The 57,671-nt window shown below is 70.8% G+C and carries 42 protein-coding genes, 2 tRNA genes and 1 pseudogene (1 of these 45 cut by a window edge); 30 read left to right on the top strand and 15 right to left on the bottom strand.

Annotated features, from left to right (window positions below; all coding sequences use genetic code 11):
• Nucleotides 1-232: 232 nt before the first annotated feature.
• Both pepN (ACWD0J_RS18930) and ACWD0J_RS18935 read right to left on the bottom strand, forming a co-directional pair.
• Nucleotides 233-2,812, bottom strand: coding sequence for an aminopeptidase N (pepN, locus tag ACWD0J_RS18930; RefSeq protein ID WP_451496950.1), 2,580 nt, complete (start codon nt 2,810-2,812; stop codon nt 233-235).
• Between the two features lie 238 nt (nt 2,813-3,050).
• The gene (locus tag ACWD0J_RS18935; protein ID WP_451496951.1) at nt 3,051-4,067 is read right to left on the bottom strand and encodes an aspartate-semialdehyde dehydrogenase; all 1,017 of its coding nucleotides are present in this window, start codon (nt 4,065-4,067) and stop codon (nt 3,051-3,053) included.
• 354 nt (nt 4,068-4,421) lie between these two features.
• Between ACWD0J_RS18935 and ACWD0J_RS18940 the strand changes: the two genes are divergently transcribed.
• Nucleotides 4,422-4,961 carry a sigma-70 family RNA polymerase sigma factor gene (locus tag ACWD0J_RS18940; protein WP_451496987.1) on the top strand — a complete coding sequence of 180 codons (540 nt, stop codon included), beginning with the start codon at nt 4,422-4,424 and terminating at the stop codon, nt 4,959-4,961.
• A gap of 1 nt (nt 4,962) precedes the next feature.
• On the top strand, nt 4,963-5,835 hold the full coding sequence (locus tag ACWD0J_RS18945; protein WP_451496952.1) for a hypothetical protein: 873 nt from the start codon (nt 4,963-4,965) through the stop codon (nt 5,833-5,835).
• Nucleotides 5,836-5,984: 149 nt separating this feature from the next.
• On the opposite strand, the gene ACWD0J_RS18950 is transcribed toward ACWD0J_RS18945, so the two are convergent.
• Nucleotides 5,985-9,290 (bottom strand): S8 family serine peptidase, encoded by a 3,306-nt coding sequence (locus ACWD0J_RS18950; RefSeq protein ID WP_451496953.1) that lies wholly within the window; start codon nt 9,288-9,290, stop codon nt 5,985-5,987.
• Between the two features lie 242 nt (nt 9,291-9,532).
• Between ACWD0J_RS18950 and ACWD0J_RS18955 the strand changes: the two are divergent.
• From ACWD0J_RS18955 to ACWD0J_RS18965, 3 genes and pseudogenes are all read left to right on the top strand, one after another.
• A pseudogene (locus ACWD0J_RS18955) lies at nt 9,533-9,976 on the top strand (NUDIX hydrolase); the annotation flags it as partial.
• Between the two features lie 310 nt (nt 9,977-10,286).
• Nucleotides 10,287-12,047, top strand: a complete 1,761-nt coding sequence (locus tag ACWD0J_RS18960; RefSeq protein ID WP_451496954.1) for a TIGR03767 family metallophosphoesterase — start codon at nt 10,287-10,289, stop codon at nt 12,045-12,047.
• A 132-nt stretch (nt 12,048-12,179) separates the two neighbouring features.
• On the top strand, nt 12,180-13,325 hold the full coding sequence (locus tag ACWD0J_RS18965) for a serine hydrolase domain-containing protein (protein ID WP_451496955.1): 1,146 nt from the start codon (nt 12,180-12,182) through the stop codon (nt 13,323-13,325).
• A 78-nt stretch (nt 13,326-13,403) separates the two neighbouring features.
• Here the strand turns inward: ACWD0J_RS18965 and ACWD0J_RS18970 are convergent, their stop codons facing one another.
• Both ACWD0J_RS18970 and pepN (ACWD0J_RS18975) read right to left on the bottom strand, forming a co-directional pair.
• Nucleotides 13,404-14,462, bottom strand: a complete 1,059-nt coding sequence (locus tag ACWD0J_RS18970; protein ID WP_451496956.1) for a hypothetical protein — start codon at nt 14,460-14,462, stop codon at nt 13,404-13,406.
• A 212-nt stretch (nt 14,463-14,674) separates the two neighbouring features.
• Nucleotides 14,675-17,260, bottom strand: coding sequence for an aminopeptidase N (gene pepN, locus ACWD0J_RS18975; protein WP_451496957.1), 2,586 nt, complete (start codon nt 17,258-17,260; stop codon nt 14,675-14,677).
• 183 nt (nt 17,261-17,443) lie between these two features.
• Here pepN (ACWD0J_RS18975) and ACWD0J_RS18980 point away from each other — a divergent pair, with 183 nt between their 5' ends.
• Nucleotides 17,444-18,106, top strand: a complete 663-nt coding sequence (locus tag ACWD0J_RS18980) for a mycothiol-dependent nitroreductase Rv2466c family protein (RefSeq protein ID WP_451496958.1) — start codon at nt 17,444-17,446, stop codon at nt 18,104-18,106.
• 40 nt (nt 18,107-18,146) lie between these two features.
• Here the strand turns inward: ACWD0J_RS18980 and ACWD0J_RS18985 are convergent, their stop codons facing one another.
• The 3 genes from ACWD0J_RS18985 to ACWD0J_RS18995 form a co-directional block, all read right to left on the bottom strand.
• Nucleotides 18,147-18,374: a hypothetical protein gene (locus ACWD0J_RS18985; RefSeq protein WP_451496959.1), complete on the bottom strand. Its 228-nt coding sequence runs from the start codon at nt 18,372-18,374 to the stop codon at nt 18,147-18,149.
• A gap of 520 nt (nt 18,375-18,894) precedes the next feature.
• Entirely contained in the window at nt 18,895-19,536 is a 642-nt protein-coding gene (locus ACWD0J_RS18990) for a superoxide dismutase (RefSeq protein ID WP_451496960.1), read from the bottom strand.
• Between the two features lie 169 nt (nt 19,537-19,705).
• Entirely contained in the window at nt 19,706-21,094 is a 1,389-nt protein-coding gene (locus tag ACWD0J_RS18995) for an amino acid permease (RefSeq protein ID WP_451496961.1), read from the bottom strand.
• Nucleotides 21,095-21,449: 355 nt separating this feature from the next.
• On the opposite strand from ACWD0J_RS18995, the gene ACWD0J_RS19000 reads away from it, so the two are divergent.
• On the top strand, nt 21,450-22,028 hold the full coding sequence (locus ACWD0J_RS19000) for a biotin transporter BioY (RefSeq protein ID WP_451496962.1): 579 nt from the start codon (nt 21,450-21,452) through the stop codon (nt 22,026-22,028).
• Between the two features lie 107 nt (nt 22,029-22,135).
• Here the strand turns inward: ACWD0J_RS19000 and ACWD0J_RS19005 are convergent, their stop codons facing one another.
• Nucleotides 22,136-22,852, bottom strand: a complete 717-nt coding sequence (locus ACWD0J_RS19005) for a hypothetical protein (RefSeq protein WP_451496963.1) — start codon at nt 22,850-22,852, stop codon at nt 22,136-22,138.
• Nucleotides 22,853-23,043: 191 nt separating this feature from the next.
• Here ACWD0J_RS19005 and ACWD0J_RS19010 point away from each other — a divergent pair, with 191 nt between their 5' ends.
• Complete coding sequence (locus tag ACWD0J_RS19010) at nt 23,044-25,488, top strand: protein kinase domain-containing protein (RefSeq protein ID WP_451496964.1); 2,445 nt, start codon at nt 23,044-23,046, stop codon at nt 25,486-25,488.
• 197 nt (nt 25,489-25,685) lie between these two features.
• On the opposite strand, the gene ACWD0J_RS19015 is transcribed toward ACWD0J_RS19010, so the two are convergent.
• Nucleotides 25,686-27,176, bottom strand: a complete 1,491-nt coding sequence (locus ACWD0J_RS19015; RefSeq protein ID WP_451496965.1) for an amino acid permease — start codon at nt 27,174-27,176, stop codon at nt 25,686-25,688.
• Nucleotides 27,177-27,391: 215 nt separating this feature from the next.
• On the opposite strand from ACWD0J_RS19015, the gene ACWD0J_RS19020 reads away from it, so the two are divergent.
• Both ACWD0J_RS19020 and ACWD0J_RS19025 read left to right on the top strand, forming a co-directional pair.
• On the top strand, nt 27,392-27,877 hold the full coding sequence (locus tag ACWD0J_RS19020; protein WP_451496966.1) for a ribose-5-phosphate isomerase: 486 nt from the start codon (nt 27,392-27,394) through the stop codon (nt 27,875-27,877).
• A 224-nt stretch (nt 27,878-28,101) separates the two neighbouring features.
• Nucleotides 28,102-28,920, top strand: coding sequence for an Fpg/Nei family DNA glycosylase (locus ACWD0J_RS19025; RefSeq protein WP_451496967.1), 819 nt, complete (start codon nt 28,102-28,104; stop codon nt 28,918-28,920).
• 21 nt (nt 28,921-28,941) lie between these two features.
• Here ACWD0J_RS19025 and ACWD0J_RS19030 read toward each other — a convergent pair whose 3' ends face one another.
• On the bottom strand, nt 28,942-30,171 hold the full coding sequence (locus tag ACWD0J_RS19030; protein ID WP_451496968.1) for a GNAT family N-acetyltransferase: 1,230 nt from the start codon (nt 30,169-30,171) through the stop codon (nt 28,942-28,944).
• 174 nt (nt 30,172-30,345) lie between these two features.
• On the opposite strand from ACWD0J_RS19030, the gene ACWD0J_RS19035 reads away from it, so the two are divergent.
• Both ACWD0J_RS19035 and ACWD0J_RS19040 read left to right on the top strand, forming a co-directional pair.
• On the top strand, nt 30,346-31,527 hold the full coding sequence (locus ACWD0J_RS19035; RefSeq protein ID WP_451496969.1) for a PP2C family protein-serine/threonine phosphatase: 1,182 nt from the start codon (nt 30,346-30,348) through the stop codon (nt 31,525-31,527).
• 72 nt (nt 31,528-31,599) lie between these two features.
• On the top strand, nt 31,600-32,070 hold the full coding sequence (locus ACWD0J_RS19040; protein ID WP_451496970.1) for an HD domain-containing protein: 471 nt from the start codon (nt 31,600-31,602) through the stop codon (nt 32,068-32,070).
• Nucleotides 32,071-32,130: 60 nt separating this feature from the next.
• On the opposite strand, the gene ACWD0J_RS19045 is transcribed toward ACWD0J_RS19040, so the two are convergent.
• Complete coding sequence (locus ACWD0J_RS19045; protein ID WP_451496971.1) at nt 32,131-33,336, bottom strand: acyltransferase family protein; 1,206 nt, start codon at nt 33,334-33,336, stop codon at nt 32,131-32,133.
• Nucleotides 33,337-33,881: 545 nt separating this feature from the next.
• On the opposite strand from ACWD0J_RS19045, the gene ACWD0J_RS19050 reads away from it, so the two are divergent.
• Nucleotides 33,882-34,076 carry a hypothetical protein gene (locus ACWD0J_RS19050; protein WP_059191782.1) on the top strand — a complete coding sequence of 65 codons (195 nt, stop codon included), beginning with the start codon at nt 33,882-33,884 and terminating at the stop codon, nt 34,074-34,076.
• A 91-nt stretch (nt 34,077-34,167) separates the two neighbouring features.
• Here ACWD0J_RS19050 and ACWD0J_RS19055 read toward each other — a convergent pair.
• A tRNA-Gly gene (locus ACWD0J_RS19055) sits at nt 34,168-34,238 on the bottom strand.
• A gap of 130 nt (nt 34,239-34,368) precedes the next feature.
• Between ACWD0J_RS19055 and ACWD0J_RS19060 the strand changes: the two genes are divergently transcribed.
• From ACWD0J_RS19060 to clpX, 5 genes are all read left to right on the top strand, one after another.
• Nucleotides 34,369-34,445, top strand: a tRNA-Pro gene (locus ACWD0J_RS19060).
• 218 nt (nt 34,446-34,663) lie between these two features.
• Complete coding sequence (gene tig / locus ACWD0J_RS19065; RefSeq protein WP_451496972.1) at nt 34,664-36,049, top strand: trigger factor; 1,386 nt, start codon at nt 34,664-34,666, stop codon at nt 36,047-36,049.
• A 359-nt stretch (nt 36,050-36,408) separates the two neighbouring features.
• Complete coding sequence (locus tag ACWD0J_RS19070) at nt 36,409-37,017, top strand: ATP-dependent Clp protease proteolytic subunit (protein WP_286066341.1); 609 nt, start codon at nt 36,409-36,411, stop codon at nt 37,015-37,017.
• A 49-nt stretch (nt 37,018-37,066) separates the two neighbouring features.
• Nucleotides 37,067-37,747: an ATP-dependent Clp protease proteolytic subunit gene (locus tag ACWD0J_RS19075; protein ID WP_286062380.1), complete on the top strand. Its 681-nt coding sequence runs from the start codon at nt 37,067-37,069 to the stop codon at nt 37,745-37,747.
• A 171-nt stretch (nt 37,748-37,918) separates the two neighbouring features.
• A complete protein-coding gene (clpX, locus tag ACWD0J_RS19080) occupies nt 37,919-39,205 on the top strand; it encodes an ATP-dependent Clp protease ATP-binding subunit ClpX (protein ID WP_451496988.1) in 1,287 nt (428 codons plus the stop codon).
• A 93-nt stretch (nt 39,206-39,298) separates the two neighbouring features.
• Here clpX and ACWD0J_RS19085 read toward each other — a convergent pair whose 3' ends face one another.
• A complete protein-coding gene (locus tag ACWD0J_RS19085) occupies nt 39,299-40,258 on the bottom strand; it encodes a hypothetical protein (protein ID WP_451496973.1) in 960 nt (319 codons plus the stop codon).
• Nucleotides 40,259-40,394: 136 nt separating this feature from the next.
• Here ACWD0J_RS19085 and ACWD0J_RS19090 point away from each other — a divergent pair, with 136 nt between their 5' ends.
• From ACWD0J_RS19090 to ACWD0J_RS19140, 11 genes are all read left to right on the top strand, one after another.
• Entirely contained in the window at nt 40,395-43,019 is a 2,625-nt protein-coding gene (locus tag ACWD0J_RS19090) for a valine--tRNA ligase (RefSeq protein WP_451496974.1), read from the top strand.
• A gap of 222 nt (nt 43,020-43,241) precedes the next feature.
• Complete coding sequence (gene folC / locus ACWD0J_RS19095; protein ID WP_451496975.1) at nt 43,242-44,762, top strand: bifunctional tetrahydrofolate synthase/dihydrofolate synthase; 1,521 nt, start codon at nt 43,242-43,244, stop codon at nt 44,760-44,762.
• 9 nt (nt 44,763-44,771) lie between these two features.
• On the top strand, nt 44,772-45,128 hold the full coding sequence (locus ACWD0J_RS19100) for a DUF4233 domain-containing protein (RefSeq protein WP_451496976.1): 357 nt from the start codon (nt 44,772-44,774) through the stop codon (nt 45,126-45,128).
• A gap of 96 nt (nt 45,129-45,224) precedes the next feature.
• The gene (gene ndk / locus ACWD0J_RS19105) at nt 45,225-45,638 is read left to right on the top strand and encodes a nucleoside-diphosphate kinase (protein ID WP_451496977.1); all 414 of its coding nucleotides are present in this window, start codon (nt 45,225-45,227) and stop codon (nt 45,636-45,638) included.
• 267 nt (nt 45,639-45,905) lie between these two features.
• Entirely contained in the window at nt 45,906-46,925 is a 1,020-nt protein-coding gene (locus ACWD0J_RS19110) for a rod shape-determining protein (protein WP_371584296.1), read from the top strand.
• A 134-nt stretch (nt 46,926-47,059) separates the two neighbouring features.
• Nucleotides 47,060-48,007 (top strand): rod shape-determining protein MreC, encoded by a 948-nt coding sequence (mreC, locus tag ACWD0J_RS19115; protein ID WP_451496978.1) that lies wholly within the window; start codon nt 47,060-47,062, stop codon nt 48,005-48,007.
• A 12-nt stretch (nt 48,008-48,019) separates the two neighbouring features.
• Nucleotides 48,020-48,697 (top strand): rod shape-determining protein MreD, encoded by a 678-nt coding sequence (mreD, locus tag ACWD0J_RS19120; protein ID WP_451496979.1) that lies wholly within the window; start codon nt 48,020-48,022, stop codon nt 48,695-48,697.
• A 169-nt stretch (nt 48,698-48,866) separates the two neighbouring features.
• Nucleotides 48,867-51,113: a penicillin-binding protein 2 gene (mrdA, locus tag ACWD0J_RS19125; protein ID WP_451496980.1), complete on the top strand. Its 2,247-nt coding sequence runs from the start codon at nt 48,867-48,869 to the stop codon at nt 51,111-51,113.
• Complete coding sequence (gene rodA / locus ACWD0J_RS19130) at nt 51,110-52,309, top strand: rod shape-determining protein RodA (protein ID WP_451496981.1); 1,200 nt, start codon at nt 51,110-51,112, stop codon at nt 52,307-52,309. The genes mrdA and rodA overlap by 4 nt, the downstream gene beginning before the upstream one ends.
• 325 nt (nt 52,310-52,634) lie before the next feature.
• Nucleotides 52,635-54,596: a TIGR03960 family B12-binding radical SAM protein gene (locus tag ACWD0J_RS19135; RefSeq protein WP_451496982.1), complete on the top strand. Its 1,962-nt coding sequence runs from the start codon at nt 52,635-52,637 to the stop codon at nt 54,594-54,596.
• Nucleotides 54,597-54,813: 217 nt separating this feature from the next.
• Entirely contained in the window at nt 54,814-55,629 is an 816-nt protein-coding gene (locus ACWD0J_RS19140) for a S1 RNA-binding domain-containing protein (protein WP_451496983.1), read from the top strand.
• Nucleotides 55,630-55,735: 106 nt separating this feature from the next.
• Here ACWD0J_RS19140 and ACWD0J_RS19145 read toward each other — a convergent pair whose 3' ends face one another.
• Complete coding sequence (locus tag ACWD0J_RS19145; RefSeq protein WP_451496984.1) at nt 55,736-56,320, bottom strand: TerD family protein; 585 nt, start codon at nt 56,318-56,320, stop codon at nt 55,736-55,738.
• Between the two features lie 145 nt (nt 56,321-56,465).
• On the opposite strand from ACWD0J_RS19145, the gene ACWD0J_RS19150 reads away from it, so the two are divergent.
• A protein-coding gene (locus ACWD0J_RS19150) for a hypothetical protein (RefSeq protein ID WP_451496985.1) crosses the window boundary here: on the top strand, nt 56,466-57,671 show its 5' portion. 57 nt of this gene lie beyond the right edge of the window; only the first 1,206 of its 1,263 coding nucleotides appear in the window; its start codon is at nt 56,466-56,468; its stop codon lies off the right edge, out of view.

Raw genomic sequence — 57,671 nt, forward strand, 5'->3', positions numbered from 1 at the left:
CCGGCCTTCCGGCCTTCCGGCCTTCCGGCCTTCCGGCCTTCCGGCCTTCCGGCCTTCCGGCCTTCCGGCCTTCCGGCCTTCCGGCCTTCCGGCCTCCCGGCCTCCCGGTCACCGGTGAGTCAGGGGCGGGGCGCGCCGTACCCCGGCGCCCGACGAGACGAACGGGGGCGTCCGGTTCGCCACCGGACGCCCCCGTTCGTCTCGTCGCTCGTCGTACGGGACGGGACCTCGGCTACTCGGCCGCCGCCGCCGCGTCCGCCGCCTGGGCCCTCAGGGCGCGTTCCACGCCCGCGCGGGACTCGGAGACCAGCCGCCGCAGGGCCGCGTTGGGCTCCGCGGAGGCCAGCCACTCGTCCGTCCTGCGCAGGGTCTCCTCGCTGACCTGGACCGACGGGTAGAGGCCGACCGCGATCTGCTGGGCGATCTCGTGCGAGCGGGTCTCCCAGATCTCCTTGACCACCGCGAAGAACGCGTCCGTGTACGGGGCCAGCAGGTCACGCTGGTCGGTCTGGACGAAACCGCCGATGACCGCCTCCTGGACGGCGTTCGGCAGCTTGTCGGACTCGACGACCGACGCCCACGCCTCCGCCTTGGCCTCCGCGGTCGGACGGGCGGCCCGGGCGCTGGCCGCGTGCCGCTCACCGGCGGCCGTCCGGTCCCGCTCGTACTCGCCGGCGATCTCCGCCTCGTCGAAGCGGCCCACCGCCGCCAGCCGCTGCACGAACGCCCAGCGCAGCTCCGTGTCGACGGCCAGGCCCTCGATCGTCTGGGTGCCCTCCAGCAGGGCGTCCAGCAGGTCCAGCTGCTCCGGCGTGCGGGCCGTCGCGGCGAACGCGCGCGCCCACGCCAGCTGGTGGTCGCTGCCCGGCGCCGCCGCGCGCAGGTGGGCCAGCGTGGCGTCCGTCCAGCGGGTCAGCAGGGTCTCGCGGGCGGCGGGGTCGGCGTACAGCTCGATCGCCAGCTTCACCTGGCGGTGCAGCGACTGCACGAGGCCGATGTCGGACTCCTTGCCGATGCCCGACAGGACCAGGGACAGGTAGGCGCGGGCCGGCAGCTCGGCGTCCCGGGTCATGTCCCACGCCGACGCCCAGCACAGCGCGCGGGGGAGGGACGCCTCGAAGTCACCGAGGTGCTCGGTGACGAAGGCCAGGGACTGCTCGTCCAGGCGGACCTTGGCGTACGACAGGTCGTCGTCGTTCAGCAGCACCACGGCCGGACGGCGTTCGCCGGCCAGCTGCGGCACGGCGGTCAGCTCGCCGTCGACGTCCAGCTCGACGCGCTCGTGGCGCACCAGCTTGCCGCTGCCCTCGTCGAGGTCGTACAGGCCGACCGCGATGCGGTGCGGGCGCAGGGTCGGTTCGCCCTTCGCGCCGGCGGGCAGGGCCGGGGCTTCCTGGCGGATCGCGAAGGACGTGATGACACCGTCGGCGTCCGTCTCGATCTCCGGGCGCAGGATGTTGATGCCGGCGGTCTCCAGCCACGCCTTCGACCAGGACTTCAGGTCACGCCCGGAGGTCGTCTCCAGGGCGCCCAGCAGGTCGGACAGCCGCGTGTTGCCGTACGCGTGCGCCTTGAAGTACGCCTGCACGCCCGCGAAGAACTCGTCCTCGCCGACGTACGCGACGAGCTGCTTCAGTACGGAGGCGCCCTTGGCGTAGGTGATGCCGTCGAAGTTGACCAGGACATCGTCCAGGTCGTTGATGTCCGCCATGATCGGGTGCGTGGAGGGCAGCTGGTCCTGCCGGTACGCCCAGGTCTTCATGGAGTTGGCGAACGTCGTCCAGGAGTGCGGCCAGCGCGAGCCGGGCGCGGCGGCCTGGCAGGCGATGGAGGTGTAGGTGGCGAACGACTCGTTCAGCCACAGGTCGTTCCACCACTCCATGGTGACCAGGTCGCCGAACCACATGTGGGCCAGCTCGTGCAGGACCGTCTCGGCCCGCGTCTCGTACGCGGCGTCGGTCACCTTGGACCGGAACACGTACTGGTCGCGGATGGTGACCGCGCCCGCGTTCTCCATCGCGCCCGCGTTGAACTCCGGCACGAACAGCTGGTCGTACTTCTTGAACGGGTACGCGTAGTCGAACTTCTCCTGGAACCAGTCGAAGCCCTGCCGGGTCACCTCGAAGATGGCGTCCGAGTCGAGGTGCTCGGCGAGCGAGGGACGGCAGTAGATGCCGAGCGGGACGGACTGGCCGTCCTTCTCGTACACGCTGTGCACGGAGTGGTACGGGCCGACGATCAGCGCGGTGATGTACGTCGAGATGCGCGGCGTCGGCTCGAAGACCCAGACGCTGTCCTTGGGCTCCGGGGTGGGCGAGTTGGAGATGACCGTCCACCCCTCCGGCGCCCGCACGGTGAACTGGAAGGTGGCCTTCAGGTCGGGCTGCTCGAAGCTCGCGAAGACACGGCGGGCGTCCGGCACCTCGAACTGGGTGTACAGGTACGCCTGGTTGTCGACCGGGTCGACGAACCGGTGCAGACCCTCACCGGTGTTGGTGTACGCGCAGTCCGCGACGACCCGCAGGATGTTGCGGCCCTCCAGCAGACCCGGCAGCGCGATCCGGGAGTCCGCGAAGAGCCCGGCGGGGTCGAGCGGGTCGCCGTTGAGGGTGACTTCGTGGACGGCCGGCGCGACCAGGTCGATGAAGGAATCCGCGCCGCTCTCCGCGACATCGAAACGCACCGTGGTCACGGACCTGTAGGTACCGCCCTCCTGCGCGCCGGAGAGGTCGAGATCGATCTCGTACGAGTCAACGGTGAGCAGCTTCGCCCGCTGCCGCGCCTCTTCGCGAGTCAGGTTTGTGCCAGGCACGCGGTCATCTCCTCGTTATGGGTGGGTCGCGCCATCTTTCCACGAAGACGACCCCCTCCGGAGTGGCCACCTCGTTCAGGGGGACGGGCCGACCGGTGAGGCGCGGTGCCGCCGCAGCGCATGGCGGAGATCGACGCGGCACTGTGGCGTGACCTGGCTCTCCGACCCCCAAGGACTCTCCGACGCGCGGAAGGGGGGCGGTCACCGGCTGTGTGACCGCCCCCCTTCCGCGCGCTTCCTACTTGCCGAGCTCCGCCGCCACCAGCTCCGCGATCTGGACCGCGTTCAGCGCGGCGCCCTTGCGGAGGTTGTCGTTGGAGACGAAGAACGCCAGGCCGTTGTCGACCGTCTCGTCCTGGCGGATGCGGCCCACGTAGGACGGGTCCTGGCCGGCCGCCTGGAGCGGGGTCGGGACCTCGGTGACCGCGACGCCGGGCGCGCCGCCGAGCAGCTCCTTCGCGCGCTCCACGCTGATCGGGCGGGCGAAGCGGGCGTTGACCTGGAGGGAGTGGCCGGTGAAGACCGGGACGCGGACGCAGGTGCCGGAGACCTTCAGCCCGGGGATCTCCAGGATCTTGCGGGACTCGTGGCGCAGCTTCTGCTCCTCGTCGGTCTCGTGCAGGCCGTCGTCGACGATGGAGCCCGCCAGCGGGAGCACGTTGTAGGCGATCGGCGCCACGTACTTGTTCGGCGCGGGGAACTCCGCCGCCGAGCCGTCGTGCGCCAGCTTCGGCGCGTCCTCGCCGACCTTCTTGACCTGCTCGAACAGCTCCTCGACGCCGGCCACGCCGGAGCCGGACACCGCCTGGTAGGTGGCGACGACCAGCGCCTGGAGGTCCGCCTCGGCGTGCAGCGGCTTCAGGACCGGCATCGCGGCCATCGTCGTGCAGTTCGGGTTGGCGATGATGCCCTTGGGGCGGACGGCGATCGCGTGCGGGTTCACCTCGGCCACGACCAGCGGCACGTCCGGGTCGCGGCGCCACGCCGACGAGTTGTCGATCACGACCGCGCCCTGCGCGGCGACCTTCTCGGCCAGCGCCTTCGAGGTCGAGCCGCCCGCGGAGAACAGCACGATGTCCAGCCCGGTGTAGTCGGCCGTCGACGCGTCCTCCACCGTCACCCCGTCCAGGACCGTCCCCGCCGAGCGGGCCGAGGCGAACAGGCGCAGCTCGGTCACCGGGAAGGCGCGCTCCGTGAGGATCCTGCGCATGACCGTGCCGACCTGACCGGTGGCTCCGACGATTCCGACCCTCACGGCGACTCCTTCTGCGTGCTCTTCACGTGACGTGCGTGTGCCTGTTGCATGGCCGAGGCGTTTCCATCATGCGGCCAGCCCCGGCCCGCCTGTCCAATTCTTTGCGCGCGGCGCCCGAGGAGTGGGACGAGACAGACCGGAGGCCGGGCGGGGTTCTCCGCGCCCACCCCGCCCGAACTGCAGGAATTCGCCCGGTGACGGCCCCGGACCGCAAGCTGTACTGCCCGGCCCCTGCCCAGCCCGCGCGGCCCGCACGCGAGGTGTGACGTACGCCTCCGCGGAACTCCGGGAGAGCGGGCCGAACGTTTTGCCCGGCGGCGGCGTCCTAGGAGAGACGCGGGGAGAGGGGTGGCTGTGCTGCGCGGAAAAGCCCGCCGCGGCCAGGGGGACGGCAAGCACGGTGTGCTCGACGATCCGCTGGACGCGGCCCAGGAACGCCGGGTGCGGGCGGTGCTCGCCCTGGGAGGGGTGCCGCAGGCGGACCTGCCGGACGGGGTGCAGCAGGTCCGCCTGCGGTTGCTGGAGCGGGTGGCGCGGGGGGACGAGGCGCCGCGGGACGTGTCCGCGTGGGCGGCGGTGGTCGCGTCCAACCTGGCCATGGACTGGCATCGGGCCAAACGCCGCCAGGAGCGCATCGGCGAACGCCTGGCCTCCCTGCGCCAGCCGGCACACCCCTCCGGCGAGGACACCAGCGTGCTCTCCCTCGCCGTCGCCCAGGGGCTGGACGAGCTGCCCGACGCCCAGCGGCAGGTCGTCGTGCTGCGCTTCTACGCCGACCTGCCGGTACGCGGGATCGCCGAGGAGCTGGGCATCCCCGAGGGCACGGTGAAGAGCAGGCTCCACTCGGCGGTCCGCGCGCTGCGCGCCCGTCTGCACGAGGACGAGGTGGTGTGACGTGACCGCCGAACACGACGGCCCAGCGGGACACGACGGCTCCGCCGGAGCCGAGAGCGCCGCCCCACACGCCGGCTCCGCCGGCCCCGCCGGTCCCGCCCCACGCGACGGCTCCGCCCCACGCGACGGCTCCGCCCCACACGCCGGCTCCGCCCCACACGCCGGCTCCGCCGGCCTGGACGCCCTGATGGCCGCGCTCACCGACGAGCCGCTCACCGACGAGGCCCGCGCGGACGCCGCCTTCATGACCGAGCACCGTTCGGCACAGGCGGATCTCGTCCTGCTGCGCGAACAGCTCGGGGTCATCGGCGATGCCCTCGGCGATCCGCCGCAGGCACCGAAGCCGGTCCCCGTACGTCCCTCACCGGTCCGGCGCCGAGCCTTCCAGGTCACCTTCGGCGCCCTCGCGGTGGCCGCCGTCGCGGCCGTGCTGTCGGGCATGGCCTGGCTGCTCGCCCAGGCCCCGGGCGACGCCGGCGTCATGTCGGACAGCGGCGCCGGCAGCGCGGCCTCCAAGCCGGAGCCGGGCGGGGACGCCTTCGGCAGCCCCCGGTACCTCGCCTGCTCCCGCCTGCTGGCCGAGGGCAGGGCGAGTGCCGTGGAGCGGATCCCCGGCACCGGGACCCTGCGTGTCACCGTGCGGGTGACCCGCTACTACCTGCCGGAGCCGCCGCCCAAGGACGCGGAGGACGTCACCTACGTGATCGACGGTGCCCTGGTGGCCGGCCTGAGCACGGGTGACCAGGTGCTGTTCCGCATCCCGCGGTGGGACAGCCAGCCCGACCGCTGGATCGTCGGCGAGCCGGAGATCGCCCGGGAACGGGCCCGGCTCACCGGCTCGCTGGCCGAGTCGCGCGGACTCACCTGCGAGTGAGCGACCAGCGTATGAGCGCGCGAGAGGCGGCGGGCGCGCGAGAGGCGGCGGGCGCGCGAGAGGCGGCGGGCGCGCGACAAGGGGCGGGCGCGCGACAAGGGGCGGGCGCCCGTCAGACGAGCGCCCGCCCCACTGCCGTACCGGATCGGTTACGGCGTGACCTTCTCGATCTTCACGCTGCCGGTGCCCGCGACCGTGCCGCGCGCGTTCACCAGCTGGACCTGGCCGAAGAACTCGCGGCCCGCCGGGGCGGCCGCCGCGGCGACCACGCTGGCGGAGACCGTCGTCGAGTCACCCGTGCCGAGCTTCACCGGCGTCGAACCGTCGACCGTGACGTTGCCGAGGGCGGCGGAGAAGAACACGTCCCGGTAGTCGTAGGCCGTGGAGCCGGACGGGATCGCGTAGCCGATGACCTGGATGGTGTACGTGCCGGCGGGCGGGGCCGGGATCGACACCGTCTCCTCCGAGTCGCCGTCGGCGGAGCTGCCCACCTCGGTGCCGGCCGCGTTCTTCACGACCAGGTCGAGGTCGGCCGCCGGGTCGGAGACGTTGCCGATGGCGACGTCCAGCGACGTGGCGCCCGCGGGCACCTCGACCGTGGTGGTCTGCGTCGCGCCCGTGGCGATCGTCGGACGGGCCGACTTGGCGGAGCCGAGCGGGCCGCCCACCAGCTTGCCGTCGAGGGCGGCGAAGTTGTTCGTCGCCTTCCACGAGACGGCGGCCGGGGTGCCGACCTTGGCCTCGGGCACGGTCACGGTCTCCGGGTCGAAGACCGCGCCGAGGACGGCGACGTCCAGCTTGTAGGGGTTGTCGAGCAGCGGCGACGTACGGCGCGACTCGACCTCGATCTCCCAGACGCCCGGCACCGGGTCGGCGTACGACCGCACGTCCGGCGGGCAGCCGTTGCCGTCGAGGTAGTTGCTGTAGCAGAAGGGGGTGCTGGTGGTGTCGACCGGGACGCCGTACGGGTGGATGGCGATGAACCGGGTCTGGCTCGTGGCCTTCAGGCCGCCGATCGCGACCTCCAGGGTCTTCGCGCCCTCCGGGACGGTGACGAAGTACGACCGGGTGCTGTTGCGCTGCACCGAACCCGAGGTGGCGTAGGCGTACGCCAGCGGCTGCGCGGCCACGACCGTCGACATGACCTGCTGGTCGATGCCCTCGGTCTTCGGGTCGTCGACCTCCAGGATCGCGCTCTTGAGACCCGCGGACTCCGGCGCGGCCTGGACCTTCACGGTCACCGGCTGGTTCAGCGGCAGCTTCACCACGTCCGAGCCGACGATCCGGAACGTGTTCCCCGTGTTGTTCTCGAAGTGCAGCTCGTGCCGGATCGCCTTGTCGGCACCGGACGTACGGGTGAGCGTGACGTCGTACGTCTTCTTCTGCCCGGCCTTGAGGCCGCCCTCACGGTCGTAGAGGCCGGTGCCGAAGCCCGGCGTCTTGAGGAACTGGTCGATCGCGGTGTCGACCGGCGCCTTGACCGAATAGGTGTGGGCGGTGGCGCCGTCGAGGATCGAGTCCCAGGCGTCGTTGATGTTCATGAGGCCGGCCCCTTCCTCGTACGCCTGCACACCCTTGATGTGGTCGGCGGTCGAGGTGAGCGCGGTGCGCAGGGTGGCCGGGGTGAGGTCGATCTTCTTGGCCTTGGCGGCGCTCAGCAGCAGCGCGGACGCGCCCGCGGCCTGCGGGGACGCCATCGACGTGCCCTGGAGCATGCCGTAGCCGGCCGGCAGGGTGTAGCCCGCCTCGGCGACCGGGGCACCCGGCAGCCAGGTCTGGATCGTGTTGATCGCGGCGCCGGGGGCGACCAGGGTCGGCGTGAAGCCGCCGTCCTCACGCGGGCCGCGCGAGGAGAACGGCATCATCGCGTACTTCTTCTCCACGACCGAGCCGTAGTTGGCGGCCCAGGTCTCCTTGGAGATGGAGGCGCCGACCGAGATCACCTTGTCGGCCAGGCCCGGGTCGCCGATGGTGTTGGCGCCGGGGCCGGAGTTGCCGGCCGAGATGACCAGCTGGACGCCGTAGGTGTCGATGAGGCGCGTGTACAGCTCGGCGCGCGCGTTGTTGCCGTCGTTCAGCGCCGGGAGGCCGCCGATCGACATGTTGACGATGTCGACGCCCCGGTTGGCGACGAGGTCGATCATGCCCTCGGTGAGGGCCACGTTGGTGCAGCTCGGGCCGAACAGGCAGGCGCGGGAGGAGACGATCTTCGCGCCCGGCGCGGCGCCGTCCATCCTGCCGCCGAACAGGCCGTTCGCGGCGGTGATGCCGGCCACGTGCGTGCCGTGCTCGCTGGAGATCATGCCGATGTTGACGTAGTCGGCCTTGGCGCCGGCGGCGTTGTAGACGACGTCCTTGCGGATCTCGATGACGAACGGGATGCGCTCGGCGACCTCGGTCGCCGGGTTGTCCGTGCCGAACCAACCGATCTGGTAGCCGTCCTTGTACGGCTTCATCGGCTGCTCGTCGGCGAAGTCGTGGTCGTCGTCGAGGTCGACGCGGGCCGTGCCGGTCGCGGCGTCGTACAGCACGCCCCAGGCGTCGGTCGTGTCGCCGTCACGGTTGACGTCGCCCAGCTGGTCGCCGCCCGCGGTCGCGGACTCGTAGAAGTAGTTGAACCTGTACGAGCCGGACGGGGCCGAGAACGCCTCGGCGCTGCCGCCGACGGGGGTCGCGGAGAACGCCGGGCCGGCCACCGAGGTGAGCATCCGGCGCCACGAGCCGTCGCCGTCGGAGACCGGGTCGGTCGCCGTCACCCAGTCGACGATCTTCCGCTCGCCGGTGGTGGTCTTCTGCAGCGCCGGGTGGCCCAGGTCCACGCCCGAGTCGAGGACGCCGATGGTGACGCCCCGGCCGTCCGCCTTCGGGTGGTCCTCGACGAAGTCGACGGCACCGGTCTCGAAGGAGGGGTTGTACGGGTTCTCGGCGGGGGTCTTCCTGTTCGGCGCCGGGTAGGAGGCCGTGCCCTGGCCCGCGGCGGCCCTGTCGGTGTCCGCGGCCGGCGTCGGGTCGTCCAGCAGGATCTCCTGGCGCAGGTCGATGCCGTGCACGGAGGAGAGCTTCGCGGCGGCGGCGATGGCCGCGTCCGCCTTGCCGGTCGGGACCGTGGCGCGCACGTAGCCGAGCTTGTCGTAGGTCTTGCCGACCAGGCCGCCCTGGACGGCGTCGAGCTGCCCGGCGACCTGCTCGGTCCGGCCGGGCGCGGTGGCGACCATCAGCGTGACGCTCTTGTCGCCGTCGGCCTTGGCCTCGGCGAGTGCGTCGGCGTCGTCGGAACCGAGCTTGTCGTGGGCGGACTTCACGCCCGGGTCGGCGGCGACGGGCGCTTCGTCGGCGGCGAGGGCCATCGGAACCGGCCCCGCGGCGGAGAGGGCGGCCACCAGACCGGCGGCCACGGCGATCCGGACCGCGCGTCTCGCGCCGGATATCGGATCGCGCTGGGGGGTGAGGGTCATCGGCATCCCTTGTAGGTAAAGGAACGAGCGGTGTGCGATCAGGGCTGATCGGGCCTTGGCCGCGGTCGTCCGGAAGGTGATCCCGGACGATCGCACAGCTTTACCCATGGGAAGCATGCTCAGGGGGAGTTGACCGAATCGATATGAGGGCATGGGGAAAACCCCCTATGCGCTTTACGGAGATGGGGAACGAAAGGGGCAAGTCGCCCGGAAGGTGTCCCCGGATGGGTTAACGTCCAGAGGTGCGAAGGAAGTTGCGGGTGGCGGCCTACGCCCTGTGCGTGCGCGACGGGCAGCTCCTGCTCTCCCGGTCCCCGGCTTCGGACGGCGGTCCGCCGGAGTGGACCCTGCCCGGCGGCGGCATGGAGCACGGCGAGGATCCGTACGACACCGTGCTGCGGGAGGTGGCCGAGGAGACCGGATACCGCGTCGAGGTCACCGGCCTGCTGGGCACGCACTCGTTCCAGCGCGTCTTCCCGCGCCGCTTCGGGCGCGCCGTCGACTTCCAGGGCGTACGGCTCTTCTACGAGGGCCGGATCGCCGGCGGTGAACTGCGCTACGAGATCGGCGGCTCCACGGACATGGCCGCCTGGCTCGACCTGGACGCCGTGCCGGGCCTGCACCAGACGCCGATGGTCGGGATCGGGCTGCGGCTGTGGCGCGAACGGCCGGCCACCGGGCGGCTCGACACCCCGCCCGACACCGCGCCCGACACCGCGCTCGACACCGCGCTCGACACCGCGCTCGACACTCCGTCGGGAGCGGCTCCCCTACCCGGGCAGATGAACACGGAGTAGCCGCCCCCCGGCCGTCCGGGGAGCGGTCGAGGACGCGCAGGGTAGTCCAAGATCCACGTACGGTGATCGGCGCTGCGCGTTGCCGCCTCGTTCACGCGCAGGTCATGCCCAGTGCCAACGATCCAGAGTGAGCGGGACGTTCGCGACAGCGACCGCCCCGCGACCCTGCCGACGCGTTCGCACTCGGGGAGACCGCGCCATGTCGCGCACACGCTCTGTCGCCGGTTCCGCACTCGGGGCCCACCGCCGTACCGTCCTCGCCGCCACCGCGGCGGTCACCCTCTCCGCGGGCGTCGGCTACGCCCTGCGGCCCACCGACAGCCAGGCCGCCCCCACCACCGGCACCGGTGCCGCCGGGGCACCCGTGGCCCAGTCCCGCGTCGCCCCGGCCGCGCCCCTCGCTCCCTACACCCGCGGCACCACCCTCGCCACGGTCTCCGCGCCGCGCACCGGCTCCGGCTTCCGCCGCCTCGGCGACGGCCCCGGCTGGAGCCGCACGGTCCGCGGCGAACTGGCCGAGCCCCGGGCCGGCCGGGCCGGCCGCCGTACCGCCCTCGCCGCGTTCGTGCACCTCACCGACCTGCACCTGATCGACACCCAGCACCCGATGCGGCTGGAGTACCTGCGCTCCACCGACGTCCACGCCTGGCGGCCGCACGAGGCGCTGACCGTGCCCGGCGCCATCTCGCTGGTCGAGCGGATCAACGCGCTGCGGGGCGCCCCCGTCACCGGCACCCCGCTGCACTTCGCCATGACCACCGGCGACAACACCGACAACAACGCCAGGACCGAGCTCGACTGGTTCCTGACGATCATGAGCGGCGGCCGGGTCACCGCCAACTCCGGGGACCCGCGGCACTACGAGGGCGTGCAGAACAGCGGCCTCAAGCAGTACTGGCAGCCCGGCACGACCGTCCGCGACGCCGACAAGCAGCTCGGGTTCCCGCAGCTGGAGGGCTATCTGGCCGCCGCCCTGCGGGAGTTCAACAGCCCCGGCCTGAACCTGCCCTGGTACTCCACGGTCGGCAACCACGACTCCATGCCGCTCGGCTGCTACGGTCACGGCGACTCCTGGCTCGCCGAGTACGCGGTCGGCGGCAAGAAGCTGATGAGCCTGCCCGCGGCCGAGGCGAAGAAGCTCCAGGACGCCATCAAGCACGACACGGACCCCCAGGGGACCGCGTTCCGCGACCTGCTCAAGGCGCACACCCGGGACATGCGCTCGGTCACGCCCGACGAACGGCGCGCTCCCTTCACCGCCGCCGAGTACCTCAAGGCCCACCTGGACCCGGCCTACCGGGGCCTCGGTCCGGTGGGCCACGGCTACTCCGCCGCCAACCTCGACACGGGCACCCAGTACTACAGCTTCCGCATCGCCGACGACGTGATCGGCATCAGCCTCGACACCACCGACCCGGGCGGCCACTACCAGGGGTCCATCGGGACGGCCCAGTTGAGATGGCTGGACAGGACGCTACGGGACAACAGGGACGCGTACGCGGTCGTGTTCAGCCACCACACCAGCACGACGATGACGAACACCCGCCCCGACCCGGCCCGTCCCGGCGAGCGGCGCCACAACGGCCAGGAGGTCATCGCCCTGCTCGGCAGCCACGCGAACGTCCTGGCCTGGGTGAACGGCCACATCCACCGCAACGAGATCACCCCGCACTCCGCCCCCGACGGCCGCTCCTTCTGGGAGATCTCCACCGCCTCCCACGTCGACCATCCCCAGCTGGCCCGGGTGATCGAGCTGGTGGACAACAAGGACGGCACGCTGTCGGTCCTCACCACCTGCGTCGAGTCCGCGGCCCCGCACCGCACGGACTTCGGCGATCTCTCCCAGACCGGCCTGGCCGCCCTCTACCGCGAGCTGTCCTACAACGCCCCCGGCGCGAACATGGACCTCGGCGGCGAGGCGCGGGACCGGAACACGGAGCTGGTGCTGAAGAAGGGCTGAAACCGGCCCAACCGGCCCGCGGCGCCTCAACTTCCGTACCGGAAGCGGGGTCCCCCCATCCGACCGGGCTCGACGGCAGCCCGGTGGCGGCTCGACGGCAGCTCGATGGTGAGCGAGATGGGGGAAGAACACATGACCGTACGGACGAGGTGGACGGCGGCGACCGCGGTGGCGCTGTCGGTGGCCCTGGCGGGACCCGCGGTCGCGGCGGGGCCGGCCGGAGGCGGCGGCGGTCACGGGGCGACCCGCGAGGCCGTCGAGGCCGCCGTCGAGGCCGGGGTTCCCGGAGTGACAGTGACGGCGAAGGACCGGCGGGGCACCTGGTCGGCGACCGCCGGCGTCGGCAACCTCGCGACGGGGCAGCCGCGTTCGGCGCGGGACCACTACCGCGTGGGCAGCGTCACCAAGACCTTCGTCGCCACGGTGCTGCTCCAACTGGAGGCGGAGGGGCGCCTGTCGCTGGACGACACGGTGGAGACCTGGCTGCCGGGACTGGTCCGCGGGCACGGCCACGACGGCCGCGCGATCACCCTGCGCCGGCTCCTCAACCACACCAGCGGCATCTACGACTACACGGACGACAGGACCTTCCTGGAGACGTACGTCCTCGCGGACGGCTTCATGAAGCACCGCTACGACCGCGCGACGCCCGAGGACCTGATCGCGATCGCCATGTCCCACGCGCCGCGGTTCGCGCCGGGCACCTCCTGGTCCTACTCCAACACCAACTACACCCTGGCCGCCCGGGTCATCGAGCGGGCCACGGGCCACACGTACGGCGAGGAGGTCCGCGACCGCGTCGTCGAGCCCCTCGGGCTGACGGGCACCTCGGTCCCCGGTACCCGGCCCACTTTGCCGCGGCCCAGCAGCCGCGCCTACTCCAAGCTGGCCGAGGACACCACGGGACCCACGTACGACGTCACCGAGCTGAACCCCGCGCTGGCCTTCGGCTCCGGCGACATGATCTCCACCTCGGCCGACCTCGGCCGCTTCTACTCCGCCCTCCTGCGGGGCCGGCTGCTGCCGCCCGCGCAGCTGAAGGAGATGAAGACCACGGTGCCGGACACGTCGATCCTCCACGTCGACTACGGCCTGGGCCTCGGTGACATCACGCTCAGCTGCGGCGTCCACGTCTGGGGCCACGGCGGCGACATCCACGGCTCCTCCACCGAGGCCGTGACGACGGCGGACGGCCGCCACACCCTCGTCCTCAACGTCAACGGCGACTGGTCGGGCGACACCGAGGCCGTGATCGAGGCGGAGTTCTGCGGCGGATAGCGACGGGCGGGGGGCCGCACCCGACGTACCGAGCGCGCGGCCCCTCCTGCCCCCTCTTGGTGCTGTTCCGGTCCGTCACTACCGGGGCAGCACCACGACATACGCTGCGGGGTCCCGGTCGCCCGCCGCCATCAGGGCCGTACGGACGACCGTGGCCTGTTGTTCCCTCGCCTCCCGGAGCTTCTTCGGGGTGAGGTGGACGACCGTGATGCCCAGCCGCTCCAGGTGTTCGCGCTTGCGGGCGTACTCGGACCACAGGGCGTCGTCGTCCTCCCGGCCGCCCTGGCGCGGGGCGCGGGTGTCGAGCTCCACCGCCACCGCCTGTTCCGGCCAGTACGCGTCCAGGCCGCCGAGGTGCGGGCCGCCGGGCAGACGCAGGTCCACGTTCCAGACCGGGTCGGGCAGGCCGTACTCCTCGACCATCCGGTACAGGCGGTCCTCCGCGATGGCCCGGCCCTCCGCGAGGAGGGAGTCCACCGCGTCCACCACGTGCGGCCGGCTCAGCAGCTTGGCGTTGTTCAACTCCCGTACCACCGCCGCGGGTTCGCAGTGCCCGCCGCGTACCGCCTCGGTCAGCAGCCGGCGTACGGCACCCGCGTCCGACAGTCCGGCCACCGCGTCGGCCAGGGCCCGCGGGACCGGAGCGACCGGCAGGCCCGTCACCGGCTCGGGCGTGGGCAGCGCGGCGGTGCGCACGATCCGCGCGCAGCCCGTCGAGCGCAGCCGGCGCAGGCGGGGGACCAGGACGTCGACGCGGTCCAGGGAGAGCAGCGGCGGGGCCGAGCTGAAGCCGTGCAGGGTGAGCGCCGCCAGGCCGGTGATCATCGCGTCCGCGTACACCGGGCGGTGCGGGTCGTCCGCGCCGGGCTGGGCGGGGACCCCGGCCGGCTGCTCCCGCGCCGCGTACATCAGCACCGCGTGCAGCCGCTCGTCGCTGGTGGGGGGGCCGGGGTGGAGCAGGAAGACGCCCGGGAGGAGCTGCTGCCAGGGCCCGCCCGGCCGGCACTGCTCGCTCGTCTCCGCGGCCGAGACGCCGTGCGAGCGGAGGTGGGCGGCCGTCAGGACACGGCGGTGTCCCTCGGGCAGGTGCCGGAGGGGGCGGGGGGAGAGCGGGGGGACCGGGGTGTTGTGGTTCATGACCGGCAGGTTCCCGCCATGGAGCCGCCCGCGAACCGCTGTTACACATCCGTCGACAAATCCGGACAAGCCCGCACTAAAGGACGAGTGTTCGGATGCCGAGGAGAGCGCGGAAACCCCTGGTCCGTTCGGGTGCGGCCCAGGGGTTACGGGGCCTATTGCCTGAATTCCGTAACGGTGACGGCACGCTCAAGCTTTGGCCAGAATTCCGCTCAGCCGGCCGCCGCCGCCTCCGCGTCGCACGCCTGTCCCCGCAACGCGCGTGCCAGGTCGTCCCGTGCCTCCCGTACCAGCCGGCGCAGGGCGGGTGCCGCGTCCTCGTGCGCCGCGAGCCACGCGTCCGTCGCGTCCAGCGTCGCCCGCGAGTGCTGGAGGGACGGGAACATCCCCTGCACCACGTGCATCGCGATCTGGATCGACCGCTCCCGCCACACCCGCTCGATCACGTCGAAGTACTTCGGCGCGTACGGCGCGAGCAGCTCCCGCTGCGACGGCCGGTCGAAGCCCGCGATCGTCGCCTCCACCAGGGCGTTCGAGAGAGCGTCGGACTCCACCACCTGCGCCCACGCCTGCGCCTTCACCGCCGCCGACGGCCGGGCGGCCAGACAGCGGACCTGGTGGCGTTTGCCGGACGCGGTGTCGTCGCGCGCCAGCTCCGCGGCGAGGACCGCCTCGTCGGCGGCGCCGTGGGCGGCGAGCGGCTCCAGGAACGCCCAGCGCAGCTCCTGGTCGACCTCCAGCCCCTCGATCTGCTCGGTGCCCGCCAGCAGCCCCTGGAGCAGCCGGAGATCGGCCGGCCCGGACGCCACCGACGCGAAGAACCGCGCCCACGCCAGCTGGCGTTCGCTGCCCGGCCCGGCCGCCCGCAGTTCCCGCAGGGCGCCCTCCGCCAGCAGCCGTCCGCCCGTCTCCCGCCACTCGGGCGCCACGTAGTTGACCAGCGACGAGTTCGCCCACGCGTGCAGCATCTGCAGCACGCCGATGTCGGACTCGCGCCCCGCGAACCGCAGCACCAGGTCCACGAAGTCCCGCGCCGGCAGCAGCGCGTCCCGGGTCATGTTCCACAGCGCGGACCAGCACAGGGCCCGGGCGAGCGGGTCGGTGAGGTCACCGAGGTGAGCCTTCAGCGTCTCCAGCGAGGCCGTGTCGAAGCGGATCTTGCAGTAGGTGAGGTCGTCGTCGTTGACCAGGATCAGGTCCGGGGCCTCGGCGCCGGCCAGCTCCGCCACGACCGTACGCGGGCCGTCGACGTCCGCCTCGGCGCGGGCGTACCGCTCCAGGGCGCCCTCGGCACCCCGCCGGTACAGGCCCACCGCCACCCGGTGCGGGCGCAGTTCGGGGTGCGACTCGGCCGCCTCCTGCACCACCGCCAATTCGTCCACCCGGCCGTCCGCGGCCAACAGCACCTGCGGGGTCAGCGCGTTGACGCCGGCCGTCTGCAGCCACGCCCGCGACCAGGCGCCCATGTCCCGGCCGCTGGTCTCCTCCAGCACGGACAGCAGGTCGCCCAGGCGCGTGTTGCCGTACGCGTGCCGCTTGAAGTAACGCCGCGCGCCCTCCAGGAACGCGTCCTGGCCGGCATACGCCACCAGCTGCTTGAGCACGCTGGCGCCCTTGGCGTACGTGATGCCGTCGAAGTTCAGCTTGGCGTCCTGGAGGTCACGGATGTCGGCCGTGACCGGGTGCGTGGACGGCAGCTGGTCGGCGCGGTACGCCCAGGCCTTGCGGCGGTTGGCGAAGGTGATCCAGCCGTCCTGGAAGCGGGTGGCGCCGACCAGCGAGAACGCGCCCATGAAGTCGGCGAAGGACTCCTTCAGCCACAGGTCGTCCCACCACTCCATGGTGACCAGGTCGCCGAACCACATGTGCGCCATCTCGTGCAGGATCACGTTGGCGCGGCCCTCGTACGAAGCCTGTGTGACCTTGCCCCGGAAGATGAACTCCTCCCGGAAGGTCACCAGGCCCGGGTTCTCCATCGCGCCCAGGTTGTACTCGGGCACGAACGCCTGGTCGTACTTCCCGAACGGGTACGGGTAGTCGAAGTGGTCGTGGAAGAAGTCCAGGCCCTGCTTGGTCACCAGGAACACGTCGTCGGCGTCGAAGTGGGGGGCCAGGCCCTTGCGGCACAGGGCGCCGAGGGGGATCTCCAGCGTCGTACCGTCGTCGAAGGTGCGGGAGTACGCGTCCGTGACGTAGTGGTACGGACCCGCGACCACGCACGTGATGTACGTCGAGATCGGCTTGGTCTCCGCGAACCGCCAGACGCCGTCGGCCCGTTCGCCGACGCCGTTGCTCCACACCGTCCAGCCCTCCGGCGCCCGCACCTCGAAACGGAACGGTGCCTTGAGGTCCGGCTGCTCGAAGTTGGCGAAGACCCGGCGGGAGTCGGCCGGCTCGTACTGCGTGTAGAGGTAGACCTCGCCGTCCTCGGGGTCGACGAAGCGGTGCAGGCCCTCGCCGGTGCGGGAGTAGGCGCAGCGGGCGTCGACGATCAGCTCGTTGTCGGCGGCCAGGTCCTCCAGGACGATCCGGGAACCGTCGAAGACCTCGCTGGGGTCGAGGTCCTTGCCGTTGAGGGAGAGCGCGGTCACACTCGGCGCGATCAGGTCCGCGAAGCTGGACGCGCCGGGCTCGCTGCACCGGAAGCGGATCGTGGTGACCGAGCGGAAGGTGCGCGGTCCGTCGCCGGTGTCGTCACCGACCGCCGTCCGGACGTCGAGGGACACGTCGTACCCGTCGACGGACAGCAGGGCGGCCCGCTCCCGGGCTTCGTCGCGGGACAGGTTCTCACCGGGCACGGATGGCGCTCCCTCGGATCGTGTTCGACATGCGGACCTGGGCTGATCCTCCCACGGGCCCCCGCCTCACGGCAGTCGGGAATGGGGCGGGACCCGGCCGGTGTTCCTGTCGAGGACGACCGTCGCGCCGCACTGGCCACCGCACCGACCACCGCACCGTCCACCGCACTTTCGAGGAGACCCATGTCCGAGACCAACGCCGCCTCCGGCAGGACCCCTGTCGACTTCTGGTTCGACCCGCTGTGCCCGTGGGCCTGGATGACCTCCCGCTGGGTGCTGGAAGTGGAGAAGGTCCGGGACATCGAGATCCGCTGGCACATCATGAGCCTCGCGGTACTGAACGAGGACAAGCTCGACGAGCTGCCCGAGGAGTACCGGGAGATGCTCGCGACCCAGGCCTGGAAGCCGGTGCGCGTGGTGACCGCGGCCTGGCAGAAGCACGGCGCCGATGTCCTCGGCCCGCTCTACACCGCGCTCGGTACCCGCTTCCACAACAACGGCGAGGGCCCGACCGCCGAGGCCATAGCGGCGGCCCTCGACGACGCCGGCCTGCCCGCCGACCTGATCGAGTACGCCGACCAGGCCGACTTCGAGTTCGACGCCCAGCTGCGCGCCTCCCACAAGGAGGGCATCGAGAAGGTCGGCCAGGAGGTCGGCACCCCGGTCATCGCGGTCCCCGGCCCCGACGGCGAGGAGATCGCCTTCTTCGGCCCGGTCGTCACTCCGACCCCCCAGGGCGACGACGCCGTCCGGCTGTGGGACGGCACCCTCGCCGTCGCCTCGGTCCCCGGCTTCTACGAGATCAAGCGGACCCGCACGAAGGGCCCGGACTTCAGCAACCTGTAGCCACCCGCGGGACCGGCCGCGGACACCTGCCGACGGGGTGTCAGAAACCCGTCGGCAGGAAGGCGCCGACCCGCCAGTCGGTCTTCTTCTGCACACGGCGGCAGCCGTCGCTCTGGCAGCGGTGGAAGGCCTTCGCGACGAAGCGGTCGTCCTCCAGCTTCGGCAGCAGCGCCAGCTCGGCGGCCGTGATCTCCGCATCGCCCTTCAGATCCCGGAAATCCTGCAGCCGGTCGTGGCAGGTCGGACTCGGGCATCGCACGAACGTCATGAGCGCCTCCTGGGGGACGGCCGCGCCGGTCGCGCGACGCGGTGCGGGGAGCGTAGGCCGCCGCCGCCCCGAACGGCAGCCCGGAACCGGCCGCGCCGCGCGCCGGGCTACCCGGACGGGTGGCGCGGCCGTGCCGGGTGGCGGAGTCGGCCGGGGTGGCGGCCGGGACAGCCACCCGTTGGACGCGGCGGCCGGTGACGCCCGCACCGCCGTCTTCCCCGGGATCGTCACCGTCGCCCGCGGCATCCGGTACCTGGTACGGGAGGGGAGGCCGCCGTACGCCCGTTCCTGGATCTCGGGCCCAGGACGCCCAGGACGCCTACGACGCCACCGGCGCGGCCCGTACCTCCCGCGCCCGGTCGACCGGATCGCCGCCTTCTTCGAGAGCCCGGAGCTGGTCGACCCCGGCGTGGTAATGAGAGCGGCCCCGCGAGTCACGTCCTCGCGGGGCCGCTCCCTTACTCCGCCCGCCGCCGTGAAGGGTGAGAAGACGATCACGAGGCGGGACGATCGTGGGGTCCTACGGCGCCAGCAGCAGGACGTCCGCGCGGGACTTGGCGGCGGTGAGACGCCGGGCCACGTCCTGCCAGTTGACGACCTGCCACATCGCCTCGACGAAGTCGACCTTCTGGTTGCGGTACTGGAGGTAGAAGGCGTGCTCCCAGGCGTCGAACACCAGGAGGGGGGTGGCGCCCTGGCCGACGTTGCCCTGGTGGTCGTAGACCTGCTCGACGATCAGCCGCCCGCTGAGCGGTTCGTACGCGAGGACGCCCCAGCCCGAACCCTGCGTCGTGGCGGCGGCCTTGGACAGCTGCGCCCTGAAGTGGGCGAAGGAGCCGAAGGACTCGGCGATGGCGTCCGCGAGTTCGCCCACGCCGTCCGCCTCCAGCGGCTCGCCGCCGCCCTCACCCGTCATGTTCTGCCAGTAGATGCTGTGCAGGATGTGCCCGGAGAGGTGGAAGGCCAGGCTCTTCTCCAGCCCGTTGATCGAGCCCCACTGCTCCTTGTCCCGTGCCTCCGCGAGCTGCTCCAGCGTGTCGTTGGCGCCCTTCACATAGGCCGCGTGGTGCTTGTCGTGGTGCAGTTCGATGATCTCCGGGCTGATCACGGGGGCGAGCGCGGAGTAGTCGTAGGGCAGTTCAGGAAGCGTGTAGACGGGCATGGCGGGATCCCCTCCGGACCTCTTATTGCAAAGGGCTTGCAAGTGCAGGCTAGCAACAAGAAGGGGTGCGCGGGCAACAGGAAGGCCCCCACGTGTGTCACGTGAGGGCCTCTGCGCGACCGTGGCCGCGGTCGCGGTGGCTCAGGCTTGGTGGCTCAGGCTTGGTGGCTCAGGCTTTGGCGCGCGCCTTCTGCCGGGCGTAGCCGACGGCCGCCAGGAACACCGTCATCGCACCCGTCGAGTACAGCTGCACCCGCGTGTCCGGCTCCCGGGCCATCAGGACGAGGACCGCCGCCATACCCGCCAGCGCCACCCACGTCAGTACCGGGAACGCCCACATCCGCACGGCCGGTGTGCCCGGCGCCTCCCGCTCCAGCCGGCGGCGCAGCCGCAGCTGCGAGACGGCGATGAGGATCCAGACGACCAGGATCACCGCGCCGATCATGTTGAGCAGCCAGGGGAAGACGTCGTCCGGCCGCCAGTAGCTCAGCGCCACGCAGCCGAAGCCGAACACGCAGGACGCGAGCACCGCGACGCGGGGGACCCCGCCGGACACCCGGCCCAGCGCCTTCGGGCCCTGGCCGCGCTCGACCAGGGAGTAGACGATGCGCGAGGAGCCGTAGATGTTGGCGTTCATCGCCGACAGGAGCGCCACCAGCACGACCACGTTCATCACCTGGCCGGCGCCCGGAATGCCGAGGTGGTCGAGGGCGGCGACGTAGGGGCCCTTCTCGACGACCTCCTTCGAGTCCCAGGGGACGAGCGTGACGATCACCGCCATCGAGCCGATGTAGAACACCGCGATGCGCCACATCGCGGTACGGACCGCGCTCGCCACGCCACGCACCGGGTCCTCCGACTCGGCCGCCGCGATGGTGACCGTCTCCAGCCCGCCGTACGCGAAGACCGAGGCGAGCAGGCCGACGACCAGGCCCTCGCTGCCGTGCGGCAGGAAGCCTCCCTCGCCGGTGAGGTTCGCCGTGCCCGGGGCGTCGGTGCCGGGCAGGACACCCGCGATGGCCAGCACGCCCAGCACCAGGAACAGCGTGATCGCGCCGACCTTCAGGGCCGCGAACCAGAACTCGAACTCGCCGAAGTTCTTCACGGCGGCCAGGTTCGCGCCGCAGAACACCACCATGAACAGCGCGACCCAGGCCCACTCGGGCGTGCCCGGCAGCCAGCCGGTGACGATCTTCGCGGCGCCGATGCCCTCCAGGCCGACGGCCGTGCAGAGCAGGACCCAGAAGGACCAGCCGGCGGTGAATCCCGCCCACGGGCCGATCGCCCGTTCCGCGTGCGCCGAGAAGGACCCCGACGACGGGTAGGCGGCCGACATCTCGCCGAGCATCCGCATCACCAGCATCACGAGGAGGCCGGAGAGGGCGTAGGCGACGACGATGGACGGCCCGGCGGCCGCGATGCCGGCGCCGGAACCGACGAACAGTCCGGCGCCGATCACCCCGCCGAGGGCGATCATCGACAGGTGGCGCTGCTTGAGGCCGTGGGAGAGGGAGGCGTCCTGCGCCGTGGGCGGTGTCTCGGTGGTGGTGCTGGGCATGGCGCGGCTGGTCCAGTGCGTGAGAGGGCAAAAACGCCGACATTCTGGGCGGCCCCGGCGACCGGACGGAAAGCCTGACCAGCATGTGGACACATCCGGTACGGAGAGTGAGGAGATCCTCACGGTCGTCCGTTTTGGAGGGTCCCCACAGTCGGCGCGTGGGATGCCCACGTGAGCGAAACGTCCCTGCCTCCGTGACCCGTATCACGCCGCATCCGGTGTAACCGGCGTCCTTTGTCCGGAGCGCACCAAGCGCGTGCTCCAGCCTTTGTCGAGCGTCGACGGTGAACCGCGCGAGGGCGCTGGGATAGCGTCGGCATGTCCCGACATGCCCACATCACTCCGCGGAGTCCCCATGAGCACCGCTGCCGCCGCCCCCGCCCGCACCGGACAGGTCCTCGCCGACCTGCTCCCCGCCTCCCGGGTGCGGGACATCGCGCTCGTGGTCGGCGGCGCCGCGCTCACCGGCCTCGCCGCCCAGATCGCGCTGCCGGTGCCCGGCTCCCCGGTGCCGGTGACCGGCCAGACCTTCGCCGCGCTGCTGGTCGGCACGACGCTCGGCGCGAGCCGCGGCTTCTCCGCGCTCGCCCTGTACGCGCTCGCCGGTCTCGCCGGTGTGCCGTGGTTCGCGTCCGGCACCTCCGGCGTCTCGGTCTCCTTCGGCTACATCCTCGGCATGATCCTCGCGTCCACGGTGGTGGGCGCCCTGGCCCGCCGTGGCGCCGACCGCTCGGTGCCGCGCATGGCGGGCGCCATGCTGGTGGGCGAGGCGATCATCTACGCCGTCGGCGTCCCCTACCTCCACTACGCCGCGGACATCACCTGGTCCGCCGCGATCGCGGCCGGCCTCACCCCGTTCCTGATCGGCGACGCCCTGAAGGCGGCCTTGGCGATGGGTGTCCTGCCCACCGCCTGGAAGCTCGTCAAGCGCTGATCCCCAGCTCGGCCGAAGAGGCTCGCCGGGTCGCACCGCGACTCCGCCCGGCGGGCCTCTCGCACGTCTCGGGCCGGACGACGCGCGGGGGTCAGGCAGCTCGCGGATCAGTTCTCCCGCTGCCTCGGCCGCCGCTGCGACCACCACAGGCCCGCCACGCCGGCCGCCATCAGCGCCGCACCCGCCGCGCCCAGCGGTGCCACCCCGGGGCCGGTCTTCGGGAGTTCGTCGCTGCCCGGCGCCACCGGCTTGTTGTCGGTGCCGAGCAGCAGCGGGGTGGCCGGGGCGTTCGGCGACGGATTCGTCGTACCGAACGGAACCGGGCCCTGCTGCCAGAACGTCTTCGCTCCGTCGCTGGTCTGCACCGGCAGGCAGATCTTTCCGGTCTTTCCCAGGTCGAACGTCGCGTCAACGGCGTACGACGTCGACTGGCCGGCCGCGAGATTGTCGATGGGGCAGGCGTAACCGCTGTTCGAACCGTCCGGCAGGTTCTTTTCGTCGATCGCGGAGCAGCCTTGAACGTTCTTGACCGTAAGGCCGTCGAAACCGACGACCAAAAGCCGGATCTTTCCGCTGTCCTTGGTCCCCTCGTTCTTCACCGTGGCGGTGATATCTGTTTCTTTCGAACTGTTGTCGACCGAGATCTTCCCGGGCAGCAGCGTGGTGACCTTCACACCCGCCGGTGCCTCGTCAACGGCCTTTCCCCCCTTGCCGCTCCCCGGCCCCTGGTCTCCCGCCCCGGCCGTGCCGGAAAGGATCATCACGGCCGAGAAAGATGTCGCCAGCAGTGATCCGGTGATGGTCGTCGTACGACGAGAACTCATGTTCGTCCCCCTTGGCTGCGCCTGAATTCGCAGTACTTGAAGAGGTACCACAAGATTTCTCCGCACTATGCTGGTACGGCTCGAAGTGTGACCATTGTGTTTCAGTCGGGAAGGCGCTGAGAAGTACCGAGAGGTATTGAGGGGGGTGCAGCGGATTGCCGGGGAATGCGAGCAGTGGTGGAGTTCCAGGGATGCTGGTGGCGGGGCGCTATCGATTGGTCGAAAGCATCGGCCAGGGGGGAATGGGGCGGGTGTGGCGAGCCGCCGACGACATACTCGACCGCCAGGTCGCGGTGAAGGAGATGCGCATCGACGGCCTCGACGCCGAGGACGCCCGCACCCGCCGCGAACGGACGCTGCGCGAGGCCCGGGCCACGGCGCGGATCGACCATCCCAACGTGGTGCGCGTGTACGACGTGGTCGACGAGGGCGAACGCCTGTGGATCGTCATGGAACTGGTCTCCGGCCGCTCCCTGGAACGCGTCCTGGCGGAGGAGGGCCCGCTGGCCCCGCGGGAGACGGCACTGCTCGGACTCGGCCTGGTGGAGGCGCTGCGGCAGGTGCACGAACGGGGCGTGCTGCACCGGGACATCAAACCCGGCAACGTCCTGGTGGAGGACGGCGGACGGTCCTCGTCCGCTCCCCGGATCGTCCTCACCGACTTCGGCATCGCCGCGATCCAGGACGCCAAGGCGCTCACCATGGTCGGCATGCTGGTCGGCTCGCCCGACTACATGGCCCCGGAGCGGGTCTCGGGCCGCCCGCAGGGCCCGCCGTCGGACGTGTGGTCCCTCGGCGCGACACTGTGCGCGGCGATGGGCGGCCGCTCCCCGTTCGCCCGCGACACCACACTGGCGACCCTGCACGCGGTCCTCTACGAGGAGCCCGAACTGCCGCCGGGCGCGGGCCCGTTGCGCGACATCCTGGCAGCGCTGCTGGAGAAGGACCCGTCGGTCCGGCCCGGACTGGAAGACGTGGCGACCGCGCTCCGGCCGCTCACGTCGGCGATGCCCACGCCGACGGTCCCGACGGGGGGACCGGCAGCGAGGGCTCCGGCAGCGAGGGCTCCGGAGGAGGAAGCTCCGGGGCAGGAAGCTCCGGTGGGGCAGGAAGCTCCGTGGGAGGAGCCCGACGCCGGACCCCTGCTCGTACCCGGTCCGGAGGTGCCGCAGACGCTCGTAACCGGTCCGGAGGTGCCGCAGACGCCGGGGATGCCGGGGACGCCGGAGACACGGGGGATGCCGGGAAAGCCGGAGACACGGGGGATGCCGGGAAAGCCGGAGACACGGGGGATGCCGGGAACGCCGGACGTCAGCGACGCGGTGCCTTCCCTCCCACCCGCGCCCGAGGAGGAGACTCCCGCCCTGGAACCGGGCCCGGCCCCGGGTCCCGCCCTCGCCCCCGACTCCGGGAAGACCCGGTCCCTACGTACGCCGCCCGACCCCAGGCGTCCCGCACCGCCGCCGCCGCCGTCGACGACGACGACGGAGCCGGGAGCCGGGGCCGCCACCCCGGGGATCCCGATACCGGCCAACGCCTCCACCGAAGCCGCGTCCGAAAGGCGCTCGGAGACCCACTCCGAGACTCCGCCCGGGTCTCTGCCCGGCGCCCTATCCGGGTCCCCGTCCGGGACTCTGTCCGGGTCCCCGTCCGGCACCTCCCCGGCTGCCGTTCCCCGAGGACCCGCCGCCGGAGGTCCGGCCGCCGGAGGAGCCACCGCCCGGGGAGCCGCTGCCCGTAGGTCCGGTTCCGGCGCCGGTGTGTCCCTCGCCCGCGCGCAGGCGGAAACGGAGAGGCGCCCCGCCCCGGCGCCCGGGCCAGCCCTCACCCCCAGGGGTGGATCCGCTGCCACCCCCGCACCCACCCCCGTCCTCACCCACACGCAAGGCCCAGCCGCAGGCCACGTCACCGCCACCGGCCCGCACCCCCTCGCCACGCCCCCGGGTGAACTGCCGGGCCCCGCCGTCCCGGCCCTCATCCCTCGGCGCGGCCGTCGTGGCCGTCGTGGCCGGCAGCGGGCCGCGCTCCTCGCGGCCGTGGGCGCGGTCACCGTGGGCGCGGTCGTCGCGATCGTCCTCACGGCGGCCTCCGGGCCACCGGGCGACGACACCACCGCGGGCTCCTCGCCGTCGGCCGCGGCCTCCCCGTCGCCGTCCAGCACGCCGAGCGACAGCCCGGCGCCCACGGTCGAGGGCACGTCCCGTCCGCAGAGCCTGCCGCCAGGCGCGCACCGGGAGGCGGGCGGGTTCGCGTGGGCGACGCCGCCGGGCTGGCGGCGGGACGTGAAGACGGGCGCGGAGGTGCACTACACGTCCCCCGACGGCACACAGGAGCTCGCCGCCAAGTCCGCCCTCGCCCGCGGCGACCTGATGGAGTCGTGGCAGACCTCGGAGCAGAACGCCCGCCAGGGGCAGGACTACCGGAAGATCCGCCTGGAGGAGACGACGTTCCGCGGCCACCCCGCGGTCGTCTGGGAGTACACCTTCACGCTCAGAGGCGTCCCCTGGCACGCCCACCTGCTGGGCTTCAACGCGAACGGCAAGTCGTACCAGATCAACACCTGGTACCAGCCGGACATCGAGACACAGGCCCTCGAGACGTACGCCGAGGTCAGGGACAGCTTCACGGTCGTGTGACCGCGAATGCGGCGGACGGCAGACAGCCGACGGCCGACGGCCGACGGCCGACGGCCGAGCAGACGCCAGACATCAGCCGGCAGACGCCAGCCGCCAGCCGCCAGCCGCCAGACGAGGAGGGCCCGCGGCGCATACACGCCGCGGGCCCTCCTCGTCACTCACTGTCACCCATCATCACTGACCGTCAGTCACCGGACTCAGCCGGCGGAGACCTTGTCAGCGGACTCGGAGGGCCCGGCGGAATCGGTCGGCCCGGCGGCGGCGGCCCGCCCCCGCAGGACCCTCTCCTTCACGAAGGCGATCGCCAGCACGACCGCGGCGACGAGCAGGGACAGCAGCACCGTCTTGCGGCCGTCGTGCTCGGTGTCGGTGAGCATGTAACCGAGGACGAAGACGATCAGCGCGGCGGTCGCCCAGGTCAGGTACGGGTACAGCCACATCCTCACGACCAGCTTCTCCGGCGCCTCGGCCTGGATGATCTTCCGCATGCGCAGCTGCGAGAAGCAGATGACCAGCCACACGAACAGGGCAACCGCGCCACTGGAGTTGACCAGGAAGAGGAAGACGGAGTCGGGGAACTTGTAGTTGAAGAACACCGCGACGAACCCGAACACGACGGAGGCGACGATCGCCGCCAGCGGAACCCCGCGGGAGGTGGTGCGGGCGAAGGCCTTCGGCGCGTCCCCGCGCTCACCGAGCGAGTACGCCATGCGGGAGGCCGTGTACAGGCCGGAGTTGAGACAGGACAGCACCGAGGTCAGCACGATGAAGTTCATGATCTGACCGGCGTGCGCGATACCGAGGGAGTCCAGGGCGGCGACGTAGGAGCCCTTGTCGGCGATCGAGGCGTCGTCCCACGGCAGCAGGGTCACGACGACGAAGATCGACCCCAGGTAGAACACGCCGATACGCCAGATGATGCTGTTGGTGGACTTGGTGACGGCCCGCTGCGGGTCCTCCGACTCGCCGGCCGCCAGGGTCGCGATCTCGCTGCCCATGAAGGAGAAGACGACGAGCAGGACGCCGGTGAGGATGGCGCCCGCCCCGTGCGGCAGGAAGCCGCCGTGGTCGGTCAGGTTGGCCAGCCCGGCCTTGTCGCTGTCCACGCCGGGCAGCACCCCGAACACGGCCAGCCCGCCGATGACGATGAACGCGCCGATCGCGACGACCTTGATGCCGGCGAACCAGAACTCGAACTCGCCGTAGGAGCCGACGGAGACGAGGTTCGTGGCGGTCAGCACCACCATCACGAGCAGGGCCCAGCCCCACTGCGGTACGGCGGGTATCCACCCTTCGAGGATCTTGGCCCCGGCGGTGGCCTCGACGGCGAGCACGACGACCCAGAAGAACCAGTACAGCCAGCCGATGGAGAACCCGGCCCAGCGCCCGAGCGCCCGGTCGGCGTGCGCCGAGAAGGAACCGGAGGTCGGGTTGGCGGCGGACATCTCGCCGAGCATCCGCATCACCAGCACCACGAGCGTGCCGACGAGGGCGTACGACAGGAGGATGCCGGGTCCGGCGGTGGCGATACCCGAGCTGGACCCCACGAAGAGTCCGGCTCCGATGACGCCACCGATGGCGATCATCGACAGGTGACGGTTCTTGAGCCCTGCGTGGAGGCCGCTGCCGGGATCGCCGGGGGCTCCTGGGGCGTGACCGGCCTCGGGGAGGGTCGGCTGCGAGGTCATGGACGAATTTCCTTTGCGCCGGTTGAGCTGTCCCCCGTACGAGCGGTGTACGGAGGCGGATGAATCGGTCCAGTGAATCGGAGGCAAAGGGATAGGTGAACCTTTGATTCCGGATTGTTACTTGAGGTTTTCCTGAGGTTCCATACTGTTGCCCGCAGTTTTCGGCCTGTGGCCCCGGGGCTGCTGCCCTGAAACGCCCGTGTCACACTCGTCCCATGCGCGTGTATCTCGGCTCCGACCATGCGGGCTTCGAACTCAAGAACCACCTCGTCGACTGGCTCCGGGCGGCCGGCCACGACCCCGTGGACTGCGGCCCGCACATCTACGACGCCCAGGACGACTACCCCCCGTTCTGCCTCCGTGCCGCCGAGCGGACGGCCGCGGACCCGGACGCCCTCGGCGTGGTCATCGGCGGCTCCGGCAACGGCGAGCAGATCGCCGCGAACAAGGTGAAGGGCGTGCGCGCCGCGCTGGCCTGGAGCGAGGAGACGGCGTCCCTGGGCCGCCGGCACAACGACGCGAACGTCGTCGCGGTGGGCGCGCGCATGCACACCCAGGAGGAGGCGACGAAGTTCGTCGAGACCTTCCTCGACACCTCGTTCTCCGGTGACGAGCGTCACATCCGCCGCATCGACATGCTGGCGGACTACGAGACCACGGGCGACCTCCCCCCGATCCCCGCACACCACCCCCAGCAGTAACCCCGCCCCGCACTGCTCCCAGCCGGCCCGGCATCGATCCAGCCCGTCCGGCGTTCGAGGACGAGGCCCTGCGGGCCGACCGGGGTCTGGGGCGGAGCCCCAGCGGGGGAGAAGCGGAGCCCCAGCGGGGGAGAAGGGGCAGCGCCCCTGGTGACGGGTACGGGCAAGGGCGGCGGGGGCGAGAACCCCCACGCCCACCCCACCGCAGACGAACGGGAGCAACCGTGCCAGAGGGGCACACGATCCACCGGCTGGCCCAGGACTACGCCGCCGCCTTCCTCGGCACGGCCCCCCACGTCACCAGCCCCCAGGGCAAGTTCGCCGACGCCGCCGCCCTCCTCACCGGCAGCCCGCTCACCCGCACTGAGGCCCACGGCAAGCACCTCTTCCTCGGCTTCCGCGACAGCGCCCACGTGCACATCCACCTGGGCCTCTTCGGCAAGGTCAGCTTCGGCCCGGCCCCCGCGCCCCCGCCCACGGACACCGTCCGCCTCCGCCTCGCGCACAGCACGTCGTACGTGGATCTGCGCGGCCCCGCCACCTGCGCCCTGATCACGCCCGCCGAGAAGCAGGCGATACACGACCGCCTCGGCCCCGACCCCCTGCGCGAGGACGCGGACCCGAACGCCGCGTACCGCCGGATCTCCCGCAGCCGTACGACGATCGCCGCTCTGCTGATGGACCAGAAGGTCGTCGCCGGCGTCGGCAACGTCTACCGCGCCGAGGTCCTCTTCCGGCACGGCATCGACCCGTACCGCGCCGGCCGGGACCTGACCCCCACCGAATGGGACGCGATCTGGACCGACCTGGTCGAGCTGATGCGCGAGGGAGTGCGCAACAACCGCATCGACACCGTCCGCCCGGAACACACCCCGCAGGCGATGGGCCGCCCGCCGCGCGTCGACGACCACGGCGGCGAGGTCTACGTCTACCGCAGGGCCAACCTGCCCTGCCACCTCTGTGGCGGTGAGATCCGCACCGCCGATCTCGCCGCCCGCAACCTCTTCTGGTGCCCGGCCTGCCAGAAGAGCCAGGCCGGCTGAGTCCCCTCCCGCCGGCGCCCGTCAGAACCCGTGCGGCAGCCAGGGAGTCACCACGGACCCGAACCCCACGGCCGCCTCCGCCAGCGCCCCCTGCCGCAGCTCCCGCACCCGTCCGGCGCCCGCCAGCGAGGCCAGGCTCACACCTCCGAGGTACGCCGCCCCCAACTCCCGTACGGACAGCGCGAGATCGGCTGCGTCCGTCGTACGACCGCACGACGCGCCCTTCGCGTCACCCGTCAGCCGCCAACGCCCCGCGTTCCAGGGGCAGAAGTCGTCCTCGACCTCGAACACCACGTCCACCGGCGCCTGATAGGCGCGGGCCTCCAGCGCCGCCCCGACGTCCACCAGCCGCACGTACAGCGAGTCCCGCACGCGCAGCCCGCACCGCCGGATGTCGTTCACCATGGACATCCACGGCTCGTCCAGCGGCCGCCCCAGCGCGCTCAGCGACGACGTCAGGTCGATGTCGAACAGGAACCGCCACAGCGCGGCATGCGCCGCCGCGTCCAGCGCCTCCGTGTCCTGGAGGACCACCACACCCTTGGGCCCCGCGGCCTCCCACCCCGGCCGGACCCGGAAGCGCGCGTATCCCACGACCTCGCCGTCCCGTTCGGCGAGCACACACTGCAACGGCGACGCCCCGTCCCGGGCACTCTCCGGGTCGAGCAGCCAGATCCGCTCCCACCCGGGCAGCCGCGCCAGCATCCCCGGCCGGCCGGGCACCCGGCGGGCGTACACCGCCTCGCACGCGTCCAGGACGTCGGCCGGCGCGGCGTACCGCAGGCGTACGTCATCGGTGCCGGGCGGCACCGACAGCCGTACGCGGGTCGTGTCGACGTCGAGGTTGGTGCCGAACGTGGCCGCGGCGTACCCGAACCGGCCGTAGATCTCGGGCTCGGAGGCCGTCAGGACCGCCAGCGGCCGGCCCCACGCCCGGACGTCGTCCAACTGCCGCCGCATCATGGACCGCAGCACCCCGCGCCGGCGGTGCGTGGCGGCCACGCTGACCATCGTCACGCCCGCGGCGGGCACCGAGGCGCCGCCCGGCACGGTCAGCCGGAAACTGAACGTGCCGGCCGTCCCCACGCACGCGTTCCCGTCCCAGGCGCCGATCGAACGGTCGAGCTCGGTGAGGGAGTTCCACAGCTCCCGCTCCTCGGACGCCTCCGGAACCCCGCCGAAGGCGCGGATCAGGTTGTCGTACCACTGGTCCCAGTCGTCCTGTCGCAGCACCCGCAGGTCGGTACTCATAGCAGTCCCCATGGGCCATGCCTATCAGGGCATTGCGGGACGGGCCAGGGAATTTCGACTTGAGGGCGGCGAGGCGGCTTCCGGTGAAGTTCACTGTGAAGTTGAGCCTCGGACGGGGGACAAGTGGGACCTCCCGTGCCAAGCGGCTGGTCCGATGGATAGGGTCCCGAACTAATGGCAGCAGGACGAGAGCGGCGCGCGGAAGCCGAGACGTTCACGGCCCGGTTGAAGATGCAGTGGCACCGGGCCCGCGTAGGCCTGCGCAGAAGCGCCGTGGACTACTTCCGCGGCGACGGCTCGGACTGGGTGGCGCTGGTCGGTCTCCTCCTGACCGTGCCCCTGATCGCGGCCACCACACTCATGAACTCGGTGTGGTGCTCCCCGGCCGCGCTGGTCCTGCCGATCGTCGCGGGCGGCCTGCTGCTGCGCCCGGCGAGCCTGCTCGGCCTGTACGCGGCGGCGGCGACCGCGCTGATCGTGGAGTCGGTACAGCTCGGCCCGTACACGGAGGGCCCCTCCCGGGTCACCCCGGGCGTGGTCCTGGTCGTGGCGGCCTGCGGACTCTTCGGCCTGCTCATCGCCCAGTTCCGCAGCCGGGTCGGCGTGCCGTGGCGGCGCGGCGGCACCATGCTCTTCGACCTGCGGGAACGCATCCGGGTGCAGAGCAAGCTGCCGCAGCTGCCGCAGGGCTGGCACCGGGAGATGGCGCTGCGCCCGGCGGGCGGCCAGTCGTTCTCCGGTGACTTCGTTGTCGCGGCCCGAACCAACGGCGGCCGCACCCTGGAGGTGGTCCTCACGGACGTGTCCGGCAAGGGCATGGACGCGGGGTCGCGGGCCCTCCTGCTGTCGGGCGCGTTCGGCGGCCTGCTCGGGTCGCTGCCGCCGCACGCCTTCCTCCCGGCCGCGAACGGCTACCTCCTCCGCCAGGACTGGGACGAGGGCTTCGCGACCTCGATCCACCTGGTCCTCGACCTCGACTCCGGCGACTACGAGCTGTACTCCGCGGGGCATCCGCCGGGCCTCCAGCTCAGCGCGGGCAGCGGACGCTGGGAGGAGAAGGCCGCCGAGGGCCCGCTGCTCGGTGTGTACGACGGCGCGCAGTTCGACCCCGTGAAGGGCTCGCTGCGCCCCGGAGACGTGCTGATGCTGTTCACGGACGGTCTGGTGGAGACGGCCGAACGCGACATAGTCGAGGGCATCGACCGCCTCACCGGCGAGGCCGACCGCTATGTCGCCGGCGGCTTCCACGGGGCCGCCTGGCACCTGATCGAAGCGGTCGCCAAGGACGTCAACGACGACCGGGCGCTGCTGCTGATCTGCCGGGAGGGCCCGACGGCCCAGGCGACCCTGCGCTGAGACCGCCCGGCCCGCGCACCCCGCGGCCCCTCTGGGGACCCGCGGGGGCCCGCGCGGCGGGACACTGGACGTGTGACGCACACTCCCGAGCAGCTGACCCTGGCCGAAGTAGAGGCCACCGCCCGCACCGCCCACGCCGGCCAGACCGACAAGGCCGGGCGGCCCTACGCCGAACACCTCCAGGCCGTGGCGGAAGGGGTGAGCGCGCGCGGCGGTGACGAGGACCAGATCGCGGCCGCCTGGCTGCACGACGCCGTCGAGGACGGCGCCCTGTCCGAGCGGTGGCTGGAGGAGGCCGCGCTGAGCCGCCGGACGAAGGACATCGTGTACGCGCTCACCAAGCGGAACGGGGAGCCGCCCGAGGCGTACGCCCGGCGCATTCTCGCCACTCCGGGCGCCTTGCTGGTGAAGGAGGCGGACCTGGCGCACAACGCGGACCCGGCGCGCCTCGCCGTACTGGACGAGTTCACCCGCAGACGACTGACCGAGAAGTACACGCGGATGCGTGCGCTTCTCGGTCTGCTCGACAGGCGAGGGCGATAAGGGGGAGGGGAGAGGGGTGACGCCGAGGGGTGACGGGTGACGGGTGACGGTGACGGGTGACTAGGCGCTGACCTTCTCGCGTACGGCGCTCTTCGCGCGCTGCTCGCGTCCGCGGGCCTGTTCGGCGGCGTCCGGGCGGAAGGCCCACGCCATCGTCGGCTCCATCGCGCACCGGAACAGCCGCCGCACCGGCGAGGTGCACAGCAACGTCACGGCGACGGCCGCGAGGACGCTCACGAAGATCTCGCCGAGCGGCCGGTGCAGCCAGGCCTGGTCGAACCAGCCCGCGTAGTCGCCGCCCTTGATCAGGAAGCCGTGCAGCAGGTAGCCGTACAGCGTGCCCGCGCCGAGCGCCGTGAACCAGAGGTTCCGGCCCGGCACCCAGGAGAAGAAGCAGGCGGTCAGCAGCAGCGAGCAGGCGAACAGCGCGAGGACCATGACCGGCCCGGTCCACCAGGGGGCGCCCATCTCCTGCGCCGCGTCCCGGTGGTAGAACCACGACGTGTTCATGCGCGGCACGGCCCACCAGCCGACGACCAGCGCCGCCGCGAACACCGGCACCGACAGGATCCGCATCGCCCGCCGGCGCACCAGCCGGAAGTGCTCGGGCTTCAGGCACAGGCCGAGCACGAAGTACGGCAGGAACTGCAGCACCCGCTGCAGGTCGAGGTCGTTGCCGATCTCCGGGCTGACGGTCGCCAGCATCGCGATGCCGAGCGCGACCGGCAGCGGCCACCGCACCAGCTTCCAGACCGGCGTGGTGAGCCGCCAGACGAACAGCGCGCACAGGAACCACGTCAGGAACCACGGGTCCAGGAGGCTGATCTCCCGGTCCGGGGAGTGGCCGGCGAAGTACTTGAAGAGGGAGTAGGCCGTCTCGAAGACGACGTACGGCACGACGACGCCGGTGATCAGCCGCCTGAGCCGGTCGGCGCGCATGTCGAAGCTGCGCGAGAAGAAGCCGGAGATGATGATGAACGCCGGCATGTGGAAGGCGTACACGACCGTGTACAGGGCCTCCAGGGTCCGGCTGTCGCCCTTGACGGGCTCCCAGGAGTGGCCCACCGCGACCAGGACGATGGCCAGGTACTTGGCGTTGTCGAAGAACGCGTCCCGCTGTCTGCCGGGCTTGCTCTGTCGCTGGTTGTGTCGCTGGTTGTGTTGCTGGTTCTGCGGCGAGCGCGGACTGGGCACTCCGTCCGCCGACGACTGCGTCGGGGGGAGCGGCGCTCGATGGGGGCCGTGCGGTCGCAGCGAGTTCGTCACAGGGACCTCGCTGCGCTTGCGGGGGACGAGGCGGCGTGGAACATCTGAGGCACCCTAGCCTCGGCTGTGCGCTTTCGTAAAACCCTCGAAGTCATTCCTGGTTAATGCCTTCGCGTACCCGCGTTTTCATGAAGTTGACAGCGAGCCGACGTGAGGACCGCCACACGCCGACCGTCCCTCGAAGCACCTCATATCTGTCCTACTTGTCACGATTCATCCCCACTAAATAGTGCCTTATCGGCATGACGTGCGCGCTGTCGGGGCCTTCTGTGACGGCAATTCGAATTACCTGCGAACACCATGTGTGGACACGGAAACGACGCGGTCGAATTCCCTGTGCGGGTGGCCCGTCGAATTGTTGTACGGGTGTCACGGCGGGGGCCGATGCGCGCCCGCCGGCGCGTGGCGGTCCGGGGCGGCCTTGGCCAACGTTGGGTCACGCGCCGCATATGCGGGCCGTGTTGGTGGCACGATGGTTCTGGCGGGGGTGCGCGGGGTGGCATCCCCGGGCCGGGAGAGCGGACCGACCGAGGGTGTGATCAGTTGTGGCCATTTCGCTGTCAGTGGTGCTGCTGTTGGCGATCATCATGGTGGTGTTGATCCGGGGAGGATCGCTCAAGGCCGGCCCGGCCGTGGTCGCTGTGCTCTTCGGCTTCTTCCTCGCCTCGACCGGCATGGCCGACGACATCCAGCGGTTCCTGAACTCGATAGCGGAGACCATCAACTCGATCCAGTTCTAGGCGTGGATCGCGTGGAGCGTGTGGTCCGCCGCAGCGCCGGAAAAGGCCTCCGGCCCGGTCCTCGGAAGGACCGGGCCGGAGGCCTTGTCGGAGCGGGCGACGGGAATCGAACCCGCGTAGCTAGTTTGGAAGACTAGGGCTCTACCATTGAGCTACGCCCGCACAGCACGCGCCGCGGTTCGGTGACCACGGCACAGGAGGCATCGTAGCGGGTCGTCCCCCCTCGTCGCACACCCCGTCAATACGGCGGCCCTGCGGCCCGCGGGCATGTACCCTACGTGTCGCACCAGCACGGGGTGTGGCGCAGCTTGGTAGCGCGTCCGCTTTGGGAGCGGAAGGCCGTGGGTTCAAATCCCGCCACCCCGACCACTTGCCGGCCGTCACCGGGCCGCACCGGCCCGCCCGCACGATCACGCTCGGGTGAGCGCGTCCCCTGATCGCCTTTGGGGCCGTGTCGCCGCTGCCGTTACTATGCAAGCTGCACGCCCGTGTGCCTCTCCCTACGAAGTCCTCCGGGCGGCGAATTTGCCCGGAGCCGGTCTGGCTGCGGGCAGAACCCAAGAAGTCAGCCACAAGGAGACCGAACCGTGAAGAGCGCCGTGGAGACCCTGAACCCGACTCGGGTTCGGCTCACTGTCGAGGTGCCCTTCGAGGAGCTCAAGGACAGCCTCGACGCGGCGTACAAGAAGATCAACCAGCAGGTCACGGTGAAGGGCTTCCGCAAGGGCAAGATCCCGGCCCGTGTCATCGACCAGCGGTTCGGTCGCGGCGCCGTGCTCGAGGAGGCCGTCAACGACGCGCTTCCGAAGTTCTACACCGAAGCGGTCAACGAGGCCGAGCTCAACGTCCTGGGCCAGCCCGAGGTCGACATCACCGAGCTGAAGGACGGCGAGACGCTGAACTTCACCGCCGAGGTCGACGTCCGCCCCGCCCTCGAGATCCCGGACTACTCCGGCATCGAGGTCGAGGTCGACGCGGTCGAGGTCAGCGAGGAGGACGTCGACAAGGCCGTCTCCGAGCTGCGTGAGCGCTTCGCCTCGACCTCCCCGGTCGAGCGTGCCGCCGAGGACGGCGACGTCGTCACCCTCGACCTGGAGGCCAAGGTCGACGGCGAGGTCCTGGAGGACGGCGTCGCGAGCGGCGTCTCCTACACCATCGGCTCCGGTGAGCTGCTGGAGGGCATCGACGACGCCGTGAAGGGCCTGGAGGCCGGTGGCGAGGCCACCTTCACCTCCGAGCTCAAGGGCGGCTCGGCGGCCGGCAAGGAGGCCGAGGTCACCGTCAAGGTCTCCCAGGTCGCCGCGCGTGAACTCCCCGAGCTGGACGACGAGTTCGCGCAGCTCGCCTCCGAGTTCGACACCCTTGAGGAGCTCCGGGCCGACAGCCGCAAGCGCCTGGAGAACATGAAGCAGTACGACCAGGCCACGCAGGCCCAGGAGCGCGTCCTGGAGAAGCTGCTGGAGCTCGTCGAGGTGCCCGTCCCCGAGAAGCTGCTCGAGGAAGAGGTCAACACCCGCAAGCACAACCTGGAGCACCACCAGCTCGGCCAGATGGGCCTCGACCTCCCGAAGTACCTGGAGATCCAGGGCAAGACCGAGGAGGAGTTCGAGACCGAGACCCGTGAGGCCGCGGTCAAGGGCATCAAGACCCAGTTCGTCCTCGACGAGCTCGTCAAGCAGGAGAAGCTCAACGTCAACCAGGAGGAGCTCACCGAGCACCTCATGCGGCGCGCGGCCTCCTCCGGCATGTCCCCCGACCAGTTCGCCCAGGCGGTCGTCGAGGGTGGTCAGGTGCCGCTGCTGGTGGGCGAGGTCGCCCGCGGCAAGGCCCTGGCCGTCGTGGTCGAGAAGGCCACGGTCAAGGACACCAACGGCGAGATCATCGACCTGGAGGACGAGGAGGAGGAGACGGAGGCCGCCGAGGCCACCGCCGACACCACCGAGGCCCCGGCCGAGGAGAAGACCGAGGGCTGAGCCCACGGCGCTCGGCAGGTCGTACGGAGGGCCCTGGGGCGCGACAAGCCCCGGGGCCCTTCCGCTGTCCCGCGGCGCGGTTGCGCGGCGGCCGCGGGGACCCGCGCGACCGGCCACCGGCGGCCTGCGGCCGCCCACGGTCCGGCCGCCCTCAGGGCGCGGGGAACGGCCCCGCCCGGCGGGGGCGACCTGCGCTCACAGCGAACAGTTCCTTTTGCGGGATTCCCCGAAGGGACCCGCGCGTTAGGGTCCATGAGTACGAGGGCAGGGGAGTCCCCGAGCCCCCCGAGCCCCGGCAGGACACGTAAGACGGCCCGGACGCCGTCGTAAGACGAGCAGGTGGATACGTGACGAATCTGATGCCCTCCGCCGCCGGCGACCCCTCCATCGGTGGTGGCCTCGGCGACCAGGTATACAACCGGCTGCTCGGCGAGCGGATCATCTTCCTCGGCCAGGCGGTCGACGACGACATCGCCAACAAGATCACCGCACAGTTGCTGCTCCTTGCCGCTGACCCCGACAAGGACATCTACCTCTACATCAACAGTCCCGGTGGCTCGATCACGGCCGGCATGGCGATCTACGACACCATGCAGTTCATCAAGAACGACGTGGTGACCATCGCCATGGGTCTCGCCGCTTCCATGGGCCAGTTCCTGCTCAGCGCGGGTACGCCGGGCAAGCGCTTCGCGCTCCCGAACGCCGAGATCCTGATCCACCAGCCGTCCGCCGGTCTGGCCGGCTCGGCCTCCGACATCAAGATCCACGCTGAGCGGCTGCTGCACACCAAGAAGCGCATGGCCGAGCTCACCTCGCAGCACACCGGCCAGAGCATCGAGCAGATCACCCGTGACTCGGACCGCGACCGCTGGTTCGACGCGCTCGAGGCCAAGGAGTACGGCCTCATCGACGACGTGATCCCCACGGCCGCCGGTATGCCGGGCGGCGGCGGCACCGGGGCGGCCTGAGCCCCAGTACAGCCCCCAGCCGACCGCCACAGCCCCAAGGAGACAGAAAGTGAACGACTACCCCGGCAGCGGCCTGTACGACCGCACACGCGCCGAGCTCACCGTCCCGGCGGCCGAGTCCCGCTACGTCATCCCGCGCTTCGTCGAGCGCACCTCGCAGGGCGTGCGCGAGTACGACCCGTACGCGAAGCTCTTCGAAGAGCGCGTGATCTTCCTCGGTGTGCAGATCGACGACGCGTCCGCCAACGACGTCATGGCGCAGCTGCTGTGCCTGGAGTCGATGGACCCCGACCGGGACATCTCGGTCTACATCAACAGCCCCGGCGGCTCCTTCACCGCGCTGACCGCGATCTACGACACCATGCAGTTCGTGAAGCCGGACGTCCAGACGGTCTGCATGGGTCAGGCCGCCTCGGCCGCCGCCATCCTGCTGGCCGCCGGCACGCCCGGCAAGCGCATGGCGCTCCCGAACGCCCGTGTGCTCATCCACCAGCCGTACAGTGAGACGGGCCGGGGCCAGGTCTCCGACCTGGAGATCGCGGCGAACGAGATTCTCCGGATGCGTGCCCAGCTGGAAGACCTGCTGGCCAAGCACTCCACCACGCCGATCGAGAAGATCCGCGAGGACATCGAGCGCGACAAGATCCTCACGGCCGATGACGCGCTGGCGTACGGCCTGATCGACCAGATCATCTCCACCCGGAAGATGAACAACGCCTCCGTCCGCTGACGCGGAGGATGTATCGTCTGCCGCCCCTTGGCACGGTCCGACACGCTGCGCGTCGAAGTGAACCGCGCCAAGGGGGGCCCGAACGGGGGGCTCGGCAAGGTACCGTCGGACATAAGGCAGCACCAGGAGCCGCTGGACCTAGGCGTCTCCCAGGCGAAGGGGAAGCACACCGTGGCACGCATCGGTGACGGCGGCGATCTGCTCAAGTGCTCGTTCTGCGGCAAGAGCCAGAAGCAGGTCAAGAAGCTCATCGCAGGGCCCGGTGTGTACATCTGCGACGAGTGCATCGACCTCTGCAACGAGATCATCGAGGAGGAGCTCGCCGAGACCAGCGAGGTCCGGTGGGAGGAACTCCCCAAACCCCGCGAGATCTACGAGTTCCTTGAGGGCTACGTGGTCGGCCAGGAGTCGGCCAAGAAGGCCCTCTCGGTCGCGGTGTACAACCACTACAAGCGGGTCCAGGCCGGTGAGAACGGCGGCGCGCAGAGCCGCGAGGACGCCATCGAGCTGGCGAAGTCCAACATCCTCCTGCTGGGCCCGACGGGCTCCGGCAAGACGCTGCTGGCCCAGACCCTGGCCCGGATGCTCAACGTCCCGTTCGCCATCGCCGACGCGACGGCGCTGACGGAGGCCGGCTATGTCGGCGAGGACGTCGAGAACATCCTGCTGAAGCTGATCCAGGCGGCGGACTACGACGTCAAGAAGGCCGAGACCGGGATCATCTACATCGACGAGATCGACAAGGTCGCCCGCAAGAGCGAGAACCCGTCGATCACGCGCGACGTCTCGGGTGAGGGCGTCCAGCAGGCCCTGCTGAAGATCCTGGAGGGCACCACGGCCTCGGTGCCGCCGCAGGGCGGCCGTAAGCACCCGCACCAGGAGTTCATCCAGATCGACACGACAAACGTCCTGTTCATCGTGGGCGGTGCCTTCTCGGGACTGGAGAAGATCATCGAGTCCCGGGCCGGCGCGAAGGGCATCGGCTTCGGCGCGACGATCCGCTCCAAGCGGGAGCTGGAGGCCAAGGACCGGTTCGAGGACATCATGCCCGAGGACCTGGTCAAGTTCGGCATGATCCCCGAGTTCATCGGCCGTCTCCCCGTGATCACCTCGGTCCACAACCTGGACCGCGAGGCCCTGCTCCAGATCCTGATCGAGCCGCGCAACGCGCTGGTGAAGCAGTACGAGCGTCTCTTCGAACTCGACGGCGTGGAGCTGGAGTTCGAGCGCGAGGCGCTGGAGGCCATCGCCGACCAGGCGATCCTCCGCCAGACCGGCGCCCGTGGCCTGCGGGCCATCATGGAGGAAGTCCTCCAGGGCGTCATGTACGAGGTCCCGTCCCGCAAGGACGTGGCCCGCGTGGTCATCACGGCCGACGTGGTCCTCTCCAACGTCAACCCGACGCTCATCCCGCGGGATTCGCGGGGCCGGGGGCCGGGCGAGCAGAAGACGGCGTAACCGCCCGCAGACGCAGACGCAGACGCAGACGCAGACGCGCAGAAGGGGCCCCGGTCGATCGACCGGGGCCCCTTCGTCGTTCCGTGGTGCGGGTCAGACCTTGACGCGCACGTCCTTGCGGAACTTGGCGGTCAGATCGGCCGCGCTCTGCAGGTTCGCCGCCTTGCCGGCCATCGCGTCGGCCAGGTCGAGGGGGATGATGACGCCCAGGGTGCTGTGGTCGCCCCAGATGCACACCGGCACGCTGATCTCGCTGGGACCGGTCGAGCCGGACGAGGAGTCGCCCTTGACCTTCGTCTCCTGGCACTTGAGGACGGCGCCTTCCAGACCGCTGGGCGTGTAGGCCTTCGGGCTGCCCACGGCCTCGCCTTCGCCGTCCTCCTTGGCGCTCTTCTTCATCTCGGTGAACATGCCGTCGACGACCGCCTCGGGGTCCTCGATGTCGCCGTAGGCACCCATGAAGTTGACCATCTTCATGGCGAAGGGGTTGTCCTCGCTCCCGGACTGGTAGCCGGCGTTCACGTCCTTGGCGTTCTTCACGCCGTGCTTCTCGGCGTCCTTGATGTCGTCCTTGTTGAAGCCGTCGCTGTCGGCCTCCTTGGACTTCTTGTACTCCCCGCTGAGGACCGTCGCCGGCGTCGTCAGCTTGTGCGCCCCGTCGTCGGCGATGTCCGAGCCGCCGCCGCCCCCGCCGATCACGAAGTACGCGCCCACCGCGATGGCCGCCACCACGGCGACCGCGCCGATGATGAGGCCCGTCTTCTTCTTGCCGCCTCCCGGCGCAGGCGGCTGCGGCGCTCCGTACGGAGCCTGGCCGTACGGCGGTTGCTGCTGGCCGTAGGGGTCCTGCTGGCCGTACGGCGGGGCCTGCGGCGGGACGCCCTGGCCGGGCTGCTGCGGGTAGCCGTAGCCCGGCTGGGCCGGAGGCGCCTGCTGGGGGTACCCGTAGCCGGGCTGCGGGGCCTGCGGCTGCTGGCCGTACGGGCCCGGCTGACCGTACGGTCCGGGCTGCTGGGGCTGCCCGCCGTACGGGCCCGGCTGGTTGTGACTCATTTCTGGGTTCCCCTCCAGATGCTTATGTGTTCACGACATCCTGACGCAGGAGAGGGTGGCGCACCGCATCGGGGCCCTCACCGTTACAGAACAAACGCGTTTCGGGACTGCCCCGTGACACCCCTAAACTGAGCTTGTGACCGAGAACGCTCAGCAGCAGCCACCAGCGCCCGACACCGAACTGCCGACCCAGTACGCGCCGGCCGACGTAGAGGGGCCGCTGTACGAGCGCTGGGTGGAGCGGGGCTACTTCGAGGCCGACGCGAAGAGCGACAAGCCTCCGTACACGGTCGTCATCCCGCCGCCGAACGTCACGGGCTCGCTGCACCTCGGGCACGCCTTCGAGCACACCCTCATCGACGCCCTGACCCGCCGCAAGCGGATGCAGGGCCACGAGACGCTGTGGCAGCCCGGCATGGACCACGCCGGCATCGCCACGCAGAACGTCGTCGAGCGCGAGCTCGGCAAGGAGGGCAAGTCCCGGCACGACCTGGGCCGGGAAGCCTTCGTCGAGCGCGTCTGGCAGTGGAAGGCCGAGTCCGGCGGGCAGATCAGCGGGCAGATGCGCCGCCTCGGGGACGGTGTCGCGTGGTCGCGTGAGCGCTTCACCATGGACGAGGGGCTCTCGCAGGCCGTCCAGACCATCTTCAAGCGGCTCTACGACGACGAGCTGATCTACCGCGCCGAACGCATCATCAACTGGTGCCCGCGCTGTCTGACCGCCATCTCGGACATCGAGGTCGAGTACCAGGACGACGACGGCGAACTCGTCTCCATGAAGTACGGCGAGGGCGACGAGACGATCGTCGTCGCCACCACCCGCGCCGAGACCATGCTCGGTGACACGGCGGTCGCCGTCCACCCCGACGACGAGCGGTACAAGCACCTGGTCGGCAAGCTCATCAAGCTGCCGCTGACCGAGCGTTCCATCCCGGTCGTCGCCGACGCGCACGTCGACCCCGAGTTCGGCACGGGTGCCGTCAAGGTCACCCCGGCGCACGACCCGAACGACTTCGAGATCGGCCAGCGGCACGACCTGCCCGCCATCACGATCATGGACGAGCACGCCGTCATCACGGCCCACGGCCCCTTCCAGGGCCAGGACCGCCTTGAGGCCCGTTCCGCCATCGTCGCCGCGCTGCGCGCCGAGGGCCGGATCGTCGCCGAGAAGCGGCCCTACGTCCACTCGGTCGGCCACTGCTCGCGCTGCAAGACCACCATCGAGCCCCGCCTGTCCATGCAGTGGTGGGTCAAGGTCGGCCCGCTCGCCAAGGCCGCCGGTGACGCCGTCCGGGACGGACGCGTCACGATCCATCCGCAGGAGATGGAGAAGCGGTACTTCGACTGGGTCGACAACCTCCACGACTGGTGCATCTCACGGCAGTTGTGGTGGGGGCACCGCATTCCGGTCTGGTACGGGCCGAACGGCGAAGTCGTCTGCGTCGGCCCCGACGACCAGGCCCCGACCGGTGAGGGCTGGCGTCAGGACACCGATGTCCTCGACACCTGGTTCTCCTCCGGCCTGTGGCCGTTCTCCACCCTCGGCTGGCCCGAACAGACCGAGTCGCTCGCGAAGTTCTACCCGAACTCCGTCCTGGTCACCGGCTACGACATCCTCTTCTTCTGGGTCGCCCGGATGATGATGTTCGGCCTCTACGCGATGGACGGCACCCCGCCGTTCCACACCATCGCCCTGCACGGCATGGTCCGCGACCAGTTCGGCAAGAAGATGTCCAAGTCCTTCGGCAACGCGGTCAACCCGCTGGACTGGATGGACAAGTACGGCTCCGACGCGCTCAGGTTCACCCTGGCCCGCGGCGCCAACCCGGGCGTCGACGTCCCGATCGGCGAGGACTGGGTCCAGGGCTCCCGCAACTTCGCCAACAAGATCTGGAACGCCACCCGCTTCGCGCTGATGAACGGCGCGACGGTGGACGGGCCGCTGCCGGAGCCGGCGGCGATGTCGGCGACCGACCGGTGGATCCTGTCCCGGCTCAACTCCGTGGTCGCCGAGGTCGACGCGCTCTACGAGGACTACCAGTTCGCCAAGCTCTCCGACGCGCTGTTCCACTTCGCGTGGGACGAGGTGTTCGACTGGTACGTCGAGCTGTCCAAGACGACGTTCGCCGCCGGCGGTCCGGCCGCGGAGGCCAGCAAGCGGGTCCTGGGCGAGGTCCTGGACGTCACGCTGCGGCTGCTGCACCCGATCGTCCCGTTCGTCACGGAGACGCTGTGGACCACGCTGACCGGGGGCGAGTCGCTCGTCATCGCCGAGTGGCCGGCCGACAGCGGCTTCCGCGACCCGGGCGCCGAGCGGGAGATCGGGACACTCCAGTCGGTGATCACCGAGGTCCGTCGCTTCCGGGCCGACCAGGGGCTGCAGCCGGGGCAGCGGGTCCCGGCGCGCCTGTCGCTGGACGGTACGGCGCTCGCCCCGCACGAGGCGGCCATCCGGCAGCTGCTGCGGCTCCAGCCGGAGGGGGACGCGTTCACGGCGACGGCGACCCTGCCGGTCTCGGGTGCCGAGGTCGCGCTGGACCTCTCCGGGACGATCGATGTGGCGGCGGAGCGGAAGCGGCTCGCGAAGGATCTCGCGGCGGCGGAGAAGGAGAAGGCGCAGGCGAACGCGAAGCTCGGCAACGAGGCGTTCCTGGCGAAGGCTCCGGATCAGGTGGTGGAGAAGATCCGCACGCGGCTGGCGAAGGCGGACGCGGACATCGCGCGGATCGCGACGCAGCTCGACCGGCTGCCGCAGGCGTAGTTCCCGCCCCCGCCGCCCCTATCCGTCCCGTCCTTCTGGGGCTCCGCCCCAGACCCCGCTCCTCAAACGCCGGAGGGGCTGATCTCAGCCCGTCCGGCGCTTGAGGACGAGGCCGTTCAGGCCGAAGCGGGGGTCTGGGGGCGGCAGCCCCCAGGGACGGGTCGGGAAGGGGCGGCGGGGGCGAGGAACGCCCGGTGCCCCGCCGCTACGTAGACTGGCCCCGTGAGTGAGCAGCCCCCGCACGACAGCAGCGAGCAACCCGGTCCGCTCGACGACTTCGAGGAGATCGTCGCGGCCGAGACCGGCCGTGACCCGGATCTGGCGGTGATCGAGGCCGGCAGCCGCACCCTGCGGACACTGGGCGGTCCACCGCAGGCCGACGTGCCCACCCGACCGGCGGATCCCGAGGTCGACAAGGCCCTGCGCGAGGTCGAGGCGGAGCTGGCCACCCGCTGGGGCGAGACCAAACTGGAGCCGTCGGTCCGCCGGATCGCCGCACTGATGGACGTGCTGGGCGAGCCGCAGCGGTCGTACCCCTCGATCCACATCACCGGCACCAACGGCAAGACCTCCACCGCCCGCATGATCGAGGCCCTGCTCGGTGCCTTCGATCTGCGGACGGGGCGCTACACCTCCCCGCACGTCCAGTCGATCACCGAGCGGATCAGCCTCGACGGGGCGCCGGTGACCGCCGAGCGGTTCATCGAGACGTACCAGGACATCAAGCCGTACACCGAGATGGTCGACTCCCAGCAGGAGTACCGGCTCTCCTTCTTCGAGGTGCTGACGGCGATGGCGTACGCCGCCTTCGCCGACGCGCCCGTCGACGTCGCCGTCGTGGAAGTGGGCATGGGCGGCTCCTGGGACGCCACCAACGTCATCGACGGGGACGTCGCCGTCGTCACCCCCATCGACCTCGACCACACCGACCGGCTCGGTGAGACGCACGCGGCGATCGCCACCGAGAAGGCCGGCATCGTCAAGCAGGACGCGACGGTCATCCTGGCGCAGCAGCCGGTCGACGCCGCTCAGGTGCTGCTGAAGAAGGCCGTGGAGGTCGACGCGACCGTGGCCCGCGAAGGGCTGGAGTTCGGGGTCGTCTCGCGGCAGATCGCCGTCGGCGGGCAGTTGCTCACCCTGCGCGGGCTCGGCGGGGAGTACGCCGAGGTGTACCTCCCGCTGCACGGCCCCTACCAGGCCCACAACGCGGCCGTCGCGCTGGCCGCCGTCGAGGCGTTCTTCGGCGTCGGCTCGCAGCGGCCCGAGCCGCTCGACATCGACACCGTCCGCAAGGCCTTCGCCGCCGTGTCCTCCCCGGGGCGGATGGAGGTCGTACGTCGGTCCCCGACCGTCGTCCTGGACGCCGCCCACAACCCGGCGGGCGCCCGCGCCACCGCCGAGGCGATCGGGGAGGCCTTCGACTTCAGCCGGCTGATCGGGGTGGTCGGGGCCAGCGGGGACAAGAACGTACGGGGGCTGCTGGAGGCGTTCGAGCCGATCTTCGCGGAGATCGTCGTCACCCAGAACTCCAGCGACCGGGCGATGGACGCCGACGAGCTCGCCGCGATCGCGGTCGAGGTGTTCGGCGAGGAGCGTGTGCAGGTCGAGCCGCGGCTGCCGGACGCCCTGGAGGCCGCGATCACGCTGGCCGAGGAGGAGGGCGAGTTCGCGGGCGGCGGTGTGCTCGTCACCGGTTCCGTCATCACCGTCGGCGAGGCCCGGCTGCTGCTGGGGAAGGGCTGAGACTCCACCATGCGTACGCTCTGTGCTTCGACCCTGATCGGCGAGGTCTTCATCATCGGCTTCGCCGCACTGGTCGCCATGAAGGACCCCGGTCTGTCCACGAGCACCGTGTGGACGGTCAGCGGGATCGCCATGGTGCTGTGCCTGCTGCTGTGCGGCATGGTGACCCGCCCGGGCGGGGTCGCCCTCGGCTGGGCCCTGCAGATCGCCCTGATCGCGTCCGGCCTGATCGTCTCGACGATGTTCTTCCTGGGCGCGGTCTTCGCGGCTCTGTGGTGGGCGTCCGTGCACTACGGCAGGAAGATCGACGAGGCGAAGGCCCGCTTCGCGGCGCAGGCCGACGCCTCGACCCCGGGCCCCGCCTGACCGCCCCCTCGCCCGATCTGACGCTGCGTGACACCCGGCCGGACACGCCCTGTAATCTCAGCATCCCGCACGTCCGTGATCCGAAGGAGCCCCGCAGTGAGCCAGCGCACCCTCGTCCTGCTCAAGCCCGACGCCGTTCGTCGTGGCCTGACCGGCGAGATCATCAGCCGTATCGAGCGCAAGGCCGGCTGGCAGATCACCGCGCTGGAGCTGCGCACCCTGGACCAAAAGACCCTGGAGCAGCACTACGGCGAGCACAAGGGCAAGCCCTTCTACGAGCCGCTGGTCGAGTTCATGGCGTCCGGTCCGGTCGTGGCGCTGATCGTCGAGGGCGACCGGGTCATCGAGGGCGTGCGGGCGCTGGCCGGTCCCACCGACCCGATCGCCGCCGCGCCCGGCTCGATCCGCGGGGACTTCGGCGTGATCGTCCGCGAGAACCTGATCCACGCCTCCGACTCCGAGGAGTCCGCCGACCGCGAGGTGAAGATCTTCTTCCCCGGCCGCGCATAGCGTCCACGGCGGAGAAAACGGGAGTCTGGGGGCATAGCCCCCGGACTCCCTGGCATCTGCGTGCCGATCGGGGGAACGGGCGTCCCCGAACGCACGTCTCCAGAAGCGGACCCGCACATCATCTGCTGACAATGGCGGAGACCCTCACGCAGTGTTCGCGAAGGCGCGTCTACGATGGAAGCCTTCACGTCACAGCACCCGCCGCGCCGACCTGAACAGCCCTCAAAAGCTCGTGGGAAGGCCAGAAGAATCCTGATGGGGAACTCAATGTCGTTCATCGGCCGTGACATGGCTGTCGACCTCGGGACCGCCAACACGCTGGTGTACGTCAGGGGTCGCGGGATCGTACTCAACGAGCCGTCCGTCGTCGCGATCAACACGAACACCGGTGGCATCCTCGCGGTCGGGGCCGAAGCGAAGAAGATGATCGGGCGCACACCCGGCAACATCGTCGCCGTGCGTCCGCTGAAGGACGGCGTGATCGCCGACTTCGAGATCACCGAGCGGATGCTCCGCTACTTCATCCTGAAGATCCACAAGCGGCGGTATCTGGCTCGTCCGCGGGTCGTCGTCTGTGTGCCCTCCGGCATCACCGGCGTCGAGCGCCGCGCCGTCATCGAGGCGTCGTCCCAGGCCGGTGCCCGCCAGGTGCACATCATCGAGGAGCCCATGGCCGCGGCCATCGGCTCCGGCCTGCCGGTCCACGAGGCCACGGGCAACATGGTGGTGGACATCGGCGGCGGCACCACGGAGGTCGCGGTCATCTCCCTCGGCGGCATCGTCACCGCCCAGTCCATCCGCGTCGCCGGCGACGAACTGGACAACGCGATCATCCAGCACATCAAGAAGGAGTACTCCCTCCTGCTGGGCGAGCGCACAGCCGAACAGATCAAGATCACGATCGGTTCGGCGTACGACCTCGACGCCGACGAGCACACCGAGATCCGCGGCCGGGACCTCGTCTCCGGGCTGCCCAAGACCGTCGTCATCTCGGCCGCCGAAGTGCGCAAGGCGATCGAGGAGCCCGTCAACGCCATCGTCGACGCGGTGAAGACGACCCTCGACAAGTGCCCGCCGGAGCTGTCCGGCGACATCATGGACCGGGGCATCGTGCTGACCGGCGGCGGAGCGCTGCTGCGCGGCCTCGACGAGCGGCTGCGGCGCGAGACCGGCATGCCGATCCACATCGCCGAGGACCCGCTGGACAGCGTGGCGCTCGGAGCCGGCAAGTGTGTCGAGGAGTTCGAGGCACTGCAGCAGGTGCTGGACGCCCAGCCGCGCAGATGACGTGCCGCGTCGATTCCGCCGTACGAGATGATCTCCTCTCGTACGGCGGATCGTTGATATAGAGACATATGCTCGCCCCCATACATCTGAACACCGCACACGAATTCCTATGAGGAAGGGCACGGCCGCCGCACGTGAGGGACACACGAGAGAGCCGGCTGCTCCTGGTGCTGCTGGTCGCCGTCGCGTTCGCGCTGATCACGGTGGACATCCGCGGCGGGGAGGACTCGCCGGTCGACGGTGCCCGCCAGGCCGCGGCCACCGTCTTCGGCCCGATCGAGAACGGCGTGTCGGCCGCGGTCGATCCGGTCGGCAACGCGGTCTCCGCCATCCGTGACTCCGGCGAACGCCACGACCGGCTCGCCGAGCTGGAGAAGGAGAACGCGGCCCTTGAGGCGAAGCTCGGCAGCGACGACCGCAACCGCTCCCGCCTGGCCCAGCTGGACAAGATGCTGAAGATCGCCGGCGCGGGACAGTACGGCATCAAGGGCGCCGAGGTCATCGCGATAGGAGCGGCCCAGGGCTTCTCCTGGACCATCACCATCGACGTCGGCGCGCAGGACGGCATCAAGCGCGACATGACCGTCCTCAACGGGGACGGCCTGGTCGGACGGGTCACCACCGTCGGCCCGAACACCGCCACCGTCCTGCTCGCCAACGACCCCGACTTCACCGTCGGCACCCGCATGGAGGCCAGCGACGAACTGGGCTTCGCCTCCGGGCAGGGCGACCGCGCGCTGCGCGTCGAACTGCTCAACGGCAAGGCCGAGATCAAGAAGGGCGACCGCCTGGTCACGTTCGGCTCGCAGGCCGACAAGCCCTTCGTGCCCGGCGTGCCGGTCGGCGTGGTCTCCCGCGTCGACCCCTCCGGCGGCGACCTCACCCGCACCCTCTACGTCACGCCGTACGTCAGCTTCAGCAAGCTCGACATCGTCGGCGTGGTCGTCGAGGCCCCCGCGAAGGACCCACGCGACACGGTGCTGCCCGCCAAGCCCAAGCCGACCCCCAGGCCGACCGTGACGGTCACCGTCACCCCGTCGGCGAACGCGCCGGTCGACGGCCAGATCCAGCCAGAGCAGTAGGAGCTGTAGCCCATGCGTGTCAACCGGATCCTGCTCTCCTCCACCCTGGTCGTCGTCGCCCTGGTGCTCCAGGTGAGCGTCCTCGCCCGCCTCCACCTCCCCGGCGCCGTCCCCGACCTGCTGCTGCTCACCGTCCTCGGCCTCGCCCTGGTGTACGGCCATGTCGGCGGCGCCCTCGTCGGCTTCGGCGCGGGCCTGCTCGCCGACCTCGCCCCGCCCGCCGACCACGCGGCCGGCCGCTACGCCCTCGTCCTGTGCGTCATCGGCTACCTCGCCGGGCTCGCCAAGCCGGAGAACGGCCGCCTGAAGTCCGCCACCGGCCCCATGGTCGTGGTGCTGGCCGCCGCGATCGTCTCCACCCTGCTGTACGCCGGTGTCGGCGCCCTCGTCGGGGACACCGCGGCCCGCCATGTCGGCCTCGGCAGCCTGCTGTTCACGGCCGCGCTGTACGACCTGCTGCTCGCCCCGTTCGTCGTCCCCGGCATCATGGCCCTGGCCCGGCGCGCCGACAACGACCCGCTCGCCGAGACCAGCTCCGCCGCCCAGTCCACCGACATCTCCTCCGGCTGGCTCTCCTCGGGAACCGGCCTCAGGATCGGCGGCCAGCGCGGCGGCCTCGGCACCCTGAAGACGAAGGCCCGCACCCGCACCGCGCGCGTGGGCCGCATCAAGGGGGTCAAGCGGCTGTGAGGGCACGCGAGTTCACCCGTACGGGGACGCCGGGGCGGAACGTGGCCTCACAGCTCCGTCGTTCATCATTCGTACGCGCACACACGTCCGCATCCTGAGAGGGGGAGGCAGCAGCAGTGACCGCCCACCCGTCGCCCGCCACCGCCCTTCCGACGAATGGGCCGCGCCCATGACCAACATCCCCGAGACCGGCCGGACCCCACGCGTCCAGATCCGGCTCGTCGTCATCCAGATCCTCGTCCTCTCCCTGCTCGGCACACTCGGCGGGCGCCTGTGGTACCTCCAGATCCGCGAGGGCGACGCGTACGCCAAGGAAGCCTCCGGCAACCACGTCCAGCAGGTCGTCGACCCCGCCGTGCGCGGCTCGATCCTGGACGCGCGCGGAGTGGCGCTCGCCGACAACGAGACCCGCCTCGTCGTCTCCGCCTCCCGCACCGACCTGCTGAAGATGAAGGACGACGGCAAGGCCGTGCTGGCCAAACTGGCCGGTGTGCTGGGCATGACGTCCCAGGAGGTCATGGAGAAGGTCCGGCTGTGCGACGCGAAGACGCCGCAGCCCTGCTGGAACGGCTCGCCGTACCAGCCGATCCCCATCACCGACGAGGCCACCCCCAAGCAGGCCCTGCAGATCCGCGAGCGCGCCGAGGACTTCCCCGGCATCACCGCCGAGCCGCAGGCCGTCCGCCGCTACGCCGCCCCCGGCAAGGCCAACACCGCCCAGGTCCTCGGCTACCTCTCGCCCGTCACCGACGAGGAGATCACCAAGGCGCAGGACACCGACTCGCCCTACCTGCGCTCCGACCAGGTCGGCCGCAGCGGTCTGGAGCGCCAGTACGACAAGGAGCTGCGCGGCAAGGCGGGCGTCACCCGCTACGAGGTCGACAACCTCGGCCGGGTCATCGGCGAGGCCGAGGCCGACCCCGCCCAGCCCGGCTCCTCCCTCGTCACCAGCATCGACGCCCGCGTACAGCGCGTCGCGGAGTACGAGCTGAACGACGCCATGAAAGAGGCCCGCAAGACGTTCGACAAGAACACCGGCGAGAACTACAAGGCGGATTCCGGCGCCGTCGTGGTGATGGAGTCAAAGACCGGCCGCGTGGTCGCCATGGCGTCCAACCCGACGTACGACCCGAACGCCTGGGTCGGCGGCATCTCCGCCAAGGACTACGCCCAGCTCACCGGCAAGAAGTCCAACTACCCGCTGCTGAACCGCGCGATCCAGGGGCAGTCCGCTCCCGGCTCCGTCTTCAAGGTCATCCCGACGGCCGCCGCGGTCAACGCCGGCTACTCCTTCAACGGCCCCTACCAGTGCTCCAGCTCGTACTCGATCGGCGGCCAGGTCTTCAAGAACTTCGAGTCCAAGGGGTACGGCCCGATCAGCCTCGGCCGCGCCCTGGAGGTCTCCTGCGACACCGTCTTCTACCGCCTCTCGCACCAGGAGTGGCAGAAGGACGGCGGCAACAAGCCCAAGAAGAACCCCGGCGACTGGTTCTACAAGACCGCCCACCAGTTCGGCCTCGGCCAGGAGACCGGCATCGACCTCCCCAACGAGGTCACCGGCCGCGTCCCCGACCGCCAGTGGAAGCAGAGCTACTGGAAGGCCAACAAGGACGCCTGGTGCAAGTACGGCAAGAAGGGCGGCTCGTACGCCGAGCAGATCGCGTACGAGAACTGCCTCGAAGGCAACAAGATGCGCGCCGGTGACTCCGTCAACTACTCCATCGGCCAGGGCGACACCCTCGTCACGCCGATCCAGATGGCGACGATCTACGCGGCCATCGCCAACGGCGGCACCCTCTACGACCCGACCGTCGGCAAGGCGATCATCAGCGCCGACGGCAAGAGCGTCCAGGAGATCGAGCCGAAGGCGCACGGCAAGCTGCCGATGTCGGAGAAGACCCGCGCCGAGATAGACGATGCCCTCGAGGGTGTCGCGACCCGCGGTACGGCCGCCTGGCGGTTCGAGGGCTGGCCGCAGGACGAGATCCCGATGCACGCCAAGACGGGTACGGCCGAGGTCTACGGCAAGCAGACCACGTCGTGGTTCACCACGTACACCGAGGACTACACGGTCGTCATGACCATCTCCCAGGGCGGTACGGGCTCCGGCGCCTCGGGCCCCGCCGTACGCAAGATCTACAACGCGCTGTACGGCGTCTCCGACGACGGCACGATCGACAAGAAGAACGCGCTGCTGCCGACCCCGCAGAAGAGCCTGCCGAAGGTCCAGACCGACGGGACGATCAAGTCCCCGAAGGTCGGCAAGGACCCGGCGAAGGAGCAGCGGGTCAGCCAGGAGGGCGCGACCGAGCCGGACGGGACGCAGCTGGCGGCCCTCGTGAACACGCCGACGACCGGCAACCGGAACGCCCGGCGCCGGCCACGCGGAAGGGGAAGCCGGAGGATGCTCGCATGACCGGCGCAGGCGCCTTCCACGTCTCCGGCTACGGGCCCGAACGCGCGGGCTGGACCCGCGTGTTCGCCCGTGACTCGCTCACCCGCCGGCTCGACTGGCCGATACTGCTGGCGGCCCTGGCGCTCTCGGGCATCGGCTCGCTGCTCGTCTTCTCGGCGACCCGCAACCGCACCGACATCAACCAGGGCGACCCGTACTACTTCCTGGTCCGGCACCTCATGAACACCGGCATCGGGTTCGCCCTGATGCTCGGCACGGTGTGGCTCGGCCACCGCACCCTGCGCACGGCCGTGCCGCTCCTGTACGGCCTCTCGGTGTTCCTGATCCTCATGGTGCTCACGCCGCTCGGCACGACGGTCAACGGCGCTCACTCCTGGATCGTGCTGGGCGGCGGTTTCTCCCTCCAGCCCTCCGAGTTCGTGAAAATCACGATCATCCTGGGCATGGCGATGCTGCTGGCGGCCCGGGTGGACGCGGGCGACAAGCCCTACCCCGACCACCGGACCGTGCTCCAGGCGCTCGGCCTGGCCGTCATCCCCATGCTCATCGTGATGCTGATGCCCGACCTCGGGTCGGTGATGGTCATGGTGATCATCGTGCTGGGCGTGCTGCTCGCCTCCGGGGCGTCGAACCGGTGGGTGTTCGGGCTGCTGGGCGCCGGCGCGGCCGGCGCGATCACCGTATGGCAGCTGCACATCCTGGACGAGTACCAGATCGCCCGGTTCGCGGCCTTCGCCAACCCCAGCCTCGATCCCGCGGGCGTCGGCTACAACACCAACCAGGCCCGCATCGCGATCGGATCCGGCGGCCTGACCGGCTCGGGCCTGTTCCACGGCTCGCAGACGACGGGTCAGTTCGTGCCCGAGCAGCAGACGGACTTCGTGTTCACGGTCGCGGGCGAGGAGCTGGGTTTCGTCGGCGCGGGCCTGATCATCGTGCTGCTGGGCGTCGTGCTGTGGCGCGCCTGCCGCATCGCCCGCGAGACGACCGAGCTGTACGGCACGATCGTCGCCGCCGGCATCGTGGCGTGGTTCGCCTTCCAGTCCTTCGAGAACATCGGCATGACCCTCGGCATCATGCCGGTCACCGGTCTGCCGCTGCCGTTCGTGTCGTACGGAGGTTCGTCGATGTTCGCGGTGTGGCTGGCGGTCGGGCTGCTCCAGTCGATCCGGGTGCAGCGGCCGATGTCGGCGTAGCGGTGGCGGCCGCTGTCCGGTGCGGCCTCCGTCCCGGCTGCGGCTGGCTGCTGTCCGGCGCGGTCTCCGCCGCGACCGGTTGCTGCCCTGCGCCGTCTCTGCCTCGCGCGGCCTCTGCTCCGGTCGCCGGCCGGGCTCCGGTTGCGGTACGGCCGGGAGAGCGCCGCGCGGCGGCCGTGAAGGCCGAGCTGCCCGGGTTCCGGGCGGGGTCGGGGGGCGGGGCGGCGGTCCTGTGAGCCTGTGCGCGTGCCAGGGGTGCCCACGGCCGCGTTAGCCTAGATGGTCACCCCTGTCCGTCCCTGTCCCGCTCACGAAGGTTCGCGAGATGCCTGCCGAAGTCGCTGCGTCAGTGTTCCCGCAGCTCGAAGCTCTGCTCCCGCATGTGCAGAAGCCGATCCAGTACGTCGGCGGAGAGCTCAACTCCACCGTCAAGCCGTGGGAGTCGTGTGACGTCCGCTGGGCGCTGATGTACCCGGACGCGTACGAGGTCGGGCTGCCCAACCAGGGCGTCATGATCCTCTACGAGGTCCTGAACGAACAGCGGGGCGTCCTCGCCGAGCGCACCTACAGCGTCTGGCCGGATCTGGAGGCGCTGATGCGGGAGCACGGCGTCCCGCAGTTCACGGTGGACAGCCACCGGCCGGTGCGCGCCTTCGACGTGTTCGGACTGAGCTTCTCGACGGAGCTGGGCTACACGAACATGCTGACGGCGCTGGACCTGGCCGGGATCCCGCTGGAGTCGAAGGACCGCACGATCGACGACCCGATCGTGCTGGCCGGCGGCCACGCCGCCTTCAACCCCGAGCCGATCGCCGACTTCATCGACGCGGCGATCATCGGCGACGGCGAGCAGGCCGTGCTCGACATGACGCGGATCATCCGCGCGTGGAAGGCGGAGGGACAGCCGGGCGGCCGCGAGGAGGTCCTGTTCCGCCTCGCGAGGACGGGGTCGGTGTACATCCCGGCGTTCTACGACGTCGAGTACCTTCCCGACGGCCGTATCGCCCGTGTCGTACCGAACAAGTCGGGTGTCCCGTGGCGCGTGTCCAAGCACACCGTCATGGACCTGGACGAGTGGCCGTACCCCAAGCAGCCGCTGGTCCCGCTGGCCGAGACGGTCCACGAGCGGATGTCCGTCGAGATCTTCCGCGGCTGCACCCGCGGCTGCCGCTTCTGCCAGGCCGGCATGATCACGCGCCCGGTGCGCGAGCGGTCGATCACCGGCATCGGCGAGATGGTGGAGAAGGGCCTGAAGGCGACCGGTTTCGAGGAGGTCGGCCTGCTGTCGCTGTCGTCGGCGGACCACTCGGAGATCGGCGACATCGCCAAGGGCCTCGCCGACCGGTACGAGCAGGACAAGATCGGCCTGTCGCTCCCGTCGACCCGGGTGGACGCCTTCAACGTCGACCTGGCCAACGAGCTGACGCGCAACGGCCGCCGGTCCGGTCTGACCTTCGCCCCCGAGGGCGGCTCGGAGCGGATGCGCAAGGTCATCAACAAGATGGTCTCGGAAGAGGACCTGATCCGCACGGTCGCGACGGCGTACGGCAACGGCTGGCGCCAGGTGAAGCTGTACTTCATGTGCGGTCTGCCGACGGAGACCGACGAGGACGTCCTGCAGATCGCCGACATGGCGATGAGCGTCATCCAGAAGGGCCGTGAGGTCTCCGGCCAGAACGACATCCGCTGCACGGTGTCGATCGGCGGCTTCGTGCCCAAGCCGCACACCCCGTTCCAGTGGGCGCCCCAGCTCTCGGCGGAGGAGACGGACGCCCGCCTGGGGAAGCTCCGCGACAAGATCCGCGGCGACAAGAAGTACGGCCGCTCGATCGGCTTCCGCTACCACGACGGCAAGCCCGGCATCGTCGAGGGCCTGCTGTCCCGCGGCGACCGCCGTACCGGCGCGGTCATCCGGGCCGTCTACGAGGACGGCGGCCGCTTCGACGGCTGGCGCGAGCACTTCTCGTACGACCGCTGGATGAGGTGCGCGGACAAGGCGCTGGCGCCCTTCGGCGTGGACGTCGACTGGTACACGACGCGTGAGCGCACGTACGAGGAGGTCCTGCCCTGGGACCACCTCGACTCCGGCCTGGACAAGGACTGGCTCTGGGAGGACTGGCAGGACGCCCTCGACGAGACAGAGGTCGAGGACTGCCGGTGGACGCCGTGCTTCGACTGCGGAGTGTGCCCGCAGATGGACACGGCCATCCAGATCGGACCGACGGGCAAGAAGCTGCTGCCGCTGACGGTCAAGAAGGACGCCGCGACCAGCGGACATACCCACTGACGTGAGTGAGGCGCTGCGGCGGATCGCTGAGGCTGTGGCGGATGCCACGGAGCATGAGGCGGCCGTAGCGCTCGGTTCTCTTGGGTTGTGAAGGCGTGGCGGGTTGCTCGGGACGCCCCGAGAGCGCCACTGCCGGGGCCTGGGAGCCGTGCGGGCGTCCACCCCGAGGTGGAGGGGTCTGGCGGGCCGGGCGGCTCCTCGTGGGAACCTGGGCGGCATGGGGGAAGTGCCGATCGACCAGGCCGTCGCGAGGTTCCTGGCAGGGATCCAGGTCGGTGATCTCTGTTCGGGGACGGTCGCGGCGGTCAGCAGATCTGAGATATCGGTGGCACTGGACGGGTTCGACGCCTACCCGCTCGGAACAGTGGGGGCGTTGGATGCTTCCTGGCGCCGGCGCTTCGCTGATGTCGCGACGGTCGGCCAGCGGGTCACCGCCGAGGTGATCTCCGTAGACCTGGTCGGGGCTCGGGTTCGGCTGTCGATGGCGGCCACCGAGCATCCGGAACTCTGGCTGTTCCTCAAGCGGCTCCGGCGTGGTGAGATCCTGGCCGGCACAGTGGCGGCGATCGAGCGATTCGGTGTGTTCGTGGCGCTGGACGAGGGCCCTGACCATCCGGTGTATTCCGGCGTCGGCTTCATCACCTGTCCGGAGCTGTCCTGGCGGCGTTTCGAGGCGGCGTCCGAGGTCGTCAGGGTGGGACAGCGCGTGTCGTGCGAGTTCTTGCAGTTCGACACAGCGAACGGAGAAGCCCGGCTGTCCTTGCGGGCGACGCAACCGGATCCCTTCCCGGTGTTCGCCGACGGGCTTGCGGTGGGCCGGCCACTGCGCGGGAAGGTGACCAAGCTGGTCCCGTTCGGCGTCTTCGTCGAGGTCGCGGAGGGGATTGAGGGCCTGGTCCAGCTGTCCGAGCTGAGCGCGGATCCCGTGAGGTCCCCGGAGGACATCGTGCAAATCGGCGACGAGGTCTCGGTCATCGCCACGGACATAGACCGTGAGCGGCGCAGGCTGACCCTGTCTCGGCGGCACGCCTGAGGGCTTCTGGTACGGGGTGTATCAGCACGGTCGGCCGGTGGTGCCCGCGCGCCGGCCGGCTCCGGCCGCCGGGGGTCTGTGGGGGCGGCGGCCGGGGGCCGGGTGATCACTGGGCGGCGGCGAAGCGCATCAGGGACAGCTGGTCGCCCTGCTTGATCTTTCCCGTCACGTTGATCACTTCGAGCTTCCAGGTGCTGCCGGAGCGCACCGCCTTGGCGACGGCGCAGCTGTTGTCCTGCGTGAGCATGCTCGGCCAGATGTCGGCGACCTGCTGCGTGCTGCCGCCGGTCGCGTCGTACACCTTGAAGCTGATGTTGCGCGCCTTCTGGAAGGAGCTGCCCTTCTTGTAGGCGGCGGCGACGAACACGATCGAGGTGATGTGGGGCGGGATCTTCGAGAACTCGACCATGACCGTCTCGTCGTCGCCGTCCCCGTGCCCGGTCTGGTTGTCGCCGCTGTGCAGCAGGGACCCGTTGCCGATGGGGTCGAGCGAGTCGAGGCCCGCCAGGCGGACCGGGTCCCCGGCGTGCATGGCGATGGCGATCAGGTCGAGGTCGGTGCCGGTCTTCCGGCGGAGCTTGCCCATGACCCCGCCGCTGCTGCCCGAGGTGGGGTCCCAGGACACCCCGATGGACAGATGGGTCACCCCGTCCAGATCCGCGGGACCGTCTTCCTTCGTGAGCGTAATCATGTGTGGATCATCCTCTGCGTGGGCGGGGCTGCGACAGGCCCATACTGCCCGGGCTTTCGCCGAGATCCCGTAACAGGTCCGCCACGGAGGCCCGGAACAGCCGCGGTACCGCATCCGGACGGGGCGCTGAGGCGTCTATGCCGGTATGGATCTGGAGAAGCCGCCGGCGCCGCGGCCACAGGAGCCCGAAGGGTGCCTGGTCGTCGCCGTGCGCCTGCCCGTACGGATCGTCGTGCTCGTGCTGGTCGTGCCCGTGCGGGTGGTGTGGGACGCGCTCGTCGTGGCGGGGCGGCTGGTGACGGACACGGTGCTGCGGCCCGTGGGGCGGGCGCTGCGGTGGGTGGGACGGGCGCTGTTCGTCTGGCCGTTCGTCGGGCTGTGGCGGTATGGCGTCGTGCCGCTCGCGCGGGCGTTCGGCTGGCTCGGGAAGGTGCTCGTCGTGGTGCCCGCGGGGTGGCTCCACCGCTACCTGGTGCTCCCGCTCGGGCAGGCCCTCGTCGCGCTCGCGCGGGGGACCGGGGCGGGGCTGGCGTGGCTGTACGCGCGCGTGCTCACGCCGGTCGGCCATGCCGTCACGTGGGTGCTCAGAGGGCTCGGGACCGTACTCGCCGCCCTGGGACTCGGTGTCCACGCCGCCACGGCCTGGCTGGTGCGGTACCTCGTCGTCGTGCCCTCCGTATGGGTGTACGCCTGGGTCCTCACGCCGGTCGGGCGGGCGATCGCCTGGTGTGCGCGGGGGCTGGTGTGGGTCGTGGCCGTGACCGCCACCGGTGTCGGGACGGCCCTGTACTGGATCGCCCGGATTCTCGTGGTGCTGCCCGCGCTCGCCCTGTGGCGCTGGGTCCTCACGCCGGTCGGGCGGGCGATCGCCTGGTGTGCGCGGGGGCTGGTGTGGATCGTGACCGTGACCGCCACCGGTGTCGGGACGGCCCTGTACTGGATCGCCCGGATTCTCGTGGTGCTGCCCGCGCTCGCTCTCTGGCGTCGGGTTCTCGTGCCGGCCGGGCACGTCCTCGCCGTCCTCGGACGGGAGGCGGCGGAGGCCCTCGGGCACGCCTGGCGCATCGCGGGGCACCTCTCGCTCGCCGTCGGACGGTTCCTCGGGGCCCTGTTCCGGTGGATCTTCGTCGAGCCGGTGCGCTGGGCGTACCGGACCGTCCTCACCCCCGTCGGACACGTCGTCCGGGACACCGTCCTGCGGCCCGCCGCCGAGGCCGCGCGCGGCGTCGCGCGGGTCACCCGGCAGGCTCTCGCCGCGGCCCGCGAGTCCGCGCGGCAGGCCCGCGCCGACGTCCGGCGCATGCTTTTCGGGAAGCCGGGGCAACCGCAGGTGGTGGACCGGCGGGAACCG

The organism is Streptomyces sp. NPDC003011 (assembly GCF_053591515.1).

What these genes read in the sequence shown, in the direction of transcription:
- ACWD0J_RS18950 (WP_451496953.1), bottom strand. Translation starts at nt 9,290, where the DNA reads ATGACCCTCACCCCCCAGCGCGATCCGATATCCGGCGCGAGACGCGCG.
- ACWD0J_RS18960 (WP_451496954.1), top strand. Translation starts at nt 10,287, where the DNA reads ATGTCGCGCACACGCTCTGTCGCCGGTTCCGCACTCGGGGCCCACCGC.
- ACWD0J_RS18965 (WP_451496955.1), top strand. Translation starts at nt 12,180, where the DNA reads ATGACCGTACGGACGAGGTGGACGGCGGCGACCGCGGTGGCGCTGTCG.
- ACWD0J_RS18970 (WP_451496956.1), bottom strand. Translation starts at nt 14,462, where the DNA reads ATGAACCACAACACCCCGGTCCCCCCGCTCTCCCCCCGCCCCCTCCGG.
- ACWD0J_RS18980 (WP_451496958.1), top strand. Translation starts at nt 17,444, where the DNA reads ATGTCCGAGACCAACGCCGCCTCCGGCAGGACCCCTGTCGACTTCTGG.
- ACWD0J_RS18985 (WP_451496959.1), bottom strand. Translation starts at nt 18,374, where the DNA reads ATGACGTTCGTGCGATGCCCGAGTCCGACCTGCCACGACCGGCTGCAG.
- ACWD0J_RS18990 (WP_451496960.1), bottom strand. Translation starts at nt 19,536, where the DNA reads ATGCCCGTCTACACGCTTCCTGAACTGCCCTACGACTACTCCGCGCTC.
- ACWD0J_RS18995 (WP_451496961.1), bottom strand. Translation starts at nt 21,094, where the DNA reads ATGCCCAGCACCACCACCGAGACACCGCCCACGGCGCAGGACGCCTCC.
- ACWD0J_RS19000 (WP_451496962.1), top strand. Translation starts at nt 21,450, where the DNA reads ATGAGCACCGCTGCCGCCGCCCCCGCCCGCACCGGACAGGTCCTCGCC.
- ACWD0J_RS19005 (WP_451496963.1), bottom strand. Translation starts at nt 22,852, where the DNA reads ATGAGTTCTCGTCGTACGACGACCATCACCGGATCACTGCTGGCGACA.
- ACWD0J_RS19010 (WP_451496964.1), top strand. Translation starts at nt 23,044, where the DNA reads ATGCTGGTGGCGGGGCGCTATCGATTGGTCGAAAGCATCGGCCAGGGG.
- ACWD0J_RS19015 (WP_451496965.1), bottom strand. Translation starts at nt 27,176, where the DNA reads ATGACCTCGCAGCCGACCCTCCCCGAGGCCGGTCACGCCCCAGGAGCC.
- ACWD0J_RS19020 (WP_451496966.1), top strand. Translation starts at nt 27,392, where the DNA reads ATGCGCGTGTATCTCGGCTCCGACCATGCGGGCTTCGAACTCAAGAAC.
- ACWD0J_RS19030 (WP_451496968.1), bottom strand. Translation starts at nt 30,171, where the DNA reads ATGAGTACCGACCTGCGGGTGCTGCGACAGGACGACTGGGACCAGTGG.
- ACWD0J_RS19035 (WP_451496969.1), top strand. Translation starts at nt 30,346, where the DNA reads ATGGCAGCAGGACGAGAGCGGCGCGCGGAAGCCGAGACGTTCACGGCC.
- ACWD0J_RS19070 (WP_286066341.1), top strand. Translation starts at nt 36,409, where the DNA reads ATGCCCTCCGCCGCCGGCGACCCCTCCATCGGTGGTGGCCTCGGCGAC.
- ACWD0J_RS19085 (WP_451496973.1), bottom strand. Translation starts at nt 40,258, where the DNA reads ATGAGTCACAACCAGCCGGGCCCGTACGGCGGGCAGCCCCAGCAGCCC.
- ACWD0J_RS19100 (WP_451496976.1), top strand. Translation starts at nt 44,772, where the DNA reads ATGCGTACGCTCTGTGCTTCGACCCTGATCGGCGAGGTCTTCATCATC.
- ACWD0J_RS19110 (WP_371584296.1), top strand. Translation starts at nt 45,906, where the DNA reads ATGTCGTTCATCGGCCGTGACATGGCTGTCGACCTCGGGACCGCCAAC.
- mreD (WP_451496979.1), top strand. Translation starts at nt 48,020, where the DNA reads ATGCGTGTCAACCGGATCCTGCTCTCCTCCACCCTGGTCGTCGTCGCC.
- mrdA (WP_451496980.1), top strand. Translation starts at nt 48,867, where the DNA reads ATGACCAACATCCCCGAGACCGGCCGGACCCCACGCGTCCAGATCCGG.
- rodA (WP_451496981.1), top strand. Translation starts at nt 51,110, where the DNA reads ATGACCGGCGCAGGCGCCTTCCACGTCTCCGGCTACGGGCCCGAACGC.
- ACWD0J_RS19135 (WP_451496982.1), top strand. Translation starts at nt 52,635, where the DNA reads ATGCCTGCCGAAGTCGCTGCGTCAGTGTTCCCGCAGCTCGAAGCTCTG.
- ACWD0J_RS19140 (WP_451496983.1), top strand. Translation starts at nt 54,814, where the DNA reads ATGGGGGAAGTGCCGATCGACCAGGCCGTCGCGAGGTTCCTGGCAGGG.
- ACWD0J_RS19145 (WP_451496984.1), bottom strand. Translation starts at nt 56,320, where the DNA reads ATGATTACGCTCACGAAGGAAGACGGTCCCGCGGATCTGGACGGGGTG.